Origin of the sequence: Aeromicrobium duanguangcaii, from assembly GCF_024508295.1 — a bacterium.
GTDB classification, from domain to species: Bacteria; Actinomycetota; Actinomycetes; order Propionibacteriales; family Nocardioidaceae; genus Aeromicrobium; species Aeromicrobium duanguangcaii.
The window spans coordinates 2942121-2999791 of the sequence record NZ_CP101990.1 but is presented as its reverse complement, the minus strand read 5'-3'; the positions used below and the strand labels follow the sequence as shown (position 1 = coordinate 2999791).

49 protein-coding genes and 3 pseudogenes (2 of these 52 cut by a window edge) are annotated in these 57671 nt (G+C 70.7%); 36 read left to right on the top strand and 16 right to left on the bottom strand.

Annotation, left to right across the window (positions count from 1 at the left end):
• The 9 genes in view from NP095_RS14625 to NP095_RS14585 are tightly spaced (at most 56 nt apart) and all read left to right on the top strand, a layout consistent with a single transcriptional unit that may run on beyond the window.
• Positions 1 to 912, top strand: the 3' portion of a protein-coding gene (locus NP095_RS14625; protein WP_232418468.1) for a hypothetical protein. The gene continues 429 nt to the left of window position 1, outside the view; the window shows 912 of its 1341 coding nt (coding positions 430-1341); its start codon lies off the left edge, out of view; it ends in the stop codon at positions 910 to 912.
• Positions 913 to 916: 4 nt separating this feature from the next.
• The gene (locus NP095_RS14620) at positions 917 to 2182 is read left to right on the top strand and encodes a lipopolysaccharide biosynthesis protein (RefSeq protein ID WP_232418470.1); all 1266 of its coding nucleotides are present in this window, start codon (positions 917 to 919) and stop codon (positions 2180 to 2182) included.
• 6 nt (positions 2183 to 2188) lie between these two features.
• A complete protein-coding gene (locus tag NP095_RS14615) occupies positions 2189 to 2995 on the top strand; it encodes a glycosyltransferase (RefSeq protein WP_232418471.1) in 807 nt (268 codons plus the stop codon).
• On the top strand, positions 2992 to 4008 hold the full coding sequence (locus NP095_RS14610) for a glycosyltransferase (RefSeq protein WP_232418473.1): 1017 nt from the start codon (positions 2992 to 2994) through the stop codon (positions 4006 to 4008). Before NP095_RS14615 ends, NP095_RS14610 begins: the two co-directional genes overlap by 4 nt.
• 5 nt (positions 4009 to 4013) lie before the next feature.
• Positions 4014 to 4928 (top strand): glycosyltransferase family 2 protein, encoded by a 915-nt coding sequence (locus tag NP095_RS14605; protein ID WP_232418474.1) that lies wholly within the window; start codon positions 4014 to 4016, stop codon positions 4926 to 4928.
• A complete protein-coding gene (locus tag NP095_RS14600) occupies positions 4925 to 6001 on the top strand; it encodes a glycosyltransferase family 4 protein (protein ID WP_232418476.1) in 1077 nt (358 codons plus the stop codon). Before NP095_RS14605 ends, NP095_RS14600 begins: the two co-directional genes overlap by 4 nt.
• A gap of 49 nt (positions 6002 to 6050) precedes the next feature.
• The gene (locus NP095_RS14595) at positions 6051 to 6830 is read left to right on the top strand and encodes an FkbM family methyltransferase (protein ID WP_232418478.1); all 780 of its coding nucleotides are present in this window, start codon (positions 6051 to 6053) and stop codon (positions 6828 to 6830) included.
• A 56-nt stretch (positions 6831 to 6886) separates the two neighbouring features.
• Entirely contained in the window at positions 6887 to 7585 is a 699-nt protein-coding gene (locus tag NP095_RS14590) for an FkbM family methyltransferase (RefSeq protein ID WP_232418481.1), read from the top strand.
• A gap of 16 nt (positions 7586 to 7601) precedes the next feature.
• Positions 7602 to 8426 (top strand): class I SAM-dependent methyltransferase, encoded by an 825-nt coding sequence (locus NP095_RS14585; protein ID WP_232418483.1) that lies wholly within the window; start codon positions 7602 to 7604, stop codon positions 8424 to 8426.
• 15 nt (positions 8427 to 8441) lie between these two features.
• Here NP095_RS14585 and NP095_RS14580 read toward each other — a convergent pair whose 3' ends face one another.
• Positions 8442 to 9155, bottom strand: a complete 714-nt coding sequence (locus NP095_RS14580; RefSeq protein ID WP_232418485.1) for a MerR family transcriptional regulator — start codon at positions 9153 to 9155, stop codon at positions 8442 to 8444.
• 125 nt (positions 9156 to 9280) lie between these two features.
• On the opposite strand from NP095_RS14580, the gene NP095_RS14575 reads away from it, so the two are divergent.
• From NP095_RS14575 to NP095_RS14565, 3 genes are all read left to right on the top strand, one after another.
• The gene (locus tag NP095_RS14575; protein WP_232418487.1) at positions 9281 to 9787 is read left to right on the top strand and encodes a VanZ family protein; all 507 of its coding nucleotides are present in this window, start codon (positions 9281 to 9283) and stop codon (positions 9785 to 9787) included.
• 154 nt (positions 9788 to 9941) lie between these two features.
• Positions 9942 to 11156 carry an acetyl-CoA C-acetyltransferase gene (locus NP095_RS14570; RefSeq protein ID WP_232418489.1) on the top strand — a complete coding sequence of 405 codons (1215 nt, stop codon included), beginning with the start codon at positions 9942 to 9944 and terminating at the stop codon, positions 11154 to 11156.
• A 34-nt stretch (positions 11157 to 11190) separates the two neighbouring features.
• Positions 11191 to 13383 (top strand): 3-hydroxyacyl-CoA dehydrogenase NAD-binding domain-containing protein, encoded by a 2193-nt coding sequence (locus NP095_RS14565; RefSeq protein WP_232418490.1) that lies wholly within the window; start codon positions 11191 to 11193, stop codon positions 13381 to 13383.
• 64 nt (positions 13384 to 13447) lie between these two features.
• On the opposite strand, the gene NP095_RS14560 is transcribed toward NP095_RS14565, so the two are convergent.
• The gene (locus NP095_RS14560; protein WP_306173265.1) at positions 13448 to 14956 is read right to left on the bottom strand and encodes a sugar transferase; all 1509 of its coding nucleotides are present in this window, start codon (positions 14954 to 14956) and stop codon (positions 13448 to 13450) included.
• A gap of 187 nt (positions 14957 to 15143) precedes the next feature.
• On the opposite strand from NP095_RS14560, the gene NP095_RS14555 reads away from it, so the two are divergent.
• Entirely contained in the window at positions 15144 to 15725 is a 582-nt protein-coding gene (locus NP095_RS14555) for an LPXTG cell wall anchor domain-containing protein (RefSeq protein WP_232418491.1), read from the top strand.
• Between the two features lie 48 nt (positions 15726 to 15773).
• A complete protein-coding gene (locus tag NP095_RS14550) occupies positions 15774 to 17558 on the top strand; it encodes a DUF4012 domain-containing protein (RefSeq protein WP_232418492.1) in 1785 nt (594 codons plus the stop codon).
• A gap of 14 nt (positions 17559 to 17572) precedes the next feature.
• Here the strand turns inward: NP095_RS14550 and NP095_RS14545 are convergent, their stop codons facing one another.
• The gene (locus NP095_RS14545) at positions 17573 to 18100 is read right to left on the bottom strand and encodes an arsenate reductase/protein-tyrosine-phosphatase family protein (protein WP_232418493.1); all 528 of its coding nucleotides are present in this window, start codon (positions 18098 to 18100) and stop codon (positions 17573 to 17575) included.
• 83 nt (positions 18101 to 18183) lie between these two features.
• On the opposite strand from NP095_RS14545, the gene NP095_RS14540 reads away from it, so the two are divergent.
• The 4 genes and pseudogenes from NP095_RS14540 to NP095_RS15340 form a co-directional block, all read left to right on the top strand.
• Entirely contained in the window at positions 18184 to 19617 is a 1434-nt protein-coding gene (locus NP095_RS14540) for a polysaccharide biosynthesis tyrosine autokinase (protein ID WP_232418494.1), read from the top strand.
• 82 nt (positions 19618 to 19699) lie between these two features.
• A complete protein-coding gene (locus tag NP095_RS14535; protein WP_232418495.1) occupies positions 19700 to 20566 on the top strand; it encodes an aldose 1-epimerase family protein in 867 nt (288 codons plus the stop codon).
• A 51-nt stretch (positions 20567 to 20617) separates the two neighbouring features.
• Positions 20618 to 23128, top strand: coding sequence for a helix-turn-helix transcriptional regulator (locus NP095_RS14530; RefSeq protein WP_232418496.1), 2511 nt, complete (start codon positions 20618 to 20620; stop codon positions 23126 to 23128).
• A gap of 30 nt (positions 23129 to 23158) precedes the next feature.
• A pseudogene (locus NP095_RS15340) lies at positions 23159 to 24367 on the top strand (collagen-binding domain-containing protein); the annotation flags it as partial.
• 38 nt (positions 24368 to 24405) lie between these two features.
• Here the strand turns inward: NP095_RS15340 and NP095_RS15335 are convergent.
• The 3 genes from NP095_RS15335 to NP095_RS14515 form a co-directional block, all read right to left on the bottom strand.
• A complete protein-coding gene (locus tag NP095_RS15335; protein ID WP_404801114.1) occupies positions 24406 to 24786 on the bottom strand; it encodes a glycine zipper family protein in 381 nt (126 codons plus the stop codon).
• Between the two features lie 275 nt (positions 24787 to 25061).
• Positions 25062 to 26525, bottom strand: a complete 1464-nt coding sequence (locus NP095_RS14520) for an amino acid permease (RefSeq protein WP_232418498.1) — start codon at positions 26523 to 26525, stop codon at positions 25062 to 25064.
• Positions 26526 to 26570: 45 nt separating this feature from the next.
• On the bottom strand, positions 26571 to 28031 hold the full coding sequence (locus NP095_RS14515) for an SDR family oxidoreductase (RefSeq protein ID WP_232418499.1): 1461 nt from the start codon (positions 28029 to 28031) through the stop codon (positions 26571 to 26573).
• Positions 28032 to 28123: 92 nt separating this feature from the next.
• Here NP095_RS14515 and NP095_RS14510 point away from each other — a divergent pair, with 92 nt between their 5' ends.
• On the top strand, positions 28124 to 28636 hold the full coding sequence (locus NP095_RS14510) for a hypothetical protein (protein ID WP_232418500.1): 513 nt from the start codon (positions 28124 to 28126) through the stop codon (positions 28634 to 28636).
• An 8-nt stretch (positions 28637 to 28644) separates the two neighbouring features.
• Here NP095_RS14510 and ptsP read toward each other — a convergent pair whose 3' ends face one another.
• Positions 28645 to 30294 carry a phosphoenolpyruvate--protein phosphotransferase gene (ptsP, locus tag NP095_RS14505; protein ID WP_232418501.1) on the bottom strand — a complete coding sequence of 550 codons (1650 nt, stop codon included), beginning with the start codon at positions 30292 to 30294 and terminating at the stop codon, positions 28645 to 28647.
• 164 nt (positions 30295 to 30458) lie between these two features.
• Here ptsP and NP095_RS14500 point away from each other — a divergent pair, with 164 nt between their 5' ends.
• From NP095_RS14500 to NP095_RS14470, 7 genes are all read left to right on the top strand, one after another.
• Positions 30459 to 31424, top strand: coding sequence for a 1-phosphofructokinase family hexose kinase (locus tag NP095_RS14500; RefSeq protein WP_232418502.1), 966 nt, complete (start codon positions 30459 to 30461; stop codon positions 31422 to 31424).
• Positions 31412 to 33523 carry a PTS fructose transporter subunit IIABC gene (locus NP095_RS14495; protein ID WP_232418503.1) on the top strand — a complete coding sequence of 704 codons (2112 nt, stop codon included), beginning with the start codon at positions 31412 to 31414 and terminating at the stop codon, positions 33521 to 33523. The genes NP095_RS14500 and NP095_RS14495 overlap by 13 nt, the downstream gene beginning before the upstream one ends.
• Positions 33524 to 33534: 11 nt before the next feature.
• Positions 33535 to 33798 carry an HPr family phosphocarrier protein gene (locus NP095_RS14490; RefSeq protein ID WP_232418504.1) on the top strand — a complete coding sequence of 88 codons (264 nt, stop codon included), beginning with the start codon at positions 33535 to 33537 and terminating at the stop codon, positions 33796 to 33798.
• An 87-nt stretch (positions 33799 to 33885) separates the two neighbouring features.
• Positions 33886 to 34326, top strand: coding sequence for an OsmC family protein (locus NP095_RS14485; RefSeq protein ID WP_232418505.1), 441 nt, complete (start codon positions 33886 to 33888; stop codon positions 34324 to 34326).
• A gap of 64 nt (positions 34327 to 34390) precedes the next feature.
• The gene (locus NP095_RS14480; RefSeq protein WP_232418506.1) at positions 34391 to 35062 is read left to right on the top strand and encodes a nitroreductase; all 672 of its coding nucleotides are present in this window, start codon (positions 34391 to 34393) and stop codon (positions 35060 to 35062) included.
• Positions 35059 to 35925: an alpha/beta fold hydrolase gene (locus tag NP095_RS14475; protein ID WP_232418507.1), complete on the top strand. Its 867-nt coding sequence runs from the start codon at positions 35059 to 35061 to the stop codon at positions 35923 to 35925. The genes NP095_RS14480 and NP095_RS14475 overlap by 4 nt, the downstream gene beginning before the upstream one ends.
• The gene (locus tag NP095_RS14470) at positions 35922 to 36671 is read left to right on the top strand and encodes an enoyl-CoA hydratase-related protein (protein WP_232418508.1); all 750 of its coding nucleotides are present in this window, start codon (positions 35922 to 35924) and stop codon (positions 36669 to 36671) included. Before NP095_RS14475 ends, NP095_RS14470 begins: the two co-directional genes overlap by 4 nt.
• Before the next feature lies 1 nt (position 36672).
• On the opposite strand, the gene NP095_RS14465 is transcribed toward NP095_RS14470, so the two are convergent.
• A complete protein-coding gene (locus NP095_RS14465; protein WP_232418509.1) occupies positions 36673 to 38487 on the bottom strand; it encodes an endonuclease/exonuclease/phosphatase family protein in 1815 nt (604 codons plus the stop codon).
• Positions 38488 to 38522: 35 nt separating this feature from the next.
• The gene (locus NP095_RS14460; RefSeq protein WP_232418510.1) at positions 38523 to 39926 is read right to left on the bottom strand and encodes a hypothetical protein; all 1404 of its coding nucleotides are present in this window, start codon (positions 39924 to 39926) and stop codon (positions 38523 to 38525) included.
• Positions 39927 to 39997: 71 nt separating this feature from the next.
• Here NP095_RS14460 and NP095_RS14455 point away from each other — a divergent pair, with 71 nt between their 5' ends.
• Genes NP095_RS14455 through NP095_RS14445 form a run of 3 tightly spaced genes read left to right on the top strand, consistent with a single transcriptional unit; the run spans position 39998 to position 42420 of the window.
• Entirely contained in the window at positions 39998 to 40969 is a 972-nt protein-coding gene (locus tag NP095_RS14455) for an NADPH:quinone oxidoreductase family protein (RefSeq protein ID WP_232418511.1), read from the top strand.
• 4 nt (positions 40970 to 40973) lie between these two features.
• Complete coding sequence (locus NP095_RS14450) at positions 40974 to 41642, top strand: histidine phosphatase family protein (RefSeq protein WP_232418512.1); 669 nt, start codon at positions 40974 to 40976, stop codon at positions 41640 to 41642.
• A 19-nt stretch (positions 41643 to 41661) separates the two neighbouring features.
• Positions 41662 to 42420 (top strand): SDR family oxidoreductase, encoded by a 759-nt coding sequence (locus tag NP095_RS14445; protein ID WP_232418513.1) that lies wholly within the window; start codon positions 41662 to 41664, stop codon positions 42418 to 42420.
• A 3-nt stretch (positions 42421 to 42423) separates the two neighbouring features.
• On the opposite strand, the gene NP095_RS14440 is transcribed toward NP095_RS14445, so the two are convergent.
• Both NP095_RS14440 and NP095_RS14435 read right to left on the bottom strand, forming a co-directional pair.
• Positions 42424 to 43158, bottom strand: coding sequence for a nitroreductase (locus NP095_RS14440; protein ID WP_232418514.1), 735 nt, complete (start codon positions 43156 to 43158; stop codon positions 42424 to 42426).
• Positions 43155 to 44156, bottom strand: a complete 1002-nt coding sequence (locus NP095_RS14435; RefSeq protein WP_232418515.1) for an NADP-dependent oxidoreductase — start codon at positions 44154 to 44156, stop codon at positions 43155 to 43157. Before NP095_RS14435 ends, NP095_RS14440 begins: the two co-directional genes overlap by 4 nt.
• A gap of 198 nt (positions 44157 to 44354) precedes the next feature.
• Between NP095_RS14435 and NP095_RS14430 the strand changes: the two genes are divergently transcribed.
• From NP095_RS14430 to NP095_RS14420, 3 genes are all read left to right on the top strand, one after another.
• Positions 44355 to 45311, top strand: a complete 957-nt coding sequence (locus tag NP095_RS14430) for a phosphotriesterase family protein (protein WP_232418516.1) — start codon at positions 44355 to 44357, stop codon at positions 45309 to 45311.
• 219 nt (positions 45312 to 45530) lie between these two features.
• Positions 45531 to 46940, top strand: a complete 1410-nt coding sequence (locus tag NP095_RS14425) for a DEAD/DEAH box helicase (RefSeq protein ID WP_232418517.1) — start codon at positions 45531 to 45533, stop codon at positions 46938 to 46940.
• Between the two features lie 267 nt (positions 46941 to 47207).
• Positions 47208 to 48068, top strand: coding sequence for a poly(ethylene terephthalate) hydrolase family protein (locus tag NP095_RS14420; protein WP_232418518.1), 861 nt, complete (start codon positions 47208 to 47210; stop codon positions 48066 to 48068).
• 300 nt (positions 48069 to 48368) lie between these two features.
• Here the strand turns inward: NP095_RS14420 and metX are convergent, their stop codons facing one another.
• The 3 genes from metX to NP095_RS14405 all read right to left on the bottom strand — a co-directional run bounded on the left by metX (position 48369) and on the right by NP095_RS14405 (position 52087).
• Positions 48369 to 49352, bottom strand: coding sequence for a homoserine O-acetyltransferase MetX (metX, locus tag NP095_RS14415; protein ID WP_232418519.1), 984 nt, complete (start codon positions 49350 to 49352; stop codon positions 48369 to 48371).
• A gap of 3 nt (positions 49353 to 49355) precedes the next feature.
• Positions 49356 to 50645 (bottom strand): bifunctional o-acetylhomoserine/o-acetylserine sulfhydrylase, encoded by a 1290-nt coding sequence (locus tag NP095_RS14410; protein ID WP_232418520.1) that lies wholly within the window; start codon positions 50643 to 50645, stop codon positions 49356 to 49358.
• A gap of 119 nt (positions 50646 to 50764) precedes the next feature.
• Positions 50765 to 52087, bottom strand: coding sequence for an ATP-dependent 6-phosphofructokinase (locus tag NP095_RS14405; RefSeq protein ID WP_232418521.1), 1323 nt, complete (start codon positions 52085 to 52087; stop codon positions 50765 to 50767).
• A 97-nt stretch (positions 52088 to 52184) separates the two neighbouring features.
• On the opposite strand from NP095_RS14405, the gene NP095_RS14400 reads away from it, so the two are divergent.
• Entirely contained in the window at positions 52185 to 53249 is a 1065-nt protein-coding gene (locus NP095_RS14400) for an alpha/beta hydrolase (protein WP_232418522.1), read from the top strand.
• 1 nt (position 53250) lies between these two features.
• On the opposite strand, the gene NP095_RS14395 is transcribed toward NP095_RS14400, so the two are convergent.
• Positions 53251 to 55389 carry an Ig-like domain-containing protein gene (locus NP095_RS14395; protein WP_232418523.1) on the bottom strand — a complete coding sequence of 713 codons (2139 nt, stop codon included), beginning with the start codon at positions 55387 to 55389 and terminating at the stop codon, positions 53251 to 53253.
• Between the two features lie 179 nt (positions 55390 to 55568).
• Here NP095_RS14395 and NP095_RS14390 point away from each other — a divergent pair, with 179 nt between their 5' ends.
• From NP095_RS14390 to NP095_RS15330, 3 genes and pseudogenes are all read left to right on the top strand, one after another.
• On the top strand, positions 55569 to 56171 hold the full coding sequence (locus NP095_RS14390) for a TetR/AcrR family transcriptional regulator (RefSeq protein WP_232418524.1): 603 nt from the start codon (positions 55569 to 55571) through the stop codon (positions 56169 to 56171).
• Positions 56168 to 56959 carry a TIGR03084 family metal-binding protein gene (locus NP095_RS14385; protein ID WP_232418525.1) on the top strand — a complete coding sequence of 264 codons (792 nt, stop codon included), beginning with the start codon at positions 56168 to 56170 and terminating at the stop codon, positions 56957 to 56959. The genes NP095_RS14390 and NP095_RS14385 overlap by 4 nt, the downstream gene beginning before the upstream one ends.
• 373 nt (positions 56960 to 57332) lie before the next feature.
• Positions 57333 to 57437, top strand: a pseudogene (locus NP095_RS15330) (hypothetical protein); the annotation flags it as partial.
• 24 nt (positions 57438 to 57461) lie between these two features.
• Here the strand turns inward: NP095_RS15330 and NP095_RS14380 are convergent.
• A pseudogene (locus NP095_RS14380) lies at positions 57462 to 57671 on the bottom strand (DUF6994 family protein); its annotated part runs 363 nt beyond the window's last position; the annotation flags it as partial.

The following is a 57671-nucleotide window of genomic DNA, read 5'->3' as shown; positions in this document are numbered from 1 at the left end:
GACCTGAGATACGTCGCCGCGTTCGCGATCGCCCCGGCCGTGCGCGAGGCCCTGCTCCGGACCCCGAACCCCCAGCGCGTGCTCGTCTCGGCGATCTGCTGGCTCGCGTACATCGCGTGTGCCCTGGCGATCGCCGGCCGCCTGCTGCTCGAACTGGGGCTGCTCGAGCCGGGGCGGTACTCGTTGTTCCTGGTCGGCGTGGACGCCACCAAGGAGATCCGACCCGGCGGCGAGATCCTGATTCCCGTCGTTCTGGTCTTCGCCCTGCGCGGCGACGCGGTGCCGGTGCTGGGGAGACGATGGATCCCGTTCGCCCTCGTCGCCTCGGAGATCGTCCTGAGCCAGACGCTGAGTCTGCTCATCGCGAGCGTTGTCGGCGTGGCCTTCGCCGCAGGGATCGCCGGGCGGGGGACCACCCTGCTCTCGCGGCTGGGGGCCGTCCTCGCCCTGGTGGTGGGTGTCGTCCTGGCCCTGGGTGTCGTGGACGCCGGGGGTCGGTTCAATCTCAGCGAACGGGTGGGCCAGGAGTCCGCCCAGTACCGGTTCCACGAGATCGACGTCATCAGCGACCGTCTTCGCGACGACCCCACGGCGATGCTGATCGGGGCGGGCGGCGGAACGATGATCCAGTTCGACGGCATCGGTGAGGTGAAGCGCGACTCCCACAACGTCTACGCCAGCATCGCGTGGAAGACGGGCCTGGTCGGACTGGCCCTCTTCCTGCTCCCGTTCCTGGCTGCGGCGGCCCGGGCCAGACGCCGGGGTCGTCTGGGCGGAAGCGTCATGGGAGGGTTTGCGGCGATCGGCGTGCTGAGCTTCACGGTGCCCTTCGCCTGGACGGCGTCGGGCCTGGTGGGGTTGAGTCTTCTCGTCGTCCTGTCCGAGTTCCTCGATGACGATCCGGAGGTCTGATCGGGTGTCGCGCAGTCTCCTGGGCAGACGGCTCGCCAACCCGAGCTCGGTCCTGCTGCTCTCCACTCTCGTCTCGTACGCGGTGGCCTTCATCACCGGTGCGATCCAGGCCCGGCTGCTCGGACCGGTGGGCCGTGGTGAATTGGCGACCGCGGTCGTCCCGGCCACCCTCATCGCACTTCTGGCGACGTTCAACACCCAGGACTACTTCGCCAACCGCTCCGCGGTCGGGGACGACCCCCGCCGGCTGGTGCGGGAGTCGGCGGGCATCTCCCTGGTGCTGGGGGCGGTGCTGGTCCCGGTCTACGTCCTCGCGGTCTCGGTCATCCACGACCCCCTGAGCCACGTCTGGTGGATCTTCGTGGGGTACGCGCTGGTGCTGCCCCTCACGCTGTTCACCACCAACACGGTGTGGATCGCCACCGGGCGCGAGCGATGGGCGACCGTCGCCTGGAGCCGGATGCTGCCGGGCCTGCTCCTGGCCCTCGGGCTGGGCATCGCGGCGTTTCTGGGCGCGGGCGTCCTCGGCGTCGGTGCGACGGTGGTGGTCACCGGGACGCTGGGTCCGCTGCTCGCGCTCGCCTGGGCCCGGATGATCCCGCTCGGCCGTCCGAGCCTCACCGCTCTGGGGGCGGCGTGGCGCTTCGGGCTGAAGGCCTGGCCGGCGAGCACGATCTGGTTGTTCTCCCAGCGGATCGACGCGCTCCTGGTGACCGTCATCGCCACCAAGGACGAGGTGGGCTTCTACGTCGTCGCGGTGAGCATCGCCTCCGTCCTGATGGCCGTCTCGAACGCCATCGGCCTCCCGGCCCGGAACTTCGCGGCGCAGGGCAACTTCGTCGCGGTCCGCAAGCGCTTCGCGATCTCCCTCGTGGCCACGGCAGCGGCGGGCTGTGTGCTGTCCGCGGTGATCCCCTTCCTCGTTCCCGTGGTCTTCGGCGCCGCGTTCGAGCCGGTCAACCAGATCGCCTGGATCCTGATCGCCGCCCAGGTGCCGCTCGCCGGAGCGACCGTGCTCAGCTTCGCGCTGGTCGGCTCGGGACACCCCTCGCGTCCTCTCGTCGCCGTCACGCTGGGCCTGGCCACGGCCGTCGGCGCGATCTTCGGGCTCTACCCCGTCCTCGGGGTCGAGGGGATCGCCGTCGCCTCTCTGCTGGGAGCCGTGGTCACCTTCATCTGTCTGCTGGTCGAGGCGCAGCGGATCTCGCACGTCTTCTCGCTCCGGCGTTCCACCCGCAACCAGTCCGCGGCCGATGCCGCAGAGAGGTGAGTGATCGTGGACCAGCCTGACTACGACCTGGTCGTCGTCGGCTTCAACTCGGAGCGTTTCGTTCCGCGCCTGGCCGAGGCATGGCGCGACGCGACCCACCTCGCGCAGCTGGTCTTCGTCGACAACGCGCCGATCCCGACCACCATCGAAGCCGTGAGCACGCAGGCCTGGCCGGTCGAGCCGCTGACGGTGGCCGTTCCGACCAACCCGGGATTCGGCGGGGGCGTCAACCGTGGGGTGGCTGCCCTCGTCGAGGCCAGTCCGTACGTCGTCGTGGCCAATCCCGACCTGCTGGTCCGGGAGGAGCACATCCTCGCCGTGATCGCCGAGCTGGAAGGAGATGAGCGCCGCGCGGTCGGGGGAGTGCAGCTCGTGACCTCCGACGGGCGCCGGGTGTCCAGCGCCCGCGCCTTCCCCACGGTGGGATCACTCGCCGCACGCCGGGTCGAGGACATCGACCTCAGCGCGCGCTCGCGCGAGGTGGACTGGATCTGCGGCGCGTTCATGGTGTGGAGGCGCGAGTGGTTCGATCGCGTCGGCGGTTTCGATGGGCGGTTCTTCCTGTACTACGAGGACGTCGACATCTGCCGGGCCGTTCGCGCCGCCGGCGGGATCTCGTGGGCCGTCTCCGGGTTCCAGGTCATCCACGACCAGGGTCACGGAGAAGAGACCAGTGAGGCGCTGCGTGCGCAGAGTCGTGCCGCCAAGGTGATCTACGCCCGCAAGTGGCTGGGCGCCGCGGGGGTCGCGGCTGCCCGCTGGGGCAACGCGATGGAACGGCTCCGGGCCGTGGCGAGGAGGATTCTCAGGTGACGAAGTCCGTGATGCTGGACGGGCGACTCCTCGTCCGCGGTCCCAGCGGAGTCGGGGACGTCGCCGCCGGCCTGCATGCCGGTCTCGTGGATCTGCATCGATCCGGCGCCATCCGCCTGCAGGTGGCCGTCGACCAGCCGACCACGCAGTTCGAGGCCACCGTCCTTCCGCCGCGAGGATTCATGCACTGGCACCTGCCCCGCGCCGCGAGGAGGGCCGAGTCCGATCTGATCGTGGTGCCGCGGCAGACCCGCCCGATCATCTCGTCGGTGCCGGTCAGGCCCGTCATCCACGACGTCGGCTTCCTGAGCATGCCCGAGGAGTACCTGGACGCGCGGGCGATCACCCTGAGCACGAGGTACGCGATGCGCCGGTCGAAGGTCGCGGTGGTCTCGGAGTTCACGCTGCAGGAGATGCGCGCCCAGGGATTCCACGGCGGCGCCTCGGTCCTGCCGATCCAGGCGGTCCACCGCGTCGAACGTCGAGAAGGCGCCGGCGCTCCGTATCTGTTGACCGTCGGCGTCCAGAACCGGCACAAGAACCTGGCGCGCCTCGTCCAGGCGTGGGACCTGGCCGACACCGGGGACTTCGAGCTGCGGATCTGCGCCAGGCCCGGGAACGCTGCCCGGGAGTTCGAGGAGGCCCTCGAGCGGTCGACCAAGCGACAGTCCGTGCGCGTCGTGGGAGGACTGAGCCAGGACGAGTACCTGGCGATGCTCGGCGAGTGTCACGCCTACGTGCAGCCCTCCCTCTACGAGGGTCTCGGCATTCCGCTGCTCGACGTGGCGGCTGCCGGCATCCCGGTCATCGGCAGCGAGCTGGGCAACACCGGCTCGGTCCTGGAGCCGTCCGAGGTCGGTCTGACGTTCGACCCGTTGCGTCCCGACGAGATGGCGCGAGCCATCGAGAGGGTCCTGCACGATGCCGCGTACCGCGAGGCCGCCTCGCAGTGGCAGATGCAGAACATCGCGATGACCGATTGGCGGGCCGTCGCGCAGGCGGCCATAGGCTAGAGCGCATGCTCCTGTCGGTCGTCACGGTGACGCACAACTCCGCGGGGGTCCTGCCGACGTTCCTCGAGGGGCTGGGCGAGCTCGCGCCGGAATCGGTCGAGATCATCGTCGTCGACTCCGGGTCCGCGGACCTGCCGCAGGTGGAGCGCGCGGTCGAGCGCGTCGGCGGCGTGCTGGTGGCCGCCCCGGACAACGTCGGCTACGGCTTCGGCTCGAACCTCGGAGCACGGTTGGCCTCCGGCACCTGGGTCGCCTTCGTCAACCCGGACGTGACCGTCTCGGCCGGCGACCTGCTGCGGTTGGTCGAGGTCGCCCGCAGCCACGGCCTCAGCGTCGTCGGCCCGACGCTCCGCAACGCGGTGGGTGAGGCACCCCCGTCCGCGCGACCGCTGATCGAGCCGCTCTGGCGCAGGCCCTCGTGGGAGTTCCCCGAGGACGGCTCGGTCGTGCTGGCGCCCAGCATGAGCGGTTGCTGCATGGTCGTGCGGGCCGACCGCTTCCGCGAGATCGGGGGCTTCGATCCGCGGTACTTCATGTTCGCCGAGGAGACCGACCTCCATCTGCGGCTTCGCGAGTCCGGCGACGCGGTGGGAGTGTCGCGCGAGATCGTCGCGTACACCGAGGGCGGCGGAAGCTCCGAGGGCGTCACGTCGAGCTGGGCCGTCGTCCAGCGCTGTGTCTCTCGGGTGGTCTACTCCTTCACGAACCTCTCCGTGCCGGCGGGCATCGTGGATCTGGGATGGCGCGTCCTGCAGCTGCTGAGCGGCCGGGACGCTCCCCGCCGCGCAGCGCTCAGCCAGTTCTCGCGCGAGCTGCTCAGGACACGCCGGCTGGCCCGGCGAGACCCGGAGACGTACGTGCGCACCGTGCGCGTGCAGGACCATCGCCCGACCTCGGGGACGACACAGGCGGCCGGATGACGCTGCGCGTGGCGGTCGTGACGCACTCCGACGTCGAGGGAGGAGCCGAGATCTACCTGCAGCGGCTGTACCGCGAGCTCCCGGAGGTCGAGGTGAAGGTCTTCGGCCGGCTTCCCGGCTGGGACGGGGCCGCGGACGAGCTGGAGCTGAGTCCGAAATGGAGTCGCAGCACCCTCGCGTCGGGATGGCTCCGGCTGCGCCGCGAGCGGCGCCGGGTGCGCGATGCGGTGGAGCGGTTCGCGCCCGATGTCATCCACCTGCAGTTCAAGCGCGAGCAGATCGGGTTCACCCGGGTTCTCTCCGAGATCGCGCCCGTGGTGTGGACGGAGCACGGAGTCATGCCGCGGGCCATGCGCATCGCACTGGGATCGATGTACCGACGGGCCGCGAGGCACGCGACCTCGGTGATCACCGTGTCCGATGCGGTGGGGCGGCAGGTGGCGCCGGTCGTGGGTGACGACAAGGTCCGCGTCATCGAGAACGGCGTCGATGCGACCGCCGCCGCGATCGCGTCGGCGGCCGCGCGTGAGCTCGCCCGTCACGAGCTGGGTATCGGCGAGGGACCGGTGGCCGTGTGGGTCGGCCGCCTGGACGTCGGCAAGCGGCCGGGTCTGGCGATCGAGATCCTCAACGCCTGGGACGGCAACCTCGTGATCGCGGGGGACGGGCCACTGCGCGACGAGGTGGAGCGCGGCGCGGCGGCGAACCCCCGCGTGCACTACGTCGGACGCGTCGATCCCGCGGCGCTCTACCGGGCGGCCGACGTCCTGCTGATGACCTCGGACGGCCGATCAGAGGGCCTGCCGTACGTGATCCTCGAGGCGGCGGCGTTCGGAGTCCCGGCCGTGGCCACGGACATCGACGTCTTCCGCGATCCGGTCCTGGCGTCGGGCGGCGCGGTCGTCTCCGGGGTGGCGCCGGTCGCCTGGGCAGAGGCCGCGGACCGTCTGACGGGGGATCCGTCCCGTCGGTCGACGGTGCGAGCCTGGGCGCAGGAGCACGACCTCCCACGCTGGAGGGACCGGCACCGAGAGGTCTTCGAAGCCGCAGTCGTCGGCTCCGGACCGGGCTGAGCCGCGACCGAGAGGTGACCGGCGCCCGACCGTGCCGATACCGTGAAGCATGCTGTCGCGAACGCGGTCCCACGTTCTGCTCGCGCCCTTCCGGGTCCACAACTACCGGACCTTGCGACGCAGTCTCCGGGCGTACACGAACCCGATCAGCACGCTGTACCGGTACGTCTCGAACCGCGGCGACTATCCGGTCGAGATCGGGGTGCGGACGCCCGTCGGCCCGGTCAGGGTCACGGCGCCGACGTTCCACGACCTCCGGACGATCAACGAGGTCTTCTGCCGCGGGGACTACGCGGTCGGCCCCGATGTCAGGGTCGTCGTCGACGTGGGCGCGAACATCGGCATCAGCGCCCTGTTCTTCCTGACCCGGAACGAGAGCAGCCGGGTCTACTGCTTCGAGCCGTCTCCGATCAACGCGCCGCGCCTGCGGGCCGCGCTCGCCCCCTTCGGCGACCGCGCCGCCATCAGCGAGACGGCCCTCTCGGACCGGGACGGTGTCTTCGAGTTCAATGCCGAGCCCGTCGGACGCTACTCCGGTCTGGTCGCCCCCGGGTACGCGCGCGACCTGGTGAACGTGGTGCAGGTCCAGACCGTCAACATCAGCGACGCCCTGGACGAGATCCTCCAGGTCGAGTCGTTCATCGACGTGCTGAAGATCGACACCGAGGGCAGCGAGGAGGCCATCTTGCGCTCCATCCGCCCCGACCTCCTGCCGAAGATCGGCGAGATGTTCGTCGAGGTGAACCTCGACGAGCCGCTCTTCCCGGACCACTTCACCCAGGTCAGTCGTCCCGACGGCATCGCTCACTTCCGCGCCCGCGAGCACTGATGCAGGCACGGATTCCCACCCGCGCGAGCACGGCCCGACGTCGTTAGGCTGCACGCGTGCCCTCCGTCGCCACGCGACTTCGCAATCGAGCCGTCACGGCGGCGTTCCCCGCGCTGTTCCGGGTTGACGAGCGCCGGTCGGACCTGGTCCGTCTCGGGACGCCGTACGGCGGGTGGTGGGTGCCCGAGAGTCTCCTCGGCCCCGAGAGCGTCTGCTATCTCGGCGGCATCGGGACCGACATCAGCTTCGATCTGGCGATGATCGAGCGATTCGGCTGCCGGGTGTGGGGGATCGACCCGACGCCGAAGGCACTGGACTGGCTCGGCGACCAGACGCTGCCGGAGCAGTTCAGCTTCCTGCCCGTCGGGCTCGCGGGTGAGCGCGGAGAGCTGAAGTTCTTCCTGCCCGAGAACCCCGAGCACGTCTCGGCCTCGGTCAAGAACCTGCAGAACACCGGCGACTACTTCACCGCTCCGGTGCAGACGATCGCCCAGACGATGGAGGCGCTCGGGCACGACCACGTCGACCTCGTGAAGCTGGACATCGAGGGTGCGGAGCACGAGACGATCCGCCGGATGCTCGCGGACGGCATCCACCCGAAGGTCCTGCTCGTCGAGTACGACCAGCCCGAGCCGGTCGCGTGGCCGCGCGCGACGACGCGACTGCTGCGTGAGAACGGCTATCGGCTGGTCAAGCTCGAGAAGCTCAACCTCACGTTCGTGCGGCAGGAGGAGCCTGTCCGGCACGCCGGCTGATCGGTAGGTTCGGGACATGCCCAGCCGAGAGTTCAAGGACCGGATCAAGGGGAGCCGCGCGGCCCCGGTGGCCGCTCTACCGCTGCGCGGTCGCCTCGTGGGACGCCACGTGGGGCGTCAGGTCAAGGAGGCGGCGCGGTGGATCGTCCGGTCGCGTGAGCACGAGAACTTCACGTACGACCTCACGCCGCGGAACCTGGAGCATCTGGCCTGGTTCGTCGCTGCCGTGACGCCTTGCACGGTGACCGAGGCGCGGGGATACATCGCCGAGATCGAGGGCGATGCGCAACTGCGCCGGCATGCGCAGGCGCGCGCTCGCTCCGGCCCGCAGCCGGGGCTCTCGGACGTCTCGATCCGGTACGGACGCCGCGTCGGCTGGTACGCGATGGTGCGCGCGACGCGGCCGAACGTGGTCGTCGAGACGGGCACGGACAAGGGACTGGGCACGCTGGTGCTGGCTGCGGCCGTGCGACGCAACGGCGTGGGCCGGGTCGTGACGGTCGACGTCGACTCCGCGGCCGGTCATCTCATCGCGGAGCCCTACGCGGGGTTCATCGATCAACGCATCGGGGATTCCCTCGACCTGCTGACCGGCTTCGGCGAGCCGGTCGACCTGTTCCTGCACGACAGCCTGCACACACCCGAGCACGAGGCCGCCGAGTTCGCGGCCGTGGCTCCACTCCTCTCATCGGACGCCCTCGTGCTCTCCGACAACGCGCACGTCACCTCGGAGCTGGCGTCGTGGGCCGAAGCGACCGGACGGCGGTTCCTGTTCTTCGACGAGCGTCCGGCCGGGCACTGGTATCCGGGCGCCGGGATCGGGGTTGCCGTCTCGTCCTGAGGAGGGGGCGCGCGGTCAGCTGCGGCGCCGGACCGTCTCGCGCTTCTGCTCGTCGACCGCCTGCTCGTAGGCCGTGACCAGCGCCTGGATCGTCAGGGGCTTGAACCGCTCGATCATCGCCGTCGTCGCCTCGGGCGGCTGCCCGGAGGACTTCAGGTGCGGCCAGACCTGGTCGCGGAAGAGCGCCGTCAGCTCGTTGGCCAGCGCCGTGCCGTGGGCCAGGATCAGCTTGCGGGCCGCGTGGGCGGCCTCGATCGGCAGCTCCGCGTCGAGGAATCCGATGCCGACGGCCAGGTGGGCCGGGGCCAGGCGGAAGACGTCCTCGTCGGGAGTGGGCTCGATGACGCCCAGGGCGATGAGCAGCTCCAGGTCGTCGTCGGAGAGCGATCGGCCGGCTCGCTTCTCCAGCGCCGCACGCTCGACCGATTCGGGGAGGTCCGGCATCCACGGGGCGAGCAGGGTCCGGTGGAGCGCGACCTGGTCGGGGCTGGCGTCCGCCGGGATCTTCTCGAGGTAGCCCTCGATCGCCTGCAGGGTGAAGCCGTGGGCCTGGAGCTCTCGCACCAGCTCGAGGCGGGCGATGTGGTCGGCGCCGTAGTACCCGTTGCGGCCCTCGCGTCGCGGCGGCGGGATGAGTCCGCGCCCGGCGTAGAAGCGGACTGTGCGCACCGACATCCCGACGCGCTCGGCCAGCTGCTCGATGCCGATCGACTCCACGGGCTCGTTCACGGTGACGAGACTAGTGCGAGCAGTCGCCCGGGCGTCAGTGCCAGTCGGCCTCGACGCGACGAACGTCACGGGAGGTGCTCGCTGACGGTCCGCCGTCGGCTCGGGCCGGTCCCTACGCTGGTTCGATGCAGCCCGAGCCCCGTCCGTACGGCATCGCGGCCGGCATCGCCGGCGCCTATGCCGTGCTGCTGGCGCTCATCGGGTGGTGGCCGCGGCACGTCGACTCCGGCCTGGGCCTGGTCGATCAGCCTGTCGTCCACTCGCTGGCGGACGCGCTGTCCGTGCCACCGGGGCACGTGGTCGCGGCGGGCGAGGTGATGGCGAACGTCGTCCTGTTCGTCCCCATCGGCCTGTTCCTCGCCCTCGGCTGGCGTCGGGCGTCGATCGGCGTCGCCGCCGCGGTCGCCCTGGCCGTCTCGGTGGGCATCGAGGTCGTGCAGTGGCTGGCCCCGATCGACCGGACCGCCTCCGCCGTGGACGTCGTCGTCAACGTCGCCGGCGGCTGCCTGGGATTCGCTGCGGTGCGCGCGGTGCGCGGACGCCCCCGCGCGCAGCGGTGGGTGGTGGGCGGTCTCGCCGTGATCGTGCTGCTCGTGGCGGCGGTCCTGGTCCGGGGCCTGACCGTCTCCTGAACCGCCTCAGCGCCCTGAGAACCCGGGCCGGAACGGGGTGCCACACCCTCGCGCGGCTTGGGATCGGGATGAAATACTGGGGCCCTATGGCCACTCTGACAGTAATGGTGTCAGAATCAGCGCCAACGCTTTTCTTCCGGCTGTGAGGACATCCATGACCGAGGCATTCATCTACGACGCCATCCGTACCCCTCGTGGGCGCGGCAAGAAGACCGGGTCGCTCCACGAGGTCAAGCCGATCTCGCTGGTCAACGGCCTGCTCGACGAGATGCGGGTGCGCAACCCTGATCTCGATCCCAACCAGGTCGACGACGTCATCCTGGGCGTCGTGTCGCCCGTGGGCGACCAGGGCGCCGACATCGCCCGCACCGCCGTGCTGGCCGCCGGATTCGGCGAGCAGGTCGCCGGTGTGCAGCTCAACCGCTTCTGCGCCTCGGGCCTGGAGTCGGTCAACCAGGCCGCGGCTCGCGTGAAGTCGGGCTGGGAGGACCTCATCGTCGCCGGCGGCGTCGAGTCCATGAGCCGTGTGCCCATGGGTTCCGACGGCGGCGCCTGGGCGATGGACCCCAAGACGTCGCTCGACACGGGCTTCGCGCCCCAGGGCATCGGCGCCGACCTGATCGCCACCCTCGAGGGCTACAGCCGCGAGGACGTCGACACGTTCGCCGCCGAGTCGCAGGCGCGTGCCGCCAAGGCGATCGCCAACGGCTACTTCGACAAGTCGATCGTGCCGGTCAAGGACCTCAGCGGTCTGACGATCCTCGACCACGACGAGTTCGTCCGCGAGGGCACCACCGTCGAGTCGCTGTCGGGCCTGAAGCCCTCCTTCGCCGACATCGGCGACCTCGGCGGCTTCGACGCCGTCGCGCTGCAGAAGTACGTCGACGTCGACCGGATCAACCACGTCCACCACGCGGGCAACAGTTCGGGCATCGTCGACGGCGCCTCGCTGGTGCTGATCGGCAACGAGCGTGCCGGTGAGCGTCACGGCCTCAAGCCGCGTGCGCGCATCGTCTCGACGGCCGTCATCGGCTCCGAGCCGACGATCATGCTGACGGGCCCCGGCCCCGCCTGCCGCAAGGCGCTGGACAAGGCCGGCCTGTCGATCGAGGACATCGACCTGCTCGAGATCAACGAGGCGTTCGCCGCCGTCGCGCTGAAGCTCATGCGCGACCTCGACGACTTCCCGCACGACCGCACCAACGTCAACGGCGGCTCGATCGCGATGGGCCACCCGCTGGGTGCGACCGGCGCGATGATCCTGGGCACGCTCGTCGACGAGCTGGAGCGCCGCGAGAAGCGCTACGGCATGGCCACGCTCTGCATCGGCGGTGGCATGGGTATCGCCACCATCGTCGAGCGCATCTGATCCGACCGACCCCGAAGACCACGAAGGAATACGCATGACCACTACCGACGCGGTGCGCTACGAGGTCGAGAACGGCATCGTCACGCTGACGATCGACGATCCGGACCAGAGCGCCAACACGATGAACGAGACCTACCGCGCCTCCATGGAGGCCGCGGTCGACCGTCTCGCTCGCGAGGTCGCCGAGGACGGCGACTCCATCAAGGGTGTCATCGTCACGAGCGCGAAGAAGACCTTCTTCGCCGGCGGCGACCTGAAGCTCATGACCCAGGCGACGCCGGACGACGCCCAGGCGCTGTTCGACAACGTCGAGTCCATCAAGGCCACGCTGCGCAAGCTGGAGAAGATCGGCAAGCCGGTCGTCGCGGCCATCAACGGCGCCGCCCTCGGTGGCGGCCTCGAGATCGCCCTGGCCTGCCACCACCGCATCGCCGCGGAGGGCCGCTACGAGATCGGCCTGCCCGAGGTCTCGCTGGGCCTGCTGCCCGGCGGCGGTGGCGTCACGCGCACGGTGCGCATGTTCGGCATCCAGGACGCGCTGATGAACGTCCTGCTGCAGGGCCAGCGCAACAAGCCCGAGAAGGCGCTCAAGATCGGCCTGATCGACGAGATCGTGCCGGCGGGCGAGCTGATCGTCGCGGCGCGCGCCTGGATCGAGTCCAACGCGGGCAACGAGGAAGCGGCCTCGCAGCCGTGGGACCGTCCCGGGTACAAGATCCCCGGCGGCGCCCCCAGCAACCCCAAGCTGGCGGCCTTCCTGCCCAGCTTCCCGGCCAACCTGAAGAAGCAGCTCAAGGGCGCGCCCTACATCGCCCCGCGTCACATCATGAGCGCCGCGGTCGAGGGCGCCCAGGTCGACGTCGACACCGCCAGCCGGATCGAGTCGCGCTACCTGGTGAACCTGCTGATCGGTCAGCAGTTCAAGAACATGACGCAGGCGTTCTTCTTCGACCTCGGCGCGATCAACGCCGGCGGCTCCCGTCCCGAGGGCATCGCTGTCCGCAAGGCGGAGAAGCTGGCCGTCCTGGGCGCCGGCATGATGGGCGCGGGCATCGCCTACGAGGCGGCGCGTGTGGGCATCGAGGTCGTCCTCAAGGACATCAGCATCGAGGCTGCCGAGAAGGGCAAGAGCTACTCGGACAAGCTGCTGACCAAGCAGGTCGAGCGCGGCCGTCTGACGCAGGAGAAGAAGGACGAGATCCTCGGCCGGATCCAGCCCACCGCCGACTACGCCGATCTGGCCGGCTGCGACTTCGTCGTCGAGGCCGTCTTCGAGTCGGTCGAGCTGAAGCACAGCGTCTTCGGTGAGCTCGAGCCCATCGTCAACGGCGATGCGCTGCTCGGCTCGAACACGTCGACGCTGCCGATCACCACGTTGGCCGAGGGCGTGCAGCGTCCCGAGGACTTCATCGGCATCCACTTCTTCAGCCCGGTCGACAAGATGCAGCTCGTCGAGATCATCGTGGGCGAGAAGACGTCGGACGAGGCCCTGGCCCGTGCGATCGACTTCACGAAGCAGATCCGCAAGATCCCGATCGTCGTCAACGACAGCCGCGGCTTCTTCACCTCGCGCGTGTTCGGCACGCTCGTGATGGAGGGCGTCGAGATGCTGGCCGAGGGCGTCGACCCGACCCGCATCGAGCGCGCCTCGCAGCTGGCCGGCTTCCCGGGCCAGCCGCTGGCGATGTCCGACGAGGTCTCGCTGACGCTGCAGCAGAAGATCGAGGGCGAGGCCCGCAAGGCCGCCGCCGCCGAGGGCAAGGAGCTGCCGGTCACCCCCGCGATGGAGGTCGTCAACAAGATGGTCGAGCTCGGTCGCCCGGGCAAGGCTGCCGGCGCCGGCTTCTACGAGTACCCCGAGGGCGGCAAGAAGTTCCTGTGGCCCGAGCTGTGGGACCTGTTCGTCAAGGAGGACGCCGATGTCCCGCTCGAGGACATCAAGGAGCGTCTGACGTTCATCATGGCGCTGGAGACGATCCGCTGCTTCGAGGAGGGCGTCATCCGCCAGGTGGCCGACGCCAACATCGGCTCCATCTTCGGCATCGGCTTCCCGCCGGTCCACGGTGGCGCGCTGCAGTACGTCAACGGCTACGAGTCCGCCGCCGGCGAGATCGGCGTCAAGGCGTTCACCGAGCGTGCGCAGCAGCTGGCCGAGAAGTACGGCGAGCGCTTCAGCCCGCCGGCGCTGCTGATCGAGAAGGCCGAGAAGGGCGAGAAGTTCGCCTGATCCGCCCCCGGCAACGACGAAGCCCCGGTCCACTGGACCGGGGCTTCGTCGTGTGTTCGGGTGGTCAGACCGCGCCGTCCTTGGCCAGCACGGCCCGCAGGGTCCGGAGCAGGAGCTGCAGGTCGCCCACCAGCGACCAGTTCTCGACGTAGTGCATGTCCAGCTGGATCGCCTCCTCCCACGCCAGGTTGGAGCGGCCCGAGACCTGCCACAGGCCGGTCATGCCGGGGCGCACCCGCAGTCGGCGCCAGTCGCCGTGGTCGTAGAGCGCGACCTCGCTCTCGCGCTGGGGGCGCGGCCCGACGAGGCTCATGTCGCCGCGCAGCACGTTGAACAGCTGGGGCAGCTCGTCGATGGAGTAGCGGCGGATGACGCGCCCGACGCGGGTGATGCGGGGGTCGTTCTCGACCTTGAACAGCGGTGCGCCGTCGGCGCCCTGGGCGGCCAGCAGGTCGCGCAGGCGCGCGTCGGCGTTGCGGTGCATCGAGCGGAACTTGATCATCGCGAAAGGCTCGCCGTCGCGCCCGATGCGCTCCTGCCGGTAGAAGACCGGTCCTCGGCTGGTCGCCTTGATCGCCACTGCCGTCACGACCATGAGCGGCCACGCGACCATCAGGATCACGAAGGCGCCGACGATGTCGAGGGCCAGCTTGGGCCAGTTGCCCGCCTCGGCGTACTGCGGCTTCTTCACGTGGACGAAGGGCATGCCCGCCACGGTCCTCATCGCGATGCGCGAGCCCGAGACCGGCAGCAGGTTCGGCGAGAGCATGAGGTCGATCCCGGCGGCCTCGAGGTCCCACGTGAGATCGCGCAGGCCATGGTGACCCAGCTCGTCGGTGGAGGAGACCACGACCATGTCGGCCTCCGACGCGTCCAGCGCGGGGGCGAGCGCCGTGGACCCGCCCACGGAGGGGATCAGCCGGTCGCCGATCCGGAGCAGCCTGCGACCCTCGGGACCTTGGGGACGCCAGGCGCCGGTCACGTCGAGGCCGGCATGCGGGTTGCGCGAGAACCACTGCGCGATCTCCTTGGCCGCGGCGGGCTGGCCCACCACGAGCACCCTCTTGACGTGGTGTCCGCGCAGGAACTGCCGCTCGCGGAAACGTCGCCACGCGCGCCGCGAGAACAGCACGGCCGCCAGGCCGAGCGGGAAGGCGATGGCCAGGTAGCCGCGGGAGAGGTTCAGCTCGGCCAGCAGCGAGACGATCGCCAGCACGCCGAAGGTGGTGACCGTCGCGCTCACGACGCGCTGGTACTCGTCGCTCGTGCCGAGCACGTTGAAGCCGCGGGACCCGGCCAGTCGCAGGGCGCCCCACCACACGAGCGCCAGCAGCACGCCGAACTTGGTGTACCCCAGGCCGAACTGCGGCTCGATCGTGTCGGCCGACGTGCCGAGCCACAGGTACTCCGAGGCGACGATGGCGCTGATGAGCAGGACGAAGTCGGTGGTCGCGACGTACAGGATGTGGCGCTGGCGCGCGGCGGTCACGGCGCCGATCGGAGAGCGGCGAGTCGCGGTGGTGCCCCCGTGGTCGGCAACCGGAGAGTCCTCGCGGCCTGTGTCGACTGTCACACCCTCACGATAACCCCGCGGTGCAGGGGGGCACTGTGACACATCTCTCGCCTACGTAGAGGCATTTTGTGGTAATGGAGTGACGGATGTGACCAATGTTACGAAAATTAGGTGTTCGACAACCATCAGACTGCGTGCAACCATGAAATGACGCGTGCATCACATTCTTTCGAGGGGAACCCTTTTCATGTTCCGCAGAACGCTTCAACCACTGACTTTCCTGATCGGCCTCGGGGCCCTGCTGGTCCTCGCCCTCGCCGGTCCCGCATCCTCCGAGGGCTACGGAGACCCCGTCATCGTCCAGAACGGTGGCGCCGAGGTCGTCGAGCCGGGTGAGACCTTCACGGTGAGCCTCTCGTCCAACGTCGAGTGCGCCTGGTCCTCCACCTTCAACGGCCAGACCGGCCCCGCGGCCGTCGGCTTCGACTACAACCCGACGTTCACCGCGCCGACCGAGCCTGGCACCTACGAGGGCACGGTCGTGTGCCGCTACTCCAGTGCCGGCCCGTTCCGCCCCGTCGCCTACAGCCAGGACGCGACCACCGCCGCCGGTCGTGACCAGGTGATCAGCCAGACCTTCACCGTGATCGTCGATGCCGATGCCGGCAACGGCGATGGCAGTGGCGCCGGCACCACCGGGTCCGCCGGTGACAGCTCCGGCGCGCTGGCCGACACCGGTGGTTCGAACTGGGAGCTGCTCGCCGCCGGCGCCGGCCTGCTCGTCGTGGGTGGCGGCGTCGCCATCGCCGCTCGACGTCGCAAGTCCTGAACACTCACCTCGGCCGGCTGATCAGTCGGCACGCCTAGGATGGCCGCCATGTTTTCTCGGATCACATGGCGGTCTCCTGCTGTCTGGCTGACCACCGGATTCGTCCTGGCCGTCGTGGGATTCGCGCTGGTTCCGTTCATGTTGGAGGCCCGGACCGTGGCCTCCAGCCTGCTGCGTGCCCAGGACGAGGCCACGCGGCTGAAGGACCAGCTGGCATCCGGTGACGCCGAGGGTGCTCGCGGCTCGCTGAGCCGACTGCAGGCCGACAGCGCCGAGGCCCACCGCGTCAGTCGCGGGGGCATGTGGGACGCCGCCGCCAAGGTCCCGTGGCTCGGCCGCAACGTCGAGGCGGTGCAGATCACCTCGGCCTCGATCGACGACATCGCGTCCCGCGGACTGCCTCCGGTCGTCGAGGCCGGAACCGCGCTCTCTGCCGACAGCTTCAAGCCTCGCAACGGCACGATCGACGTCAAGGCGCTGGCCGCGCTGGCTCCGGCGGTGGCCTCGGCCAGTGACGTGCTGGAGCGGAACGCCGACCGGATCGGCGCGATCGAGGCCGAGAGTCTCGTCGGCCCGCTCGTGCGTCCCGTGCTCGACCTGCAGCGTCAGATCGACGACGCCGACCGCGCCGCGGACGCCGCCAGTCGCGTCATGCGCCTGGCGCCCGCCTCGCTCGGCGCCGACGGCGTGCAGAACTACCTGCTGGTGTTCCAGACCAACGCCGAGATCCGTTCCACCGGCGGCATGGGCGGCGTGTTCGTGCTGCTCAGCACCGAGAACGGCACGATCACCCTCGGCGAGCAGTCCAGCTCCGAGGATCTCAACCGGGGCACGGACGGGACGCGCCTCGCGGACGCCGCGCTCAGCGACGACGAGAAGCGGGCCTTCGGCACGCTCATGGGCCGCGACGTCCGCGCGGCCAACATCAGCCCCGACTACCCCCGCGTGGCCCAGATCTGGGCCGACCGCGCCGAGGCCGCCTACGGGGTCGACGTCGACGGTGTGATCAGCCTCGATGCCGTGGCGATGTCGTACGTGCTGCGCGGCGTCGGGTCGGTCGACGTGGGCGAGGGCGCCAAGCTCACCGCCGACAACGCGATCGACCGGCTGCTGAACGGGGTCTACCTCCAGTACGAGGACCCGGCCGATCAGGACGCCTACTTCGAGGCGGCCACCAGCCGCACCTTCGAGGCCGTCATGAGTGGTCGCGGCGACTGGACCCAGGTGGTCTCGTCGCTGTCCGAGGCCGTGGGCGAACGACGGTTGCAGGTGTGGTTCCGCGACGGGGAGCGTCAGCGGGTCATCGCCTCCACCGATGTCGCCGGACGGGTCGTCCAGGCCGACGACACCCCGCACGTCGGGCTCTACATCACCGACTCCGCCCAGTCGAAGATGCAGTACTACCTGCGATACGACACGCGCGTGAAGGCCACGACGTGCTCGGCCGATCGTCGCCAGACGATCTCGGTCACCACGTCCTTCCGCAACCAGTTCAGCGGCGATCCGAAGAAGACCCCCTGGTACATCGTCGGCCGCGGCGACCGCACCGCGAAGGGCAACCAGCTGCTGACCTACCGGTTGCTGACACCCAAGGGCGGGCAGGTCACCGGCTTCACGATCGACGGGACCGAGCAGTACCTGGCCTCCAGCAAGGTCACCTACAAGGACCGTGCGGTCCAGTACGGCACGCTGAAGGTGCCGCCCGGGGACGAGATCTCGGTGACGTGGCAGGTCCAGACGGCTCCGGGCGCGGTCGCGGACGCGCGGTACTTCGAGACGCCCGGCATCGCCACCTCCAGCAACGACGTCCGGGTGCCGAGCGCATGCCGGTAGCCCGGGGCGGCGCCTCAGTCGTCGAGGCGGTCGAGCACGTCCGCGATCGTCCGGACCGCGGTCTCGATGCGTGCGGCGACGTCGGCATGGACCTCGGTCGGCTGGCCGATCGGGTCGACGAGGTCGACATCGCGCGGGCCGCGCGAACGGGCGGCGGCCGCGGCGGAGACCAGCCCGGCGACGTCCGTGGCCTCGACCTGGGTGCACAGGCCGGCGAACTCGACCAGCGTGAAGGTGCGCCGCAGGGCGCGCGGATCCAGGTCGAGCACCTCGGCGCGATGCGACCGCGTGGCGGTCAGCACGAGGTCGGCCGCAGCCACGAGGTCGGACCTCAGCTGGCGCGCCGTCCGATCGGGCACGGGCACGTTCCTGGCGCGCAGCTGGGCGGCGGACGCGGGATCGATGGGCTTGCCCCGCGGCGCCATGACGCCGGCACTGGTCACCTCGAACCGGCTGGCGTCCAGGAGTTGTGCCAACATCGCTTCCATGACCGGGGACCGACAGACGTTCGCCGTGCAGACGACCAGGATCCCGTGACTCACGGGCAGGAGCCTACTGCCGGAGCCCTCCGGCGGCCGTGCTCGTGGCCCGCACCCGCCCCCCACTTCCCGCTTCGGAGGCACCCATGGAGTTGAAGGACTACCTGCGCATCGCACGGGACAGGTGGTTGCTGATCGCCTTCGTGTGCCTGCTCGTCGTCCTGGCGTCCGGTATGTACACGCTCTCGGTCACGCCGCAGTACCAGTCGACCGCGCGCCTGTTCGTCAAGACTCCGCAGAGCTCCGAGAGCGGCGAGCTGGCCCAGGGCGGCCAGTTCAGCCAGCAGCGCGTCAAGTCGTACGCCACGCTCATCAAGGGTGAGGAGGTCGCCAGCCGCGTCGTCGAGAAGCTGGGGATCGACGAGACTCCCCAGCAGCTGATGGCACGCATCGAGACGAGCGTGGAGCTGGACACGGTGGTGCTGTCGGTGTCGGTCACCGACCCGTCGCCCGAGCGGGCCCAGCAGCTCACGCAGACCGTGGCCGAGGCGTTCGTCGGCTACGTCCGCGAGCTGGAGACGCCCGACGGCCAGCGCGAGGCGCCGGTCAAGGCCTCGATCGTCGACCGGGCCACCGTGTCGGACTCGCCCGTCTCGCCGCAGCCCGTGCGCAACCTCGGCCTCGGGCTGGTCCTGGGCCTCGTGCTCGGCTTCGCCCTGGCGGTGGTGCGCGAGATGCTGGACAACCGCATCACGTCGCAGGAGGACATCAGCAAGGTGTCGGGCCGCGAGGTCCCGGTGCTGGGCAACATCCACTTCAACCGCGAGGCGATCAAGCACCCGCTGGTGCGCGACCTGCCCAGCTACGACCCGCGGGTCGAGGCGTTCCGCGTGCTGCGCACCAACCTGCAGTTCATCGATGCCGGCGCCAGCCACAAGTGCTACGTCGTCACCAGCTCGGTGCCCTCGGAGGGCAAGTCGACGACCGCCGCCAACCTCGCGCAGATCCTCGCCAAGAGCGGTCAGCGTGTCCTGCTCGTCGAGGCCGATCTGCGCCGGCCGAAGCTGGCCGAGTACCTCCAGCTGGAGGGCAGCGTCGGCATCACCACGATCCTGCTCGGCCGCGTCGAGCCGCACGAGGCCATCCAGCAGGTCGGCGACTCGCTCGACGTCCTGCCCTCGGGCCGGATCCCTCCGAACCCGGCCGAGCTGCTGGAGTCCCCGGAGATGATCAAGCTGCTGCACCGCCTGCGCCAGGAGTACGACATCGTCCTGGTGGACGCCCCGCCACTGCTGCCGGTCACCGATGCCGCACCGCTGGCCGCGGCCACCGACGGCGCGATCATGGTGATCAAGCACGGGTCGACGACGACCGAGCAGTACGCCGCGGCGCTCGAGCGCCTCACCAGCGTCGACGCCCGCCTCTGCGGCACGGTCGTGACGATGTCGCCGCAGCCGAAGAAGCACCGTTCGGGCGCCGGCTACGGCTATGGCTACGGGTACGGGTACGGCTACGAGCCGGAGTCGGCCAAGCGCGTGGCGCCCAAGCGCACGTTGTTCGGCCGTGGCGCGAGGAAGTGAACGTGACATCGCGAGTGTGACGTGGACGACCCTGCCCCCGTTCGCCGTGCGGACGGGGGCAGGGTCTGACTACGGTCAGGGCATGGGCACGTCCATCGTCATCCGCGGCGAGAAGATCGCCGTCGCGATCTCACCCGACGGCGCCGAGCCCGTGTCGATGCGCGACGAGGACGACCACGAGTACCTGTGGTCCGGTGACGACCCCTGGCACCGCCACGCGCCCGTGCTGTTCCCGGTGATCTGCCGGGTGCCCGACGACCGCATCCGCGTGGGTGACGAGACGTACCCGATGCCGCAGCACGGCTTCGCGCGCGACCGTCGCTGGACCGTGGTCGACAGTGCGAACGACCGGGTCTCACTCGTCCTCGTCTCGGACGAGGAGACGCGCAAGCACTTTCCCTTCGACTTCGCGCTGGCCGCCACCTATGTGACGGACGGGCGCAGCCTCACGACCCAGTACACGGTCGAGAACCGCGGGGACGAGCCGATGCCGTTCGCGCTGGGCTCGCACCCGGCGTTCGTGTGGCCGCTCGACGAGGGCCAGCCGCGCTCGATGCACCAGATCCGCTTCGACGAGCCCGAGAAGGCGCCGTTCCGTCGCGTCGTCGACAACCTGCTGACGCCCGAGCGGTTCGACAACCCCGCCTGGGACCACGTCATGACGCTCAACGACGCCTGGTTCACCGACGGTGCCGTGATCATGCCCGAGGTCGCCAGCAACCGTCTGACCTACTCGTCGCCCCGGGGTCGCCAGGTGCGCCTGTCGTGGGAGGGCTTCACGGGGATCACGATCTGGTCGGTGCCGGGCGCGCGCTTCGTCTGCGTCGAGCCGTGGCGCGGCCAGCCGGCGCCCATCGACTTCGTCGGCCAGTTCGCCGGCAAGCCCGGCAACGTCGTCCTGCCGCCCGGTGGCCGAGAGACCCTCTCCTACTGCGTCGAGCTGCTCTGAACCCGGCCGGGGGACAATGGAGTTCGACCCCCGGAGCAGAGGAGATGTGGCGTGGCCGAGTTGGTGCGACCACGTCTGTTGGCGCGCCTCGACACCGGACTGCCGGTGGTGGTGGTCGAAGCACTCGCCGGGGCGGGCAAGCGGACCCTGCTGCGCCAGTGGGCCGATGAGGCGCCCGACGGTGAGGTGCGTCTGCTCGTCGACGTGGGAGGACGCCCGCTCGACGCGGCCGGCGTGACGAGTGTGCTGCTGGCCGCGCTGGACGCGCGGGGTGTGCTGATCGACGCAGTCGACGCGGCCCAGCATCCGGCGCGCGCCGCGGCGGCGGCGTTCCGGGCCGCCGGACCGACGCGGGTCGCTCTCGTCGGCGCCGACCGGGTCGAGGCGACGATCGTGGGTGAGCTCGTCACGCGGTGGTCTCGCGAGGCCGGCGTCGGCACCATCGTGGCCACGCAGGACGCCACCGGTCTGCTCCGTCTGCTCACCGAGGACGCGATCGCCCACCGCTCCATCACGGACGCGGAGTTGCGGCTGGATCGCGGCGAGCTCATCGACTACGTGCGGCTGGCCCTGACCGAGCTCTCGGAACCCGCCGTCGACCGGCTGATGGAGCTCACGGCCGGGACGGTCGGAGTCGTCGCCACGCTCGTGCGGACGTGCGAGGCCGACGTCCGGGCCGCACGGCTCGCCCAGGACCAGGTGGCCGCGGCGGCTTGGGCCCCCGCGGCTCGTCCCGCCGGCCCGTTCCGGCAGTTCCTCGCCGCGGCACTGCTGGCGCCGCGCTTTCCGTTGAGCGCGTTGCCGGAGCTGGTGACCGTCGAGAACGGCCAGCGTCAGGTCGAGCGAGCCGTCGCGTTGGGCCTGGCCGACGTCACGCCCTCGGCCCGCTTCCGGTCGCCGGTCTTCCGGTGGCGGCCGCACGCACGCGAGCACCTGCTGAGGATCGCCGACCGCGCGCCCGAGGACGACGCCGCCGAGCACGTGCGCATCGCGGCGATCGCGCGACGTCACGGCGACCACGAGCAGGAGGTGCTCTCGCTCGTGTCGGCCGGTGACCTGAGCGACGCCGCGCGCGCGGCGCGGGAGCGGGTGTGGGAGCTGGTCAGCACCGATCACCCGGCATCGTGGGCGCCACTGCTCGAGTTGCCCGTGGGGTCGCTCCTGGACTTCCCCTCGCTCGCCTGCCTGCGCATGGTTCTGCGAGCCCGGTTGGGACACCGCGTGGCCCGGAGCACGGTGATCCGCGAGCTGGAGCGCCGGACGCCCCCGTCGGGCAGCACGTCACCGGCCGACCGCTTCCACCACCGCGTGATGGCCTTCTACGTCGCCGTGCGGCTCGGTGAGCTGGAGCTGGCCCACGGGGCGATCCACGAGCTCGGCGGGTTCGCGGAGCTGTGGTCCGACCTGGACATGGACACCGGCTCGGTGTCGGACCTGTTGTTGGCGATCGAGGCCCTGGTCAGGATCGACCGGATCGACCTGGCCGCGGCGGCTGCCCGCCAGGCGGTCCGGGCACTCGAGCTGGATGCAGGCAGCCGCACCGACCCCGCGGGGTCGCGCCGCGCTCACGCGGAGCTGGTGCTGGAGATGTGCGCCCGGCACATCGGAGACCTCGAGGTGCTGGCCCGAGGTCCGGCGCCGAGCATCGCGGTGGACCCGTGCCGTGAGATGGACGTGGTCGCTGATGCGGTGTTGCGGGCCTGGGAGGCACTGGACGCCGGAGATCCCGAGCGTGCTGTCGACCTGACCGGCTCGGCCATGACACAGGTCGATCCGGTGGACTGGCCGCTGCTGCTCGTGGCGCATGCGCTCTCGGCCGCGGGGGCGGGCCGACTCGACGAGCTGGACCGGGTGTGGGCCCGATACCTGAAGGGCCGTCGCTGGCGCTCCCGCCACCTCACGCCGACGCGAACGGGCGTGTCCGCGAGGGCGTTGGACGCGCTGGCCGTCCGGGTCCTGCGGGTCTGGCCCTCCGGCGACGAGCAGGGTGCCGCCCCACCGGTCCGCGTCCGGCTGGAGCCGTCGATCGCCGAGGCGACCGGGCGACCCCTCCCGCTGAACGACCGGCTGACCAACGACGACCCGGCCCTCGACCTCGATGCGCTCGAGCCGCGGGCCCAGGAGATGGCCCTGGTGATGGAGACGACCCGCGCCGTGCGTGCCGGAGAGCCGGAACGTGCGCTGGCGGCGTTGGCACGGGCCAGTGAGTGCGCGCCCGGATCCGGTCTCGTGCGGGTGCTGCTCGGCACGGCGGCTCCGACCGATCTGGCGCGACTGCGTGAGTACGTCGCGGCGGGCACGGGTCACGACGTGCACCGGGTCGCCGAGGTGCTGGACGAGGTGGTGGCCATCGGCCGCACCCGAGACCGGGCGCCGACCCTGTCCGAGCGCGAGCGCGAGGTGCTGGCGCTGGTGCGCTCGGGACGGACGAACAAGGAGATCGCCGAGAGCCTCTTCCTCTCGGTGAACACCGTCAAGTTCCACCGCGCCAACCTCTACCGGAAGTTCGACGTGGACACCCGCGACCGGCTCGTGGCGGCCACCCACCGCTTCGGCCTGTGACGCCCTTCACGACAGGGGTGGGAGGCAGGGGTGGTTTCCCGGGAAGGCCGGCCGTTCTCGCCCCGACCGTGCCTAGGTTCGACTCGACCGCCACAACGTCGTGGCGGTCTTGTCACGGTGGAGGAACTCGTGGAGAGCACGACTCGGGTACGGAAGAACGCGAACCGCTGGACGGCGCTGACGGTGGCGGTCACCGTGGCAGCAGGTGCGGGCCTGGCCGTGATCGCGGCGCCCGCGGCGACGGCGACGACAGAGACGTTCAACCCGTTCTCCGTCAATCGTGGATTCAGCGTGGTCTCTCGCGGCGACGCGGTGCTGGGCAACGGTGAGATCGAGGGATCGATCGCCGCGTTCGGCAGCATCTCCTCATCCGAGCGGAACGGGTACCCCGTGGTGCACACCGTCGCGGGCATGGGCGACTACGGCGTGCCGTCGATCGACGGGACGCCGGTGCGCATCCTCGCGGACCGCTTCGTCGGCTCGGGCGCCTTCGACGTCTCCAACCGCGATCAGGGCAACACGATCACCGCCGGGTCGGACGAGGCTCGCGCGAGCGTCAGGCTCGCCGACGTCACCGGATTGACCGGTTCCGCGCGTGGCGGCGGCGCCTGGGCGGCCGCGGGGCAGGACTTCCTGCGCGTGACGAACCCGTCCGGCGGCATCCTCGACCTGAAGATCGAGCCGTTCGCGACCTCGTCGGTGGCCGGCCTGAAGACCGCTCGGCCCGCCGTGGCGGACTACTTCCCGGGCCTGGCGACCGATCTCGCCCGGATCGATGACTGCCTGGTGTCGATGTACGACCCGGCCAACGATCTGGTCAGCGTCGTGACCGCGCGCGAGGAGCACGGGATGCTCTTCCCCGAGGGATTCTCGACGACCCGGCCGAACGTGCTGGACTACGCGGCCGCCGCCGGCAAGACGATCAAGATGGACCGGGCCGGTGGCTACGTCCCCACGGCGCAGGCGCCGCTGGTCATCAAGGTGCCGGCCGGAACCACGCGGATCGGCGCCCTCGACATCGAGGGGTGGAGCGCCGACAGCAGCCGCGACCAGGCCTTCGCCCGCCACATCCTGATCGACCTGTCCGAGGTCTCGGGCACGGTGCGGATCGACGGCCTGACGATGGGCGCGGTGTGGGCGCCCGACGCGGACCTGGTCTTCGACTCCAACGTCACCACGAACGGTCAGTGGTTCGCGGGGAACGTGACCACCGGGCCGGCGCGCGGCGAGATCCACCACCACGTGTTCGACGCGGCGCTCCCGTGCGCGGCGGGGGCTCAGCCCACGACTGCTCCGACGACGGAGCCGACCGCCGAGCCGACCACCGAGCCGACCACCGGACCGACGACGCAGCCCACAACGACTCCCACGACGGAGCCGACTACCGAGCCGACGACGGAGCCGACTACCGAGCCGACGACCGCTCCGACTACCGAGCCGACGACCGTTCCGACGACCGCTCCGACCAGTGCGCCGACGACGCAGCCGACGACTGCTCCGACGACGCAGCCGACCACGGCTCCGACCACCGAGCCGACGACCGCACCGACCACGGCTCCGACCACCGAGCCGGCGACCGCACCGACCACCGCTCCCACGACGCAGCCCACCACCGAGCCGGCGACCGCTCCGACCACCGCTCCCACGACGCAGCCCACCACCGAGCCGGCGACCGCTCCGACCACCGAGCCCACCGCCGTGGGTGGGTCGGGCGACAGCGACGACCCCGATCAGTCGGCGTCGGGTGACGACCGCCGCGATGGCGGCCCCGACGGCCTGTTGGCGGCGACCGGCTCCGGGGCGACGCCGGCCATCGTCGCGACCGGCCTGGTCGCCCTGCTGGCCGGACTCGGACTCATCCTGACGCGCCGTAAGGGACGTCAGTCCCGATGAGGACGGCGGTGAGGACGTTCCGACGTGATGGCGGCCGTCCTCACTGCTCCGTCGACGCGGCCTGCTGGCCCAGTCGCGAGTGCGTGCGCCCGTACACGGCGTAGATCACGATGCCGAGGGCCATCCAGATGATGAAGCGCTCCCACGTCAGCAGGGACAGGTTCAGCATCAGCCAGACGCAGGTCAGGATCGCGCCGCCGGCCACGAGCGGCGCCCACTTCACACGGAACGCGCGTGGCAGGTCCGGGCGCGTCCGGCGCAGGATCAGCACGCCGGCCGACACGAGCGCGAACGCGAACAGCGTGCCGATGCTGACCAGGTGACTCAGCTCGGCCAGCGGGACGAACCCGGCCAGGCCCGCGACGACCACCGACGTGATGAGCGTGATGCGGTGCGGGGTGCCGTACTTCGGGTGCACCTTCGCCAGCTGGCGCGGCAGCAGGCCGTCGCGGCACATCGCGAAGAGGATGCGCGACTGCCCCAGCAGCAGCACCAGGATCGTCGTGATCATGCCGGCGACCGCGCCCAGTGAGATGAGGTTGGCGGCCCACTCGACCCCGTTCGCGGAGAACGCCTCGGCCAGCGGCGCGCTCGTGTCCATCCGCTTGTCGGTGTACGGCAGCATGCCCGTGATCACGAACGAGACCGCCATGTAGAGCAGCGTGCAGATCAGCAGCGAGCCCAGGATGCCGCGGGGCACGTCGCGCTGCGGATTCCTCGTCTCCTCGGCCGTCGTGGCGACGACGTCGAAGCCGATGTAGCTGAAGAAGACCACCGAGGCGGCCGCGACGATGCCCATGACGCCGAACGCGGTCGGCGCCATGCCGAAGACCGCCTGCAGCAGGGTCTGGTCGGCGCCCTTGGCCAGCTCGGTCGGCTCCGACGGCGGGATGAACGGCGAGTAGTTCGCGGCCTTGATGTAGAACAGGCCGGCGATGACGACGAACAGGACGACGCTCACCTTGATCAGGACGAAGACGCTCGAGACCGAGCTGGACAGCTTGGTGCCCGCGATCACGAGGAACGCCAGGATCATGACGATCGCGATGGCCGCGACGTCGACCACGGCCTTGTCCCCGGCGAAGGCGGTGGGCAGCTCGAGCAGCTCCTGCAGGTAGCCCGACCACCCGCGCGCGACCACCGCCGCGCCGAGAGCCAGCTCGAGCAGCAGGTCCCAGCCGATGATCCAGGCGATGAACTCACCCAGGGTCGCGTAGCTGAAGGTGTAGGCGCTGCCGGCCACCGGCACCGTGGCGGCGAACTCGGCGTAACAGAGCGCGGCCAGGGCGCAGACGGCTCCGGCGATGAGGAAGCTGATGACGATCGCGGGGCCCGCGTGGTTGTGCGCCTCCTGGCCCGTCAGCACGAAGATGCCGGTGCCGATGATGACGCCGATGCCGAAGACGATGAGGTCCTTCGTCGTCAGGTCGCGCTTGAGCTGGTGCTCCGGTTCTTCGGTCTCCGCGATCGACTGCTCGATGCTCTTCGTGCGGAACAGGTTCATGGCCTCGATGCTGGCCCTCCCGAGACCGGGTTGCAACCGTCACCGTCAGGTCTGGGCCTCGGCCGCCTTCGCCACGTTGCGCTGCATGTCGCCGAAGATGATGCCGTGGAACGGCCACACCACCCACCAGTAGAGGTGGCCGAGCAGGCCGCGCGGGTGGAACAGGGCGCGCTGGTGGAAGGAGGTCGTGCCGGAGTCGTCGGATCCGACCCGCAGCTCGAGCCAGGCCAGTCCGGGGACCTTCATCTCGGCCCGCAGCCGCAGGAAGGAGCCCTCCTCCTCATCCTCGACGCGCCAGAAGTCCACGGCATCGCCGACCACGAGCCGGCTGTGGTCGCGCCGGCCCCGGCGCAGCCCGGGACCTCCGAACGCCCGGTCGATCAGGCCGCGGACCTCCCAGGCCAGCGACCAGGAGTACCAGCCGTGGTCGCCGCCGATGCCCTCGATGACGGACCAGAGCTGCTCGGGAGTCGCCTTGACCTCGATCGTCCGCTCATCGACGTAGAGCGAGCCGCCGGCCCAGTCCGGGTCGAGGGGCAGCGGCTCGGACGGGGCGCCGCCGGTCGACGCCGACGACCACCGGGTGGGGACGTCGAGGTCGCGGATCTTCGTCAGGGCCAGCTCGACGGAGCGCTCGAAGCCGGTGCGTCCACCCGGGGGCAGGTGGACGTAGCGGCTGATGTCGTCCTCCTGCGCCACGACGTTGTTGCGCAGGCTCTCGACCAGGGGCCGTGCCAGACCGGAGGGCACCGGGGTGACGAACCCGACCCAGAGGCTGGAGATGCTGGGGGACAGGACGGGAACCGGCAGGATGCGCCGCGGCGGCAGCTGGGCCACCTTCGCGTACCGCTGCATCATGTCGAGGTACGTCAGGACGTCCGGTCCGCCGATGTCGAAGCGCCGGTTCACGTCCGGCGGCAGGTCGGCGCAGCCGACCAGGAGGTGCAGCACGTCGCGGATCGCGATCGGCTGGATGCGCGACTGGACCCATCGCGGCGTGACCATGACCGGCAGCCGCTCCGTCAGGTAGCGCAGCATCTCGAAGGACGCCGAGCCCGAGCCGATGATGATCCCGGCCTGCAGGACCGCCGTCGGAACCTTCGAGTCCAGCAGCACCCGGGCGACCTCGTCGCGCGAACGCAGGTGCTCGGACAGCTCCTCGTTCTCGGGCGCCATGCCCGACAGGTAGACGAATCGGCCCACGCCGGCGTCCTCGGCGGCGCGGGCGATCGTGGTGGCCATGTCGTGCTCGGTGCGCACCAGATCGCCCTTCGATCCGATCGAGTGCAGCAGGTAGTAGAAGACGTCGATGCCCTCGCAGGCCCGCCGGACGTCGTCGGCGTCGGTCGCGTCGCCCACGACGATCTCGACGTGGTCGGCCCACGGATGGGCTCGCGCCTTCCGCTCGTCGCGGACCAGGACCCGGACCTCGTGGCCGGCGGCCAGGAGCTCGGGGACCAGTCGGCCCCCGACGTATCCGGTCGAGCCGGTGACGAGACAGCGCATGGTCCGAGTCTCAGGGCCCGTCATGGTCCCCGCACCCGGGGGAGCCGGTGGTGCGGCGGTGCGTGGGGTTCCGGTGCCTCATGATGGGTTCCGTGTCCGCGCTCCTGATCCTGCTGTCCGTCGTCATCACGCTCGTGTTCGGACTGTTCGCCGTGGGGGCCGTCCTCCTGCTGGTGCGGGCCACGAACACCCCGGCGAGCACCGTCCAGCAGCCCGGCTGGCAGGGGGCGCCCCGGCCGCCGAGCGTTGCGGGCTCCGGCTCCTGGAACGCCGAGGTCATGAGCGACGGGCTCGTCGGCATGGCCGGCGGCAGCCTGCGCTCGACCTTCGGCCGCTTCGATCTGCGCGACGGCGTCCTCGCGTTCACGCCGAACGGCGAGATCGCGCCCGCGTGGCAGGTGCGATGCGCCGATCTGACGGTGACCCGCCACGGGGTGCTGTCGCAGAACGCGGTGACGCTCCAGGGGCCGATGGGCGTCGTGCGCTGCAGCGTCAGCATCGAGCACATCAACCGCTTCTCGCGGAACAGCATCAAGACGATGCGCCAGGCGAGCTACGCCACGGCGTTCGTGCAGGTGCTGCGCGCCCACGGCGCCCGCGGCTAGGCGGGCGCCTACTGCAGGACGTCCTTGGCCGCCTTGGCGGCCGTGAGGTTGTCGGTGGCCTCGAGGGCGGCCGCGGCGGCCTCCTCGCACTGCGCCAGCGTGACCTGCGAGATGCGGGCCCCGACGGCGCGGACGGCGGTGGCCGCGCAGGACAGCGACGTCACGCCCAGGCCCGTCAGCACGCAGGCGAGCAGCGGGTGCGCCGCCGCCTCGCCGCAGATCCCGACGGGCTTGCCGGCCCGGCGGCCGGCGTCGGCCACGAGCTTGATCGAGGCCAGCAGCGCGGGCTGCCACGGGTCGGTCAGGTTGCTCAGCGTGGGAGCCATCCGGTCGGCCGCGAAGGTGTACTGCGACAGGTCGTTGGTGCCGATCGAGACGAAGTCCAGGTGCCGGAAGAGTCGGTCGGCCAGCAGCACGGTCGAGGGGGTCTCGATCATGATCCCGGCCCGCATGCCGCGCGCCCGGACCCGCTCGGCGAACCACTGCGCCTCGGCCTCGGTGGTGACCATCGGCGCCATGACGCGCACGTCCGCGTTGGTCCGCTCACGGGCCGCGGCGATGCCGTCCAGCTGGCGATCGAGGATCCCCGGGTCGGCCAGGCCGATGCGCAGGCCGCGCACGCCCAGGGCCGGGTTCGGCTCGTCGGGCTGCGTCGCGAAGGCCAGCGGCTTGTCCGAGCCGGCATCGAGGGTGCGGACGATGACCTTCTTGCCGTCCAGCGCCTCGAAGACGGCGGAGTAGAGCTCGACCTGCTCGTCGACGGTCGGCTCGGTGGTGCGCTCGAGGAAGAGCAGCTCGGTGCGGAACAGGCCGACACCCTGGATGGGCTGCTCGGCGGCGACCCGGGCGCCCGGGCCGTCCTGGACGTTGGCCAGGATCTCGATGGAATGGCCGTCGGAGGTCCGGCCGGGTCCGGTCCAGCCCTCGGCCGCCGCGCGACTGCGGCGATCCTGCTCGATGAGGGCGTTGATCTCGTCCTCGTCCGGATCGACGGTCACGTTGCCGGAGGTGCCATCGACGGCGACGCGCCCGCCGGCGGGGACCTCCTTGAGGTTGGTGACGGCGACGACGCAGGGGATGCCCAGCTGCCGCGCGATGATCGCGGTGTGGCTGGTCGAGCCGCCCAGCTCGGTGGCGATCGCCACGATCTTGGTCGGGTCGAGGCCGGCGGTGTCGGCCGGCGCGAGGTCCTCGGCCAGCAGGACGACGGGCTCGTCCGGGACGGGGATGCCCGGCTCGGGCAGGTGCAGGAGCTCGGCGACGATCCGGTCGCGCACGTCGTAGAGGTCGGTGACGCGCTCGGCCATCAGGCCGCCGGCCGCCGTGAACATGGCGGCGAGCTCGTCGATGGCCTTCGAGGTGGCCGTGGCCGGGCCGGAGCCGGCGGCGGCGTGCTTGGTGACGAACGTGGCCAGGCCACGGTCCTCGGCCAGGGCGGCGGTCGCGGCGAGCACCTCGGACGCGGCGCCGCTGGCGGCGTCGGAGCGGGCGCGCAGACGTCGCGCGACCTCGGCGGCGGCCGAGCCGAACGCGACGGTCGTGGCAGAGGGGTCACCGGCTGGTTCGTTCTCGGGCGCGGTGGGACGAGGAGCCGGACGAACGGCCGGGCCGACACCGATTCCGGGGACGACGGCGGTTCCGGAGTAGAGGCTGGTCACCCTTCGACGGTATCCCTCGCGTGATCGGCCGCACAGGGGAGCCTTGACATCTGTGCGGATTGGACATAAAACAAGGCAAGACCACACGAAAGCCACATAGACCCACATCGCGGAAGTCTCGCGGGCGTGTGACCGTGGAAACAGGGGACCGAAAGGGGGCCGTCGTGATCGTCACCGTCACCGCCAATCCCGCAACCGACAGGTTGATCAGCCTGCTCGAGCCGCTCGAGCGCGGCGCGGTCCTGCGCAGCGAGGCGGCCCACGACGATCCCGGCGGCAAGGGCATCAACGTCGCGCGCGTGCTGCACGCGGCGGGTGTGCCCGCGACGGCCGTGCTGCCGGGCTCGCCGGACGAGCCCCTGCTGGCCGCGCTCGACGACCTGGGGCTGTCCTACCGCGCCGTCCCGGTCCGCGAGCGACTGCGGGTGAACCTCACGCTGGCCGACCCCGACGGCACCACGACCAAGATCAACTCCCCGGGTCCGACCCTGGACGAGGCCGAGCTGAAGCAGCTCACCGAGGCACTCGTCGATGCCGTCGGCGCGGGCGACTGGGCGGTGCTGAGCGGCTCGCTGCCGCCCGGCGTGCCCGCCGACTGGTACGCCGCCACGACCAACGCGCTGAAGCAGGCCGGCGTCCGGGTCGCCGTCGACACCTCCGGTGACGCCCTCGGGCTGACCGTCGAGCATTCGTCGCCCGATCTGCTCAAGCCCAACTCCGACGAGCTCGCCGAGCTGCTCGGGTGCGACGCCGCCGAGATCGAGCGCGACCACGGCCAGGCCGCGGGTCGCGCGCAGCAGCTGCGCGACACCGCGGGAGTGGGCACCGTCCTGCTGACCCTCGGTGGCGACGGAGCCGTCCTGGCGACCGCCGAGGGCTCCTGGTTCTGTCCGCCCGTCGCGATCACCCAGCGCAGCACGGTCGGCGCCGGCGACTCGTCGCTCGCCGGTTACCTCGTCGCCGAGGTCGCCGGCCGTCCGCCGGCCGAGTGCCTCGCCAGCGCCGCCGCGCACGGAGCCGCCGCGGCATCCCTTCCCGGCTCGGCCCTCCCCGGGCCGGCCGATCTGCCACCACCGCCGACCGCGGTGGCCGTCGAACCAGCCTCTTGGAGGACGACATGGAACAACTGATCACTCCCGACCTCGTCTCTCTGGACGTCGACCTCGGCACGGACTCCTCGTCGGTCATCGAGGCGCTGGCCGCCCGCATCACGTCGGTCGGACGCGCCGGCTCGGCCGATGAGCTGGCCGATGCCGCGAAGGCGCGCGAGTCGCAGGCCGGCACCGGCGTGCCCGGTGGCATCGCGATCCCGCACTGCCGCACCGCGACCGTCACGACTCCGACGCTGGCCTTCGCGCGGCTGACGAACCGCGCCGACTTCGGCGCGCCGGACGGGCCGGCCGACATCGTCTTCATGATCGCCGCCCCCGAGGGTGCCGGGGACGCACACCTCAAGCTGCTCTCGTCGCTGGCGCGGGCGCTCGTGCGCCCCGACTTCACCCAGGCGCTGCGCGATGCCCAGTCGCCCGACCAGATCGTCTCGCTCGTCGAGGAGGTCACCTCCAGCACCAACCTCCAGCCGGCCGGCACTCCGGACGCCCCGGCGCCCGCCGAGACCAGCGAGACATCGGCGACGGCCGAACACACCGGAACCCGGGTGGCCGGTGGCGAGACCCCGCACGTCGTGGCCGTCACCGCCTGCACGACCGGCATCGCGCACACCTACATGGCGGCCGACGCGCTCGCCCAGGCAGCCAGTGACGCCGGGATCGACCTGGCCGTCGAGCCGCAGGGCTCGTCCGGCAGCACCCCGCTGACCCCGGAGCAGATCGCCGCGGCCGACGCGGTGATCTTCGCGACCGACGTGGGCGTCAAGGACCAGGCCAGGTTCGCCGGCAAGCCGGTGATCCGCAGCGGCGTCAAGCGCGCCATCAACGAGCCGCGCGCGATGCTCGACGAGGCCGTCGCGGCCGCGCACGACCCGTCGGCCCGTCGGGTCGAGGGCGACGCCGACGAGACCGGCACCGAGACCGGCGGCGGCGAGAACGAGGGCGCGGGCAAGAAGCTGCAGCGGTGGCTGCTGACGGGCGTCAGCTACATGATCCCGTTCGTCGCCGCGGGCGGCCTGCTGATCGCCCTGGGCTTCCTGCTCGCCGGCTACGACATCTCCAGCGGCGACACCGCCACGAAGATCCTCGCGGACAACACCCTGGCGAACCTGCCGTCCGCGGGCGACCACGCGCTGTTCGACAGCGGGCTGGCCTACTACTTCGGCGCCCTGGTCTACCTGCTCGGCTCGTGGGCGTTCAGCTTCCTCGTCCCGGCGCTGGCCGGCTACATCGCCTACGCAATCGCCGACCGCCCCGGCATCGCGCCCGGCTTCGTCATGGGCTTCGCCGCGACCCAGATCGGCATCACCGACACCAACCCGAACGGCGCCGGCTTCATCGGCGGCATCGTCGGCGGCCTGCTGGCCGGCATCGTGGCCGCCTGGTTCGCCAACCGCGGAGTGCCCCGGTGGCTCGCCGGCCTCATGCCCGTCGTCGTGATCCCGCTCGTGACCACCTTCGTGGTCGGCATGGCGCTGATCCTGGTGCTGGCCAAGCCGCTGGCGTGGCTGAACGAGGCCCTCGTCGACGGCCTGAACTCGATGACCGGCAGCTCGGCGATCCTGCTGGGCGCGATCCTGGGCCTGATGATGTGCTTCGACCTCGGCGGCCCGGTCAACAAGGCGGCCTACGTCTTCGCGGTCACTGGCCTGTCGACGGCCGGCGCCCTCGATCCGGGCTCGTCGCAGTCCAAGATCATGGCGGCGGTGATGCTGTCCGGCATGGTGCCGCCGCTGGCGATGGCCCTGTCCACCGCCATCCGGCCCCAGCTCTACACGCCGGCCGAGCGCGAGAACGGCAAGGCCGCCTGGCTGCTGGGCGCCTCCTTCATCTCCGAGGGCGCCATTCCGTTCGCCGCCGCCGACCCGTTCCGGGTGATTCCGGCGATGATGGCCGGCGGCGTCGTCACCGGCGCGCTGTCGGAGGCCTTCGGCGTGACCCTGGTGGCGCCGCACGGCGGCATCTTCGTGTTCTTCGCGGTGGACCACGTGCTGTGGTTCTTCGTGTCGCTCGTCATCGGGACACTGGTGGCAGGCTTCCTCGTGACCGTCCTCAAACAGGTCGGTCACTCCAAGAAGGCGGCGGCCACCGCTGCCGCCGATGACCCCGTCACCGTCTGAGAGGACCTCACATGCCCAGCAAGACCGTCACCGTCGGATCCGCCGTCGGCCTGCACGCCCGTCCGGCCGCCACGATCGCCGCCGCCGTCAGCGAGTCCGGCATCCCCGTCACCCTCGCGGTCCCCGGTGGCGACCCCGTCGACGCCGGCTCCGCGCTGTTGATCATGACGCTCGGCGCCGGTCAGGGCGCCGAGGTCACGGTCCAGAGCGACGACGAGGCGACCCTCGCCAAGATCGCCGCGCTCGTCGAGGCCGACCTGGACGCCGACGCCTGATTCGCCCGCCGGTTCCCGCCCCGCGTGGGCGGGAGCCGGGTGCGCGATGGGGGTGCCGCCGTGTCGGCCCGGTCCTAGGGTCGAAGCATGAGCGACGAATCCTCCTCCATGCGCAGTGTCCATCTCGTCCGCACGGGCCCGCAGGAATACCGTGCCGAGAATCCGCGCGGCGGCGTGATCGCCTTCGGCGAGGGACAGAACACCGACTTCACCCCCGTCGAGCTGCTGCTGGCCGCGCTCGGCGGATGCAACGCGCTGACGATCGAGGCCCTGACCAAGCGTGCCGAGCCCACCCGCTTCGACGTCGCGGTCGAGGGCCAGAAGCGCGAGCAGTCCGGCGGCGGCACGATCCTGGACGACCTCGTCGTGACGATCGACATCACCTTCGCCCATGACGAGGACGGCCGCGCCATGGCCGAGCGGGTGCCCTCGGCGATGGAGAAGTCGCACCAACTGTGCACCGTCAGCCAGACCATCGAGTCGGCCTCGCCCGTCCGGGTCGTGCAGGTGCGCGCCAGCCAGCAGTGATCCGGACCCGCGAAGAAACCGTCACGGGTGACCGGAAGTGACGGTCCGCGGGTACGGTGTCCCCATGGTCGACGAGGCAGACGCCGAGGTGCTGGACCGGTTGCTGGCGGCGCGATTCAGTTGCCGTGGGTTCCGCTCCGACGAGGTTCCCGAGGACGACATCCGGGCGGTCCTGCGCTCGGCGTCGCGCACTCCGTCGTGGTGCAACGTCCAGCCGTGGCACGTCGACATCGTCTCCGGTGACGCCCTCGCGCGGATGCGCAGGGACCTGGCCCTCGACGCCTCCCTGGGCTCCGACTACCCGTTCCCCCCGGGGTACGAGGGCGTCCACGCCGAGCGTCGCCGCGCGGTCGGCTGGCAGCTCTACGAGGCCGTCGGCGTCCAGAAGGGCGACCGTGAGGCCTCGATGCGCGAGATGCTGCGCAACTTCGAGTTCTTCGACGCGCCGCACATCGCCGTCATCTCGGCGCCCACGCAACTGGGGGTCTACGCCGCCATCGACTGCGGCCTGTTCGTCCAGTCGTTCCTGCTGGCGGCGCAGGCTCGCGGCATCGCGACCGTCGCCCAGGCGGCGCTGGCCCAGAAGTCCGAATTCCTGCGTGACCGGCTCGCCATCCCCGAGGACCGCTCGATCGTCTGCGGGATCTCGTTCGGCTACGCCGACCCCGACCACCCGGCGAACACGTTCCGTGCCGATCGCGCGCCGGTGCACGAGCTGGCGAGGTTCCACCGGTGACCGTTCCCGAGTGGTTCCGCTGGGCACTGGACCAGAAGCCCCAGCACCTCGAGGTCGAGGTCGACGGCGTCCCGATCGCCTACCGCGCCTGGGGTGACCCGGGCGACCCCGTCGCGGTGCTGGTCCACGGTGGCGCCGCGCACGCGGGCTGGTGGGACCACGTCGCACCCCACCTCGCGGTCGGGCACCGGGTCCTGGCGCCCGACCTGAGCGGGCACGGCGACAGCGGCCGTCGCGACGCGTACACGCTCGAGGTGTGGGCCCGCGAGATCCTCGCCGTCGCCGCGGCGGAGTCGGCCGAGAAGCCGGTCGTGTTCGGGCACAGCATGGGCGGGTTCGTCGCCCTCACGGCCGCCCGCGAACACGGGGCCGACCTGCTCGGCGCCGCCGCGATCGACTCGCCGGTCCAGGCCGTCTCGCCCGAGGCGCGCTCGTGGCGGGCAGACCGCGCGGTGCTGTCGATGCCGCTCTACCCGGACGCGGCCACCATGGTCAGCCGGTTCCGGACGCTGCCCGAGGACCCCTCGTGCCTGCCGTACATCCGCGACCACATCGCCCGCGGCTCGATCCGTCATGTCGACCGCCCCGACGGCACGGGATGGACGTGGAAGTTCGATCCTCGCGTCTTCCTGCGCTCGATGATGGAGCCCGACGACGTGGCCCGCAGCCAGTGCGAGGTCGCGCTGCTGCGCGGCGAGCGCGGCATGGCCACCACGGACATCACCGAGGAGATCCGATCGAGGCTCGGCGGGAACGTGCCCGTGACCGTGATCCCTGACTCGGGTCACCACATCATGCTGGACCAGCCCACGGCGCTGATCGCGGTGCTGCAGACGTTGCTCGGACAATGGAGGAGACGATGACCGATCTACTCGTCGACCGCACGGACGGTGTCCTGCGGCTCACGCTCAACTGCCCCGAGCGGCTGAACTCGGTCACCACCGAGATGTTCGAGGCAATGAGCGACGCGCTGGCCGACGCCGACGGGGTCCGCGTCGCCGTGATCACCGGCGAGGGCCGCGCCTTCTGCTCCGGAGCCGTGATGCGCCCGGACGCGACCAACACCGGCATCCTCGAGGCCGCCGACCGGTTGATCCACCTCGTCACCGAGGCGCCGTTCCCGGTCGTCGCGGCGCTCAACGGGCTGACCGCCGGCATCGGGTCCTCGCTGGCGCTGGCCGCCGACTTCCAGGTCGCCAAGGACACCGACTACATCCTCCAGGCGTTCGTCAACGTCGGCCTGATGGGCGACGGCGCGGCGCACGAGCTGATCGCCGCCTCGATCGGCCGGGCCCGCGCGACCCGGCTGTTGATGCTCGGCGAGAAGTTCCCCAACGCCGAGGCGTTCGCCGCCGGACTCATCACGCACTGCGTCAGTCCCGACGAGTGGCAGTCCACGGTCGAGGCGCTGGTCGAGAAGCTGCGCACCGGCCCGACGATGGCCTACGCGCGGATCAAGTCGACCATCAACGCGGCGTCGCTGATGAATCTCGACCAGACGCTGAGGACCGAGGCGGCCGAGCAGGCCGTCCTCGGTGCCAGTGCCGACTTCGCCGAGGGCGTCGCCGCCTTCACCGAGAAGCGCTCGGCGAGCTTCACCGGCAGCTGAGTCACCGTCGCGTGAAGGTCGCGATCACCGGGAGGTGGTCCGAGGCCTCCAGGCCGGGCACCTCGACGTCCGAGGCCGTCAGGCCGGGACTCGAGAAGAGGTAGTCGATCCGCTTCACCGGCCGGTCGGCCGGACTGGTCGGAGCGCCGCCGGGCGCGGCATCGGTCAGGCCGAGGGACGTCACCGTGCCGTGGGCGGCGCTGCCCTCGCGCATGTTGAAGTCGCCCCCGAGGACGACGTCGCCGTCGAGCGCGCGCATCCACTCCGCGAGGTCGGCGGCCTGGGCCGTGACGCCTTCGTCGTTGTCGACGGGCTGCAGGTGCGTCGAGACGAACCACGTGGACGACCAGGGGCCGTCGGGTCGCACCGCGATGACCTGCGCGCCGGTGACGGCGCCGTGGGACGGCAGCCGGTGGCGCCTCACCTCGGCGCGGTCGGCGTCGGCCAGCACGCCGTCGCCCCACACCGGATCCGCGGCCGCGCCAAACCAGGCCGTGCGACCGGTGAGCCGCGCCAGGATCGCCAGCTGGTCCTGCCCGCCGTTGAGGAACCAGCCGCGGTCGATCTCGCTGACCAGGGCGACGTCGGCGTCCGCCAGGACGGAGGCGACCTCGCGCGGCCGGAAGACCCCGTCCATGCCGTAGCCCATGCGCAGGTTGTAGGCGGCCACCCGCACCTGGTCGTCGCTCGGTTGGCGGGTGTCGAGCGGGCGGATGGTCACGGCCGGACCGACCAGGGCCAGTGCGCCGGCGACCACCGCGGCACCCGCGATCCCGACGAGAACGGCCGGCCGGGCCGTGGGCCCGGAGGCCGGCGCGGCGGTCGCGCCGACGAGTCCGATGACCGCCGCTGCGGCCACCAGTAGCCAGTCCGCGCGGTAGCCCAGGTCGTACCCGGCGTAGTAGGCGAACAGCAGGGCGACCCAGACGACGCCGCCCACGGCGATCGTGACCGCGCCGCCGCGACGGCCGGTGTTCGCCGCCTGCCACACGTGAGCGAGCGCGGGCATCCCCACGACGAACGCCGCGACCGTCCACACGGGCAGGAGCCCGTCCCCGTCGGTCACGAGCGCCGAGACGCCGACCGCGAGCACGAGCAGAAGGGCGGCGAGCACGGCCGACCACCGGCGCACCGGGACGAGCGTCGCGGCGATCGCCAGGGTCGCCCCGAACGCGGTCGCTGCGGCTCCGAGGCCGTCCGCCACGGCCGAGGCGCGGGCGGCATTGGCCACGATCACCCCGCCGAGGAACAGTCCGGGAAACAGCGTGAGAGCCAGGGGCCGGCCGATGCCCTCCTCGTGACCGCGATGGGTGAACGCGGGCACGAGACAGCCGACCTGGACCACGAGCAGCGCCCATGCCCAGCCGTCGGAGCGCCAGACCGCGCCCCACGTGCCGAGCGCGGCGTGGGTGGTGACCGAGAGCGCCAGTCCCGCCACGACGCCCGTGACGGCCGCCTCGCGATGGCGGGGGAGGACCAGAGCCAGCCAGGTGACCGCGGCGACCACACCGCCGGACGCGAGCACGAGGTGCGGCCGTCCGCCGTCGGTCAGCTCGAGACCGACGCGACTCAGCACGGCTGCCGCCAGGGCGATGCTCGCGGCGGCGTGCGAGATCCGGCGGCGCGTCCCGATCAGGGCCAGGACCACCGGAACGATCATGCAGGCGAGGGCGAACCCACCGATCAGCTCAGGCGGCGTCGAGGCCGCCTGGCCGAAGATCGTGATGAGCGTCGGCGTCCACGCCCGCAGCAGGTCCAGCAGCAGCCACGTCCCGCCCGCGAGGGCGACGACGTCGATCCACCGGGGTCGACTCATGCCCCCGTTCTACCGGGGCGGAACGCCGCGTGGGGTCAGGCGCGGGAACCGGCGAGTCCCAGCACCGCGGCCAGCCCGAGTGCCGACCGGGGGTGGTAGCCCGCGGTCCACAGCCCGCCGTGCGCGGCCGCGAAGGCCTCCTCGCGCCACGGCTCGTCCGACGGGGTTCGGTCGCCGCGCAGGTCGTGGACCAGCAGGGCGGCCATCAGCACGTTGCTCGTCGCGGGCTCGAAGATCTCGACCCCGAAGCGGTGCGCACCCGCATAGGCGGCCGCGAGCGCCCGGTTCTTGACGACCGAGGCCGTCCGGGTCGCGGGCGCCACGTTGAGCGAGACGGTCGCGCCCTCGTGGCGGGCGACGGCGGCGCGCCACCGCTGCAGTCGCTTGGCCATCGCGTAGTTCGGTCCCTGCTGCGGCACGAGGGAGTCGCACACGCCGATCTCGGCGTCCGGCGGGTAGTTCCGCTGCAGCAGCCGGCCGCCGCTCAGGGCTCGGAAGGGCGCACGAACGATCCGCCGGCCCGCGGAGTACGCCTCGTTGGACGTGGTGACCGCGCCGGCCGGCACGGCGAACACGTCGGTCGGGGTGGCCAGATAGGCCAGCGCGGTGTCGGGACGCTCGGCCAGCAGTCGGGTGGCGATCGCGTCGGCGGCCATCGACACCCGCACGTGGGTGGCGCCGTCGGCGTAGCAGTACGTGCCGAGCACGAGGCGGCCGTCGAGGTCCTCCAGCCAGTGGGTCAGCTCGGGGAGGCTGTGCAGCAGGTCGGCCCCGGTCTCGCGGCCACCGACGGGCAGCCGCACGCGGCCGGCTCCCTCTCGCGCGTGACCCCGGATCCGCTGCTGGACGTCAGCACGGGGCAGGTCGACCGCGACCACGTCGGCGCCCCAGCGCAGCAGGGACCGGTACGGACCCATCTCGGCGCCGGCGCCCAGGACGACCACGGTGTCGCCCTCGAGCCGCAGCCACTCCGGGTGGGCGGCGACCTCGCGGATCGCCTCGGAGAAGGTGGGTTCGACGACACCGCGCCGGACCCAGTCGTCGAGCTGCGCGTCGAGCTCGGACCCGGTCAGTCGTCGACCGCGGTAGGGGACGCTCAGCTCCGTCTCGGGGTCGGCCTCGCCCTGGATCGCGACCGTGGTCCACGGATCGTCGGCGATCACCGGCGTGGCCACGGCCTCCGCCAGCGAGGTGTCCCCGCAGAGCATCTGCTCGTTCATGCTCCGCAGCCCCTCGGCTGCGATCGTCACCGCATCCTCGGGTGCGCCGAGGCCGGCTTCGACGAGGCGGGAGAAGTGGGTCAGGTAACCGCGCCGCCAGTTCGTCTCCTGCTCGACGGAGCGCGCGCCGACGGGGTCGACCTTGCGCAGCGCGTCGGCCACGACGTGCCGCGCCGTCGCGGTGGAGCTGTCAGTGGGAAAGCGGACTCCGGTTGCCATGAACGTGAGGATACCCTCACGTACGGTGAGATTGTCTAAGCAAGCGCTTAGAGATCCGCTAGGCTCACTCCATGCGAGCGATCCAGATCACATCCCTGGACGGCCCCGAAGCCGTCGAACTCGTCGAGATCCAGGCCCCGGAGCGCGGTGAGGACCAGGTCCTCATCGACGTCAAGGCCGCCGGCGTGGCGTTCCCCGAGCTGCTGCAGAGCCGCGGCATGTACCAGCTCAAGCCGCCGCTTCCCTTCGTCCCGGGCGCCGAGATCGCCGGTGTCGTCGTCGAGGCCCCGGTCGACTCCGGCTTCGCGCCGGGCGACCGCGTCGCTGCGCTGCCGATGCTGGGCGGCTTCGCCGAGCAGGTCATCGCCGACGTGGACCTGACCTTCCCGCTGCCCGACGACGTCACGTTCGCCGAGGGCGCGTCCTTCATCTTCAACTACGGCACCGCGTACTTCGGTCTCGTCAACCGCGGCGCCCTCGCGCCGGGTGAGCGCGTGCTGGTCCACGGCGCCTCCGGTGGTATCGGCACCGCCTCGATCCAGGTCGCGAAGGCGTTCGGTGCCGGTCGCGTCATCGCCGTCACCTCGACCGACGAGAAGGGCGAGATCGCGATCGCCGCGGGCGCCGACGAGTACGTGCTCTCCGCGGGCTTCAAGGACGCCGTCAAGGCCACCGGCGGCGTCGACATCGTCGTCGACCCGGTCGGCAACGCCCCCGAGGGCGACCGCTTCACCGACTCGTTGCGCTGCCTCAACGACGACGGCCGGATCCTGATCATCGGCTTCACGGCCGGCGAGATCCCCAAGATCGCCGCCAACCGCCTGCTGCTGAACAACCTCTCCGCCGTCGGCGTGGGCTGGGGCGCGTACGCGATGAAGCGTCCCGGCCTGATCAAGCAGCAGTGGGAGGCCATGGCCGAGCACCTCGCCTCGGGCGCGCTGCGTCCGGTCGTCGGCCAGACGTTCCCGCTCGATCGTGCGACGGAGGCGCTGCTGACCCTCGACCGGGCGCAGGCCACCGGCAAGCTCGTCCTGGAGGTCTGAGCGCGTGGGAACCCTGCACCTGGTCCGCCACGGTCAGGCGTCCTTCGGCACCGACGACTACGACCGCCTGAGCGAGCTGGGAACGCGCCAGTCCGCCGCGCTCGGCACGTCGTGGGAGGCCGGGGGAGCCGTCTTCACCGACGCGATCGCGGGCGGGATGCTGCGGCACGCCCAGACCGCCATCGCGGCGATCGACGCCAGCGGGCTGGGGGAGGAGGACGCCGATCCCGGTCTCTCGGGCTACGACGTCGACGCGCGGTGGAACGAGTACGACCACCTCGCCGTCGCCACGGCGTTCGACCCCGGCGCGCTGCAGAAGAACTCCAAGGAGTTCCAAGCCGCCCTCAACGAGGCCATCACCGTCTGGCGCCGCGGCGAGGGCGACTTCGCCGAGCCGTACGCCGTCTTCCGGGACCGCGTCATGGCCGGGTTCGCAGAGGCCGTCGAGCTGGCCTCGCAGAAGGGCCGGCGCGTGCTGGTCTTCACCTCGGGCGGACCCATCGCGATGGTGGTCTCGCACCTGATCACCGGTGACGACTCGGCGTTCCAGAAGCTCAACGACGTCGTCGTGAACTCCAGCGTCACCACGCTCATGGTCGGGGCCACCGGTCCGCGGGTGCTGACCTTCAACGATCATGGGCACCTGCCCGCGGCGGACGTCACCTTCCGCTGAGCGACACACGAGGAGCGACATGCGACGGAACACGCTGATCACGGGAGCCAGCTCGGGCCTGGGTGAGGGGATGGCGCGCCACCTGGCCGCCTCCGGTCACCACCTGGCCATCACGGCTCGACGCGTCGAGCGGCTCGAGGCCCTCAAGGCCGAGCTGGTCGCCGCGCACCCCGGGATCGAGGTCTCGGTGCACGCGCTCGACGTCAACGATCACGACGCCGTCTTCCGTGTCTTCGGTGAGGCCGCCGCCGAGCTCGGCGGCCTCGACCGGGTGATCGTCAACGCCGGACTGGGCAAGGGCGGGCGCATCGGCACCGGCAAGTTCGAGGCCAACCGCGAGACCGCGATGACGAACTTCGTCGCCGCGCTGGCCCAGTGCGAGGCCGCGATGCAGCACTTCTACGAGCGCAAGACCGGACACCTCGTGGTGATCTCGTCGGTGTCCGCGATGCGCGGCATGCCCTCGTCGATGACGACGTACGCGGCCACCAAGGCCGGGGTCGCTCACATCGCCGAGGGCATCCGCTCGGACCTCATCGGCCGGTCGGGCCTCGAGATCAAGGTGACCACGCTCTACCCGGGCTACATCGCCAGCGAGATGAACGAGCAGGTCGAGCAGGAGCAGCGGCTCATGGTCGACACGAAGACGGGCACCGCCGCGATGGTGAAGTACATCGAGAAGGAGGTCGCCGAGGCGGCCGTGCCCGCGTGGCCGTGGGCCCCGATCGGCAAGGTCATGAAGCACGCCCCGCTGTCGGTCGTCCGCAAGCTCGTCTGAGGCTCAGTCGAAGCCGACGAACCGCGTCACGTCGTCGACGGACTCGCGAGCCGATCGCACCAGATTGGCCTGGAAGTCGGGGTCGGGGTAGCCCATCGCCACGGCCGTGAAGATGGTCTGGTCATCGGGGATCTGCGCCTCGCGGCGCACCACGGCGCCCTGCATGATGCCCTGGCTGTTGATGACCGTGCCGAGGCCGTGCGACCACGCCGACAGCACCAGCGCGTGGACGACGGCGCCGAGGTCGAAGTGCGCGACGGGGCCGATCGGCTCGAGACTGCGGTCGAACGCCACGACGATCGAGACCGGTGCGTCGAACTGGCGGAACCCGCGCATCGTCCAGTCGAGGCGCCCGTCGGTGTCGTCGCGGGCGATGCCCATCGCGGCGAACAATCGCTTGGCGATGTCGACCTGGCGGTCGCGGTGGACGCCCTCGTACTTCTCGGCCACCGTGATCTCGCGCTGGATCGCGGCGCCGCTGAGCATCAGCCGCGAGTTCTCGGCGCGGATGCGGTCCAGCACGCCGCCGGTCAGCACGTGGAACTTCCACGGCTGGGTGTTCATCGACGAGGGAGCCAACGTGGCATCGGCCAGGACCTCGCGGATCAGCTCCTGCGGGACCGGATCGGGCCGGTAGCCGCGGATGCTGCGCCGCCCCCGCAGGAGATCGCGCAGCGACGCGCGATCTCCCTCGCCGAGGGCGGCCAGCTCCTGCGGAGCCACGTCGTTCGTGGTCACGCGATCTTGAGGACGAGCTTGCCGGTGTTGCGGCCCTCGAACAGGCCCAGCAGGGTGCGGCCGAAGTCCTCGACCCCGCCCTCGACCACGGTCTCGCGGGCGACGAGCTTGCCCGAGGAGATCAGGTCGGACATCTCGGCGATCGCCGCCGCGTCCTTGTCCGGGTAGTCGAAGACCAGGAAGCCCTGCATCTTGGCGCGGAAGACCAGCAGCGACATGTAGCGCTTCGGGCCGGGGGCCAGCTGCTCGTCGTTGTACGTCGAGACGGCGCCGCAGATGATGACGCGGGCGCCACGGCGCAGGTTGGCCAGGGCGGCGTCGAGGATGTCGCCGCCGACGTTGTCGAAGTAGACGTCGATGCCCTTCGGCGCGACCTCGCGCAGGCGCTTGAGCACGTTCTCGTTCTTGTAGTCGATGACCTCGTCGAAGCCGATCTCCTTGAGCCATGCGCACTTCTCGGGGCCACCGGCGATGCCGATCACCGTGCAGCCCTTGGCCTTGGCCAGCTGGCCGGCGACGCTGCCGACGGCACCGGCGGCGGCCGAGATCACGACCGTGTCGCCGGACTTCATCTCACCGACCTCGTGCAGGCCGTGGTACGCCGTGAGGCCGGGCATGCCGAGGGCGCCGAGCCACGTGGCGGGGCCCGCGACGGAGGTGTCGATCTTCTGGACGCCCGTGCCGTCGGTGACGGCGTACTCGGTGACGCCGAGGTTGCCCGTGACGGCGTCGCCGACGGCGAAGTCGGGGTGGTTCGACTCGACGACGGTGCCGGTGGCGGCGGCGCGCATGACCTCACCGATCCCGACCGGCGGCAGGTACGAGCGGACGTCGTTGAGCCAGCCGCGCATCGCGGGATCGAGCGAGATGTGGTCGACCTTCACGAGGAACTCGCCGTCACCGGGGGCGGGAAGGTCCACGGTCTCGCTGGCCCACGTGCTGTCGTCGGGGAGGCCGGAGGGTCGCTGGGCGAGGGTGATGCGCTCGGTGGTGGTCATGCTTCACGACCGTACTCGGTCGAGACGGCGGCGCACACGCTCGCGATCTGGGCGGCGGATACGGGCGGTTCGAGGGCGGATCGGGCGCTCACGGGAAATCCTCTCGGACAGCAGTTGAATTCGGACTCAAGTTCAGTACCCTAGGGATCCTAGGGTGTGACACACGGCACATCAAGAGTGATCATCCAAGGAGTGCGCATGGCGACCGTCCAGACCGTCAAGGGCCCGATCGACAGCAGCGAGTTGGGCCGGACCCTGGTCCACGAGCACGTCTTCGTGCTCGGCGAGGAGTACCGACTCAACTACGAGGACTGGGACGAGGACCAGAAGGTCGCGGATGCGATCCGTGACCTGAACGACCTCAAGGCCGCCGGCATCGACACGATCTTCGACCCCACCGTCCTGGGTCTGGGCCGCTACATCCCGCGCATCCAGAAGGTCGCCGCGCAGACCGATCTGAACATCGTGGTGGCCACGGGGCTCTACACCTACAACGACGTGCCGCACCAGTTCGAGCACCGCGGCCCGGGCCTGCTGTTCGACCAGCCCGAGCCGTTGGTCGAGATGTTCCTCAAGGACATCAACGAGGGCATCGCCGACACCGGCGTGAAGGCCGCGTTCCTCAAGTGCGTCATCGAGGAGCCGGGCCTGACCCCCGGCGTCGAGCGCGTCATGCGCGCCGTCGGCCAGACCAGCTCGCAGACCGGCGCGCCGGTCACGGTCCACACCAACCCGCACACCCGCTCGGGTCTCGTGGCGCAGAAGGTCCTGGGTGAGGAGGGCGTCGACCCGGCCAAGATCGTGCTCGGTCACTCCGGCGACTCCGATGACATCGACTACCTCAGCGAGCTGGCCGAGAACGGCTCGCTGCTGGGCATGGACCGGTTCGGCCTGGACGTCTACCTCAGCACCGAGAAGCGCGTCGACACGATCGTCGAACTGGTGCGCCGCGGCTACGTCGAGAAGATCACGCTGGCCCACGACGCCTCGTGCTTCATCGACTACTTCGACCCCAAGGCCAAGGCCGAGGTCCAGCCGAACTGGAACTTCCGCCACATCCCCGAGGACGTGCTGCCGATGCTGCTGGAGAAGGGCGTCAGCGAGGACGACATCGACACGATGCTGGTGAAGAACCCGCGCCGATACTTCGAGTGATCCTCCCGCTCGAACCTGGAGGACCCCGGCTTCGCGCCGGGGTCCTCTGGCGTTTGCGGGGCCGGGGGAGTCCGGTCTCACGTCGTCACGATGGGGGCATCGGGCCGTTCGACTGCTAGAGTCGAAAGGTGAACGCGCCTCTGAGCGCTGTTCCGGCCCGACGATGTTGCGCGGAGAATCGCGCCCCTGGCAAGCGGGCACATCATCGATTGAGACCCCTTGACCCTGATTGACAGCAGCCCTGTGCTGCCCACGTTCAACGACTTCAACCTCGCCGACGGCCTCGTGCGCAAGCTCGCGCAGCAGGAGATCGTCAACCCGAGCCCCATCCAGCAGGCCGTGATCCCCGCGGCCCTCGAGGGCCGCAACGTCCTCGGCCGCGCCCGCACCGGATCGGGCAAGACGCTCGCGTTCGGCCTGCCGGTCCTGGCTCGCCTCGCCGGAGGCACCAGCCGCCCGAAGGCGCCCCGCGCGCTCATCCTGCTGCCCACCCGCGAGCTGGCCATCCAGGTGCACACCGCCCTGCTGCCGCTCGTGCAGAAGCTCGGCCTGAAGCACACCACCGTCTACGGCGGTGTGCCGATCAACAAGCAGATCAACGCCATGAAGACCGGCGTCGACCTGGTCATCGCGACCCCCGGTCGCCTGACCGACCTGCTCGACCGTCGCTGCATGACGCTCGACGCCATCGAGATCACCGTCCTCGACGAGGCCGACCACCTGTGCGACCTCGGCTTCTTCAAGCCGATCGACGCGCTGCTGTCGCGCACCCCGGCGAACAGCCAGCGACTGCTGCTGTCGGCCACGCTCGACGGTGACGTCGACAAGCTCGTCCGTCGCCACCTGCCGCAGCACGCGCTGTTCGAGGTGGACTCCACCGACGACAACGTCGAGACGATGGAGCACCACGTGCTCGTCACCGAGGCGACCGACAAGACCCGCGCGGCCTACGAGCTGCTGAGCGCCAACCCGCGCAGCATCGTGTTCACCCGCACCCGTCGTGGCGCGACCCGCCTGGCCAAGCAGCTGACCATGAAGGGCGTCACCGCCGTCGACATGCACGGCGACCTCTCGCAGCGTCACCGCGAGCGCAACCTGGCGCAGTTCAGCCGCGGCGACGCGTCCGTCATCGTCGCGACCGACGTCGCCGCGCGTGGCATCCACGTGGACGGCATCGGCCTGGTCGTGCACTACGACGCCCCCGCCGAGCACAAGGCGTACCTGCATCGCTCGGGCCGTACCGCCCGCGCCGGTGAGTCGGGATCGGTCGTCACGATGACCACGCCCGCCGACCTGCGCGACGTCATGATGCTGCAGCGCAAGGCGGGCGTCACCGCTCGTCACCACAACGCGTCGACGGCCACGCTGCCGATGACGGCCGAGTCGCTCTCGACCTCCGGCACCGACGCGCCCGAGATGGCGAACGACTCGCGCTCGCGCAACGGCGGCGGCCAGTCTCGCGGCGGTCAGAGCCGTGGTGGCCAGGGCAACCGTGGCGGCGCCGGCCGTGGCGGTCAGGGTCGCGGCCGTCCGGGTGGCCCCGGCGGCCGGCCCCAGGGCTCGCGTACCCCCGGTCGTCGCCGCGACGGCGCGCCCACCAGCGCTCCGACCAGCGCGCGGAGCAACTGACCTCCCACGCACGACATCCCCACGAGGGCCCCGGCACACGCCGGGGCCCTCGTGGCGTTTCGTGACCCGCGCAAGCTGCCGTCTCGTGATGTGGCCCACGTCACAACAGGCCCTTGACATTCGCCGGCGCTCGTACGCATGGTGAGTGCAGCAACTATCGGCACAGGGTGTGCAGATACTTGGATCGGCCCGTCATCGGGGGGCAAGCCACGTGTTTGAGACGAGCTCGTCCCGGCGGTTCGATCCAGACCGTCAAAGGAGACGAGCATGAAACTGTCCAGACTGATCGCGATGGCCTTCGCCAGCGCGGCACTCACCGTGGGTGCGGCAACCCAGCCGGTCGCGGCGGCCGACAACCCGTACGAGCGCGGTCCGAACCCGACGAACAGCAGCATCGAGGCGTCGCGCGGCCCGTTCGCGGTCAGCACGAAGACGATCTCGTCGCTGTCGGCCCGCGGGTTCGGTGGTGGCACGATCTACTACCCGACCTCCACCTCGGAGGGCACCTTCGGCGTCGTCGCGGTCTCGCCGGGGTACACGGCGGGGCAATCCACGATCTCGTGGCTCGGCCCGCGCATCGCCTCGCAGGGGTTCGTCGTCATCACGATCGACACGAACAGCCGGTTCGACCAGCCCGGATCGCGTGGCAACCAGCTGCTCGCGGCGCTCGATCAGACGATCGCCGACACGACCGTCCGCGGTCGGATCGACGCATCGCGCCAGGCCGTGATGGGTCACTCGATGGGTGGCGGCGGAACCCTCGAGGCCGCGAAGTCGCGTCGCTCGCTCGAGGCGACGATCGGGATGACCCCGTGGAATCTCGACAAGTCGTGGCCCGAGGTCGAGGCCGCTTCGCTCGAGATCGGTGCCCAGAACGACTCGGTCGCGCCCCCGCGCTCACACGCGATCCCGTTCTACGAGTCGCTGACGAACGCCGAGCGGCGTGCGTACCTGGAGCTGCGCGGTGCCAGCCACTTCGCGCCCAACACCAGCAACACGACGATCGCGAAGTACTCGATCGCCTGGCTCAAGCGCTACGTCGACGATGACACCCGCTACGAGCAGTTCATCACTCCCGGCCCGACGCCCTCGATCTCCAGCGGGGTCTCGGCGTACCGGATCGACTGACGTCCCCCCGTCCCCCTGTCCCCCTGTCCCCCTGAACGGCGCGTCCGGCCGTCGACCCCACGTGGTCGGCGGCCGGACGCGTGCTGTCAGGAGTCGCGCAGCATGTCGATCAGCTCGGACTTCTTCTTGCCCGAGTGGCCCGACAGCCCGATCTCCTGGGCGCGCTTGCGCAGGTCGTCGACGGTCCGGTCCTCGTAGGCCGGCGAGCTGCCGCCCCGCTTGCCGACGGCCTTCCTGCCGTCTCGGGCGGCGGCGTTCGAGATGACGCACCGCCGGGACTCGCATCCGGGCGAGGAGCGGTCAGTTCACCAAGAGGTCGTGGGCCAGCGCGCCGACCTGTTCGTGCTCGATGAGGAACCCGTCGTGGCCGTGCGGCGAGGTCACGACGGCCAGCGGCTCGGCTGTCGGGATGAGATCGGCCAGCTCCTGCTGCTGGTACGGCGGGTAGAGCCGGTCCGAGTCGATCGCCGCCACGACGGTGCGCGCGGTGACCCGGCCCAGGGCGGCCGCGAGCCCGCCGCGGCCACGGCCGACGTCGTGGCTGTTCATGGCGTCGCCGAGGGCGATGTACGACCAGGCGTCGAAACGCTTGACCAGCTTCTCGCCGTGGTGCTGCAGGTAGGACTGGACGGCGTAGCGACTGTCGGCCTGGACCTCGCGGCCGAACCGCTCGGCCAGCTCGGCCTCGCTGCGGTAGGTGGTGTGCGCGATCCGGCGGGCCAGCTCGAGTCCGGCGACGGGCCCGGCCGCACGGATGATGTCGGCCTGTGTCGTGGTCCAGGCGATCTGCTCGGCCGAGGCGTAGGCCGAGGACGCCAGCAGGAACAGCCGCTGCACCCGCTCGGGGTGCATGACCGCCCACTCGACGGCGCGCATGCCGCCGGCGGAGCCGCCGATCACGGCGTGCCAGCGGTCGATGCCCAGCTGGTCGGCGAGCATCACCTCGGCCGTCACCTGGTCGCGCACGGTGACGGCGGGGAAGCGGTTGCCCCAGACCCGGCCGTCGGGGCCCTCGGAGGCCGGACCCGTCGTGCCCTTGCAGCCGCCCAGGATGTTGGCCGCGACGACGAAGAAGCGGTCGGTGTCGATGCCCAGGCCGGGGCCGACGACCCGGTTCCACCAACCGTCCGGGCCGGCCACGATCGAGTCGCCGGTCAGGGCGTGCAGGACGAGGACGGCGTTGTCGCCGGTGAACTCGCCCCAGGTGTCGTACGCGACCTCCAGACGCGGGAGGACCTCACCCCCTTCGAGGGTGAGGTCTCCCAGCGGCTGGATGGTGCTCACGGACTACTTCGCTGCGCGGAAGCCGGCGTCCAGGTCGGCGAGGATGTCGTCGATCCCCTCGATGCCGATCGCCAGGCGGACCAGACCGGGCGTGACGCCGGTGGCGGCGTGCTCCTCGGGCGTGCCCTGCGAGTGGGTCGTGCTGGCCGGGTGGATCGCCAGCGAGCGGACGTCGCCGATGTTCGCGACGTGGCTGAACAGCTCGAGCGCGTCGATGAAGCGACGGCCCGCGTCGATGCCGCCGGGCAGCTCGAACGTGAGCACCGCGCCGGAGCCGCGCGGCGTGTACTTGTCGGCCAGCTCCTTGTAGGGGTTGCCGTCGAGCGAGGCCCAGGTGACCTTGGCGACGTCCTCGCGCGCCTGCAGCCACTCGGCGACCTTGCGGGTGTTCTCGATGTGGCGCTCGATCCGCAGGCTCAGGGTCTCGAGGCCCTGGGCGATGAGGAACGCGTTGAACGGGGCGACGGCCGGACCCACGTTGCGCAGGTACTGCACGCGCAGCTTCGTGATGTACGCGGCCGGGCCGAGGGCCTCGGCGAACACGAGGCCGTGGTAGCTGGCGTCGGGCGTGGTGAAGCCGGGGAACTTGTCGCCGTGCGCGGCGTAGTCGAAGGTGCCGCCGTCGATGACGACGCCGGCGATCGCCGTGCCGTGGCCGCCGATGTACTTCGTCGCCGAGTGCACGACCGTGTCGGCGCCGTGCTTGAGCGGGTTGAGCAGGTACGGCGTCGCGACGGTGTTGTCGACGATGAACGGCACGCCGACCTCCTTCGCCACTGCGCTGATCGCCTCGAGATCGAGGATGTCGCCCTTGGGGTTGCCGATGGTCTCGCCGAAGAACACCTTCGTGTTGTCCTGGACGGCGGCGCGCCAGGCGGCCGGGTCGTTGTTGTCCTCGACGAAGGTGACCTGGATGCCCAGCTTCGGGAACGTGTGGCGCAGCAGCGAGTCGGTGCCGCCGTAGAGGCTGGCCGAGGCGACGATGTGGTCGCCGGCCTCGGCGACGTTGGTGAGCGCACCGGTCGTGGCGGCCTGGCCCGAGGCCACGAGCAGCGCGCCGACGCCGCCCTCGAGGGCCGCGAGGCGCTCCTCGACGACACCCTGGGTCGGGTTCATGATGCGCGTGTAGATGTTGCCCGGCTCGGCCAGACCGAAGAGGTCGGCGGCGTGCTGGGTGTCGCGGAACTGGTACGAGGTGGTCTGGTAGATCGGCAGCGCGCGCGCACCCGTGGTGGGGTCGGGCGTCTGGCCGGCATGGATCTGCTTGGTCTCGAACGACCAGTTCTCGCTCATACGTGCTCCTTCGGCGTCGGGGTGACAGGTCGAGCCTGTCACCCTTCGCCTGAGCCTTCCGGGTGTCTCATGATGTGGGAACGGCGTCCGCCCCTCAGAACTCGACCAGGCTGCGCCGATCAGGACATGTCGAACGGCTGGGCCGTGGACTCGAGCACCGACAGCCACAGATCGCCGTCGGGGTTGACGTTCTGGGTGTTCTTGACGACCACCGAGATCGGCACGTGGGCGAAGCGGTGCCGCGGTCGTCCGATCACCATGTCGGTGCGTCCGGCCATGGCGGCGTGGACGGCCGCCTGGGCCAAGCGGGTGCAGTACACCGAGTCGGCGGCGTCGGCCGGGACCGAGCGGATCATGTAGCCCGGGTCGAAGTAGCGCAGCGTCAGCGGCTCGTCGTGGTCCTTGAACTCACGGGCGATCTGGGCCCGCAGGAATCCGGCGAAGTCGCCCAGGATCGGGTTGCCGCTGGCGTCCTTGCGGCGGCTGGCCGGGACCAGGTCCTGCCCGGCGCCCTCGGCCAGCACGATGACCGCGCTGCCACGCTCCTTGACGCGCTTGCGCAGCGACGCGAGCAGTCCGTTCTCGCCCGAGAGGCTGAACGGGACCTCGGGGATCAGCACGAAGTCGGCGTCGTGGTTGGCCAGCGCCGAGTAGCAGGCGATGAATCCGGCGGCGCGGCCCATGACCTTGACGACGCCGACGCCGCCGATGGCCGCCTCGACCTCGACGCGCGCGCCCTTGATGGACTCGGCGGCCTTGGCGTACGCGGTCTGGAAGCCGAAGCTCGTGCCGATCAGCGGGATGTCGTTGTCGATCGTCTTGGGCACGCCCACGACGGCGATGTCGAGCTCGCGGGCGAGGGTCTCCTCGGCGATCGCGTGGGCGCCGCGCATCGAGCCGTCGCCACCGATGACGAAGAGGATGTCGATCTGGCGGTGGACCAGGTTGTCGACGATCTGCGGGACGTTCTGGCTGCCGCGCGACGAGCCCAGCACCGTGCCGCCGCGATCGGTGATCGTGTCGACGAACGAGGGGGTCAGGGTGACCGGGTCCGGGGCCTTGCCGGGCACGAGGCCGGCGTAGCCGTTCCTGAACCCGGTGATGTCGGTGACGCCGTAGTGCTCGAACAGCTCCAGCACGATGGCGCGGATGACGTCGTTGAGGCCGGGGCACAGGCCGCCGCAGGTGACGATGCCGACCTTCGTCTTCTTCGGGTCGAAGAAGATCTTGCGGCGCGGGCCGCCGGGCTCGAACGAGGGCACCTCGGTCAAGGGGGTGTCGCCGCGGGCCGCCAGCAGCGAGATCGTGTCGTCGATGAGGACGCGATCGGTCTCGGCGACGTAGTAGGTGTTGGTGGTGCGGTTCGCGACGTACTCGGACAGCGGCGAGTCGTATCGGCACTCGCCGAGAGTGCGGACCTGTAGTTCCTCGAGCGTCACCACACCCTCAGGCTATCGGAGCAGTGGGATTCGCACGTGTCTCGTGTGATCCGGCCGCTCGCGGACGGCGTCCGACGGTGCCCCGCCGTACAGTGAAGTCGTGGCTCATCGCTCGCATTCCGGCTCCGGACGCCGTCGTCCGATGCGTGCCGTGCACACTGCTGCGACGCTCCACGACGACCCCACGCCGCTGGCCAGGATGGTGGATCGGGGCGCGCGGATGACGGTCAAGCCGCTGTTGCGGCTCGCGCCGGTGCACGAGCGCACGTTCCGCCGGCTCCAGCGGTTCTCGGCGGCGGTCAACCGCGGCGGATCGTCCGACATCGCGGCCGAGGTCGGCGAGATCGGTGGCGTGCCCGGCGAGGTGCTGACGCCCGGCGACGGCCCGACGACCGGACTGCACCTGCTCTACCTGCACGGCGGGGGGTTCTTCACCGGCAGCGTCCACTCCTACCGTTCGATGCTCGAGGAGATCGTGCGCGTCACGGGCGGCACCATCTACGCGATCGACTACCGCAAGCTGCCGGGCCACCCCGTCGCCGACTCGGTCCAGGACGCCATCAGCGCCTACGCCGATGTGCTCGAACGGGCCGGCAACCCCGAGAAGGTGGTGGTGGCGGGCGACTCCGCGGGCGGCTACCTGGTGATGAAGGTCGCCGAGCTGGCCCGCCGGCGCGGCCTCCCCGCGCCCGCCGCGCTGATCGCCTTCTCGCCGTTGCTGAGCCTCGAGCCCGACCGCCAGGACAAGAACGTGATGCGGGTCGACAAGGTCCGCGAGGCGATCCTGCCGATCGCGCGGGTCGCGGCGCTGCGCCGGCTGTGGTTGTCGGACGACGCGATCATCGAGGGGTTCGCCGATCCGCTGCACGCGACCGCCTACATCACCTCGCCCACGCACCTGGTGGCCGTCGAGGACGAGTTCCTGCGCCCCGAGGTCGAGGCCTTCGCGCTGCTGCTCGACGACAAGGGCGTCGAGGTCGACGTGCACCTGTGGCGCGGGCAGCTGCACGCGTTCCCGATCATGGCCGGGTACCTGCCCGACGCCGACCTGGCGATCGAACTGGCCGCGGAGTTCGCCCTGACGCACATCGGAGAGCCCCCGGCCGTCGGGGTCGACGACACGGGGGCTCAGCCCGACCTGCTCAAGGGCGAGCTCGCGGACTAGGTCAGCCCGTGACCTTCACCTTGATGACGTGCAGCTTGCCGTTCTGCGTGTAGCCGAGGTTCCACGAGCGGGTCCCGCTCGTCGTCATCGACATCGTCACGCCGAGCGTCCAGGTGTTCTTGCCCGCCTTCTTGAAGGGCACCGAGCCGCGGTTCGGCTTGCCCGGGGCCGGCGTCGCGTAGACGTAGCGAGCCTTCGCGCCGCGCACCTGCAGCGTGTAGGTCTTGCCCTGCTTCACGCGGTACGTGTTGCCGACCTTCTTCGCGCCGCGGATCGTGAACTTCGCGAGGCGGTACGTCACGCGCTTGGTGCGAACGTTGCCGGCGACGTCCGTGGCCTTCGCGGTGACGACGACCTTGGTGCCTCGACGCTTCGAGGTGACCTTGCACGTCTGCACGCCCGACACAGAGTCCGTGACCTTGCAGGTGGGCTTCGGCGCGTCGAAGTAGCCGCGTCGGGCCTTGACGCCCTTGATGGAGACGCGCGGCTTGCTGCGGTCCACCTTCACCGCGGCGGTCGCGGTGGCGATGCCGCCGTCGGCCGTGCGGATCGTGCGGCTGACGCTGCTGGCGCCCTGCTTGCTGACGGTGACGGGCTTCGGGCAGGGGGTGACCAGCTCGGCGCCCTTCGCGTCGCAGGTGAAGGTGACCTTCACCGGGGTGCGGTACCAGCCGTTGCGCGACTTCTTGCTCGAGCTGACCTTGGCGGTGATGCCGGGGTTCGCGCGCGACGTCGAGGTCGACGAGGCCGTGAAGTCCGCATCACCGGCGTACTCGGCCGAGACCGCGTGCGTCGTGTCGGTCGGGACGGCGTAACGGAGCTTCGCGGTGCCGCCGTCGAGGGTGGCGGTGCCGACCTTCGTGCCGTCGACGTGGAACGTGACCTCACCGGTCGGGGTTCCGGCACCGGGGGCGACCGGTTGCACCGTGGCGGTGATCTCGGACGCGGTGACGGAGGCCTTCGTGGTGGTGTCCGCCGCCGCGACGGTCAGAGCCGCCGCGTTGCTCGAGCCCACGTAGTGCGTGCTGTCCGCCGGCACGTAGGTCGCGACGACCTGGCGCGGGCCGACACGGCCGCCGAGCTCCTCGCTGACGGCATGACCGTCGGCGTCGATCGCGACGGGGGAGCCGACCGCGGTGCCGTCGACCGTGAACTGCACGGTGCCGCCGGCTGCGGCGAGCGAGCCCGCCGCGACGTCGACGACGGCGGTGGCCGTCGTGCTCTGGCCCGTGACCACCGAGGGCAGTGCGAGGTTCACGGTGACAGTGCTGGGGATCGCGCTGACCGTGATGTCCTGCGTGACGCTCGGTGCCGCCGTGTAACTGGCGGAGCCGGCCTGGCCGGCCTCGATCGTGCAGGTGCCGGGCGTGCCGAACGTGACGGTGGACCCGTCGATCGTGCAGTGCTCGGCGGTGGTCGATGACAGCGTCACCGGCTTGCCGGACGCGCCACCGGTGGCGGTGATGTCGTACGTCTTGCCGGGGTAGGCGGGGCTGGGGGCGGACGACGTGAAGGTGATCGCCTGTCGACCGAACGGGACGTCGTCCGCGACGGAGCCCGAGCAGTTGCCTCCCACGCGGAACCTGGCGCCGTAGATCTCCCAAGGGAACCTGCTGTGCAAGGCGGAGACGCTCCTGGTCACGCCCTGCCAACCGGAGATCGAGTACCAGGGCGCGACCCGCTCGGAGGACAGGTCCTCCCACACATAGTCGGCGGACAGTTCCCGGGTTGCCGGGTCGATGGTCCAGATGGCGGTCTGGCGGCCGCCGACGGAGCTGGACCCGACCGGGGTCGGCGACCCCTCCTTGAGGAAGGTGTAGGCACTCGGTGACCCAGAGGACATCTGGGGGTAGGCCGAGGAATCGACACCGAGGGCCAGGTCGGGCGAACCCTCGATCATGAGATTCTGGCGTGACCCCGGTGTCGCGGTGACCACGAAGGCGTTGTCGGTTCCGCGGAGCGTGTAGCTCGGGCCTGGAGCGACGCAACCGACGATGTTTCCGTCGTCACTCACGACTTGGACGTGACCCATGTAGGTGGCGGGTGCAGGGGCGGCGTGGGCACTCGCGGGGAGCAGGGCCACCGCGGCGGCGAGCCCGAGGGCTCCGCTCGTCGCGATCGAGGTGACGCGCTTCAGCATCGGGTTTCACTCTCGTCGGGGGTGCCGAACGGAAGCTCGGCCTCCAAAACCCTAGGGATGACCTAGGTCACACGAGCATTATTGAGCCACAACCATCACTCGTGACTACTTTTGCACTCGCTGCACCAGAAGAAACCGACAGGCTTGACGGTAAGTGTGTCGTCGAGCATGCTGGGCCGGTGACCGACAGCCCCACGAGGACGCCGCAGCCCGAGCGCACGCGGCTCATGCGGCAGCGCCTCCTGGAGGCCACGGTCGACTGCCTCGTCGAGTTCGGCTGGGCCGGCACGTCGACCACCGTGGTCAGCCAGCGGGCCGGCGTCAGCCGCGGCGCCCAGCTGCACCACTTCCCCAGCAAGCAGGACCTCGTGGTCGCCGCCGTCGAGTACATCGCCGAGCGACGCCGCGAGGAGCTGTTCGTCGACCTCGACCTGCTGCCGGAGCAGGGCCGCACGCGGGCCGTCCTGGATCTGTTGGCCGGCCAGTTCACCTCGCCGGTCTTCCTCGCCGCTCTCGAGCTGTGGGTCGCGGCGCGCACCGATCCCGACCTGCAGGCCAAGGTCGCCCCGTTCGAGCGCCGCGTGGGCCGCGAGACGCACGCCCGCGCCGTGGAGCTGCTCCAGGTCGACGAGTCGCGTGGACGCAACCGTCAACTGGTCCAGGCCACCCTCGACCTGCTGCGTGGCCTCGGCCTCGCGGCGACCCTGACCGACGACTCCACCCGCCGGGCCTCGATCCTCGACGCCTGGGCCGAAACCCTCGACCGAGAACTGGAACGATGACCACTCTTGACACCGTCCTGGACGACCTGGCCGCCGAATCGCTGCAGCTGGACGGCTGGGTCGCCGGCCTGAAGCCCGACGAGTGGGCCACGGTCACCACGCCCGAGGGCTGGACCGTCGCCCACCAGGTCGCGCACCTGCACTGGACCGACGTCACCTCGACGCACGCCATCAATGACAAGGCGGCGTTCGACGCGCTGATCATGGCGGCGCTGGAGAACCCCGAGGGCTACATCGACCAGGCCACCGACGAGCTCGCGCTCGAGCCGCCGGAATCGCTGCTGCCGGCGTGGCGAGCCGGCCGCGCGGCTCTCGTCGAGGCGCTGAAGTCCGTTCCCGAGGGCCAGAAGATCCCGTGGTTCGGCCCGCCGATGAGCCCTGTCTCGATGGTCACCGCCCGACTGATGGAGACCTGGGCGCACAGCCACGACGTCGCCGAGGCGCTCGGCATCTCGGTGCCGCGCACCGATCGCGTCAAGCACGTGTGCCACATCGGCGTCCGCACGTTCACGTTCACGCACATGATGCGCGGCGAGGAGGCGCCCGACGTCCAGCCGCGCGTCGAGCTGACCGCCCCGTCCGGCGAGGTGTGGACCTGGGGCCCCGAGGACTCGCCCGAGCGCGTCACCGGCGACGCCTGGGACTTCGCCCTGCTGGCCACCCGTCGACGTCACCGCTCCGACGTCGACGTCACCGCCGAGGGCCCCGCCGCCGACCACTGGCTCGACATCGTCCAGGCCTTCGCCGGCCTGCCGGGCAACGACCCCAAGCCGTTGGCCGAGCGCTGACCGCTGGCTGAGTCCGGCCGCGCGCAGCGCCCGGCCGAGATGTGTGGACTTGCGCACCGAACCCGTGCTGAAAGGTGCGCAGGTCGACGCCAGGGTGTCGAGGGCGCGATCGACAAGAAGAGGGCCAGGTCCGGAGCACACTAGGGCGACGCAACGTCGCGTACAACACGTACCGCGTGACGGGGTCGGACGAAGACGGCGAGCGGGTCACCACGTGCTTGGAGTTTCTGTCACCGTCGTGGCTGGCGAAGTCGCGAGCTGATGTGGTCGACAAACTGGAGGCGCTCGTGGCCGCCGTCGTCGAAGCCATCCAGGAGAACGGCGAGTCAGTCCCGAAGCCGCTCGCTGAGCGCCGGTACTCGGGACCTTCAATGCCCGCATCGGCGAGAACATGCACCGGCGCTCGTTGGCGATGCATGCGGCGCAAGAGCACATCAGCCCCAACTGGTACGTGGTCCGCAAGCTTGCCGCTGGCTGACGTCTCTGCGCCAAAACCGCGAACTCACTGGCCCTGGGAAGAGAGCATCCGTTCGTTTCTATGAGCGATGAACGCAATAGTCCGTTCGCGGTAGGCCATGTAGCCATCGAGGTCACGGGGCACGGCCGGCCCTCGGAAATCTTCGAAGGGCAGGAAGAAGTCGACCCCATCGTCGGGCGTGAGCAGGTCCTGCAGCAGGAAGAACTCGACGTAACCGGCGAAGCCGTTGAACAA

Bases quoted from the DNA above. Each gene is read 5' to 3' on its own strand.
- NP095_RS14445 (WP_232418513.1), top strand. From the start codon at position 41,662: ATGCGACGGAACACGCTGATCACGGGAGCCAGCTCGGGCCTGGGTGAG.
- NP095_RS14515 (WP_232418499.1), bottom strand. From the start codon at position 28,031: ATGCGCTGTCTCGTCACCGGCTCGACCGGATACGTCGGGGGCCGACTG.
- NP095_RS14555 (WP_232418491.1), top strand. From the start codon at position 15,144: ATGTTCCGCAGAACGCTTCAACCACTGACTTTCCTGATCGGCCTCGGG.
- NP095_RS14575 (WP_232418487.1), top strand. From the start codon at position 9,281: ATGCAGCCCGAGCCCCGTCCGTACGGCATCGCGGCCGGCATCGCCGGC.
- NP095_RS14465 (WP_232418509.1), bottom strand. From the start codon at position 38,487: ATGAGTCGACCCCGGTGGATCGACGTCGTCGCCCTCGCGGGCGGGACG.
- NP095_RS14595 (WP_232418478.1), top strand. From the start codon at position 6,051: ATGCTGTCGCGAACGCGGTCCCACGTTCTGCTCGCGCCCTTCCGGGTC.
- NP095_RS14570 (WP_232418489.1), top strand. From the start codon at position 9,942: ATGACCGAGGCATTCATCTACGACGCCATCCGTACCCCTCGTGGGCGC.
- NP095_RS14540 (WP_232418494.1), top strand. From the start codon at position 18,184: ATGGAGTTGAAGGACTACCTGCGCATCGCACGGGACAGGTGGTTGCTG.
- NP095_RS14490 (WP_232418504.1), top strand. From the start codon at position 33,535: ATGCCCAGCAAGACCGTCACCGTCGGATCCGCCGTCGGCCTGCACGCC.
- NP095_RS14520 (WP_232418498.1), bottom strand. From the start codon at position 26,525: ATGAACCTGTTCCGCACGAAGAGCATCGAGCAGTCGATCGCGGAGACC.
- NP095_RS14605 (WP_232418474.1), top strand. From the start codon at position 4,014: ATGCTCCTGTCGGTCGTCACGGTGACGCACAACTCCGCGGGGGTCCTG.
- NP095_RS14470 (WP_232418508.1), top strand. From the start codon at position 35,922: ATGACCGATCTACTCGTCGACCGCACGGACGGTGTCCTGCGGCTCACG.
- NP095_RS14395 (WP_232418523.1), bottom strand. From the start codon at position 55,389: ATGCTGAAGCGCGTCACCTCGATCGCGACGAGCGGAGCCCTCGGGCTC.
- NP095_RS14460 (WP_232418510.1), bottom strand. From the start codon at position 39,926: ATGGCAACCGGAGTCCGCTTTCCCACTGACAGCTCCACCGCGACGGCG.
- NP095_RS14430 (WP_232418516.1), top strand. From the start codon at position 44,355: ATGGCGACCGTCCAGACCGTCAAGGGCCCGATCGACAGCAGCGAGTTG.
- NP095_RS14385 (WP_232418525.1), top strand. From the start codon at position 56,168: ATGACCACTCTTGACACCGTCCTGGACGACCTGGCCGCCGAATCGCTG.
- NP095_RS14420 (WP_232418518.1), top strand. From the start codon at position 47,208: ATGAAACTGTCCAGACTGATCGCGATGGCCTTCGCCAGCGCGGCACTC.
- NP095_RS14435 (WP_232418515.1), bottom strand. From the start codon at position 44,156: ATGACCACCACCGAGCGCATCACCCTCGCCCAGCGACCCTCCGGCCTC.
- NP095_RS14550 (WP_232418492.1), top strand. From the start codon at position 15,774: ATGTTTTCTCGGATCACATGGCGGTCTCCTGCTGTCTGGCTGACCACC.
- NP095_RS14535 (WP_232418495.1), top strand. From the start codon at position 19,700: ATGGGCACGTCCATCGTCATCCGCGGCGAGAAGATCGCCGTCGCGATC.
- NP095_RS14485 (WP_232418505.1), top strand. From the start codon at position 33,886: ATGAGCGACGAATCCTCCTCCATGCGCAGTGTCCATCTCGTCCGCACG.
- NP095_RS14455 (WP_232418511.1), top strand. From the start codon at position 39,998: ATGCGAGCGATCCAGATCACATCCCTGGACGGCCCCGAAGCCGTCGAA.
- NP095_RS14480 (WP_232418506.1), top strand. From the start codon at position 34,391: ATGGTCGACGAGGCAGACGCCGAGGTGCTGGACCGGTTGCTGGCGGCG.
- NP095_RS14565 (WP_232418490.1), top strand. From the start codon at position 11,191: ATGACCACTACCGACGCGGTGCGCTACGAGGTCGAGAACGGCATCGTC.
- NP095_RS14585 (WP_232418483.1), top strand. From the start codon at position 7,602: ATGCCCAGCCGAGAGTTCAAGGACCGGATCAAGGGGAGCCGCGCGGCC.
- NP095_RS14600 (WP_232418476.1), top strand. From the start codon at position 4,925: ATGACGCTGCGCGTGGCGGTCGTGACGCACTCCGACGTCGAGGGAGGA.
- NP095_RS14495 (WP_232418503.1), top strand. From the start codon at position 31,412: ATGGAACAACTGATCACTCCCGACCTCGTCTCTCTGGACGTCGACCTC.
- NP095_RS14410 (WP_232418520.1), bottom strand. From the start codon at position 50,645: ATGAGCGAGAACTGGTCGTTCGAGACCAAGCAGATCCATGCCGGCCAG.